The sequence below is a fragment of the Rhodococcus sp. NPDC054953 genome, assembly GCF_053609225.1.
In genome coordinates this window covers 128,482-184,646 of the sequence record NZ_JBSGXD010000005.1, presented here as the reverse complement: position 1 = coordinate 184,646, position 56,165 = coordinate 128,482, and the positions used below count along the sequence as shown (strand labels likewise).

Below are 56,165 nucleotides of genomic sequence, written 5' to 3'. Positions count from 1 at the left end.
GCCGCTGCAGGATCCGCTCGTAGGCGTCGCGGTGCGCCCGGTACGAGTCGGCAAGCCCCTCGTCGGTGAGGTCGAAGGAGTATGAGTCCTTCATCACGAACTCGCGGCCGCGCAGGATGCCCGCGCGCGGACGCTGCTCGTCGCGGTACTTCGCCTGCACCTGGTACAGGGTGACCGGGAAGTCCTTGTACGAGTTGTACTCACCCTTGACGGTGAGCGCGAACATCTCCTCGTGCGTCGGACCGAGCAGGTAGTCGTTACCCTTGCGATCCTGCAAGCGGAACAGGTCGGGGCCGTACTCCGTCCACCGATTCGACGTCTCATACGGATCACGCGGCAGCAGCGCGGGCAGCGAGATCTCCTGGGCGCCAATGGCGTCCATCTCCTCACGGACGACACGTTCGACCTCGCGCAGCACCCGCAGGCCCAGCGGCAACCACGAATAGACGCCCGGCGCGATGCGGCGGACGTAGCCGGCGCGGACGAGCAGCTTGTGGCTCGGGACCTCGGCGTCGGCCGGGTCGTCGCGAAGGGTGCGCAGGAACAGCTGAGACAGGCGGGTGATCACGGGGTACCAGGATAGTCGGGGCGCCTGCCGTTCGCCGCGGCCCGGTACCGTTACCGCTCGTGCTGGTACTGCTGCCCCCCTCCGAGACCAAGTCCGACGGCGGCAGGGGTGCCCCGCTCGACCTCGGGGAACTGTCGCTGCCGAAGCTCACCGCGACCCGCGAACTGCTGGTCGACACCCTCGTCGCCCTCGCGGCGGACGTGGACGCGTCGAGCCGGGCTCTCGGCCTGAGCGCGGGCCAGGCCGGCGAGATCGCCCGCAACGCCGCGCTGTGGACCTCGCCGACCCGGCCCGCGCTCGAGCGCTACACCGGCGTCCTGTTCGACGCCCTCGACGCGACATCGTTCACCCGCGCCCAGCGGGCGAAGGCGCTGGCCCGGCTGGCGATCGGCTCGGCGCTGTTCGGCGTGGTCCGGGCCGGCGATCCGATTCCCGCGTACCGACTCTCCGGCGGGTCGCGGCTGCCGGGCATGGGCACCCTGCAGTCCCTGTGGAAGCCGGAGCTCACGTCGGCGCTGGAGGCGGAGGACGAGGGCCTGGTGCTGGACCTGCGGTCGGGCACCTACCAGCAGCTCGGACCGGTCCCCGGCGCGGTGACGGCGACCGTGCTCACCGAGAAGCCCGACGGGAGCCGGTCGGTGGTCAGCCATTTCAACAAGCACCACAAGGGACTGCTCGCGCGCGCCCTCGTCGCCTCCCGCGCCGAGCCGACCGACGTGCAGGGGGTTGCGCGGGTGGCGGCGAAGGCGGGCCTGACGGTCGAGATCGCGTCCCCCAACGAACTGGTCATCCTGACCTGAGCGGCGTCCACGCCGACCGGTCCGCCTGAACATCCGTCCAGCACATAGGTTAGCCTCACCTGCTGTTCGCTTGTGGTGTCGCGTCGGCGACCCGAGCCAGGGAGTTGGGAATGCGGGTGTTCGGTCGAGTCGCGGTCGCGGCGGCGGTCGTCGCGCTGTCGGCGGCGATGCCGCTCGGTCAGGCGGCGGCCAACGAGTTGCCATTCGGGTCGTCGGGGGGTCCGATGTCGATCGGCCCGATCGACATCGACTTCGCCCCCGGCGCGGGCGCATTGGCGCTGTCCCGAACCACCGGACTTCACACCGGTGAGCGGGTCACCGTCTCCGGCAACGGATTCAAGCCGGACACCCCGCTGTACCTGGCGCAGACCGTCACCAAGCCCGTGGTCGGGTTCCCCACCGTGTACGGGCAGGAGGCGAAGGTCACCACCGACGCCGCAGGCACGTTCACCGCGGAGATCGAGGTCGCCCGCACCTTCAAGGGCGTCGACTGCCTCGCCGCTGACTGCTTCGTCGCAGCCTTCGCGGCCTTCCCGTCGATCTTCACCGACCGCAGCCAGGACGTGTGGAATCCGATTTCGTTCGCGTCCGACGCGGAGGTGGCGACCGAGGGGTCGGGGGCAGCGACCGGAACCGGTGGTCCGGTGACGACCGTCGCGAAGACGACCGGGATCAGCGCCGGCGGGGAGACCGTTCGGGTGTCGGGTACCGGGTTCTCCGCTGCCGGCGCGGGCCTCTACGTCGGCCTCGCCGAAACGGCCCGCTACAACCCGCTCGACGCGGACTCGTTCGCCAGCACGGTGTACGTGCGCAGCGCCGAGATCACCGGCGGCGCATGGAGTGTCGACCTTCCGGTGCAGGCGCAGGTCGGCGGGACCGACTGCCTCGACCGGCCGTGCGCGATCTACACCCTCGCCGCGCACGGCTCCCCGGACCGCAGCCAGGACACGGTCACGCCGGTGACGTTCGACCCGGCAGGCGCACCCGCCGCCGCGACGCCCGCCGCCGACCACCCGGCGCCGTCGGCGCGGGCGGGCACGCCCGCGGTGACCGCATCCCGCACCTCCGGACTCGACGCCGCAGGCGACAGCGTCACCGTGTCGGGCACCGGCTTCGCGACCGACGGTCCCGGCATCTACGTCGGTGTCGCGCAGTCGAACCGGTTCTCCACCACCGACGCGTCGGCGTTCCAGGACGCCCGCTACATTCGCGCCGCCGACATGCCGGGCGGCGCGTGGTCGACCACGCTGAACGTCACCGGGGCGTTCGGTGACAGCGACTGCACCCGCAACGCCTGCGCGATCTACACCCTCGCCGCGCACGGCTCGGCGGACCGCAGCCAGGACACCGCCACCCCGATCACGTTCGTCGGCGCCGCGCCAACCACCATCACCGCAGTGCCCGGCCCGACCGGAACCGCCGCGGTGACGGTGTCCCGCACCGACGGGCTCGCCGCCGCAGGCGAGACCGTCACCGTCACCGGGACCGGCTTCTCCGGTGCGGGGGCGGGCATCTACGTCGGGCTGATCCAGGACGACCGCTACTCGGCGACCGACGCGTCCGCGTGGATCACGACGGCCTACCTGACACCGGACCGGATCGTCGACGGCGGGTGGACGACCGAACTGGATCTGACTGCGGTCCGGGGCGATTCGGACTGCACTCGCGCCTCCTGCTCGATCTACACCGTTGCCGCGCACGGCTCGGCGGACCGCAGCCAGGACACCCGCACCCCGGTGACCTTCGGGACCGCGGCGTCGGCGTCGCCCGCCGCACCGTCGACCACCCCGGCCGCACCCGAGGTCCGCACCCTCGCGGACACCGAAGCCGAGCCGGCGGACGACGGCAGCCCGATCGCTCCGATCGCGGTCGGCATCGCGGCGGTGGTCATCGCCGCGGTCGGCGTCGGGGCCGTGCTGCTGCGCAGGCGCGGATAGCGGGACCGCTCACCGGGGGCGGAGCGCCGCCCAGGCCGTGCGACTGCCGCGGACGGTCAGGTCGGCACGGCCCGCCAACCCGTCCGGTCCGTCCCCGAGGACCCGGTCGAGGGCGGCCAGGTCGTCGGCGACGAGGGTCTCCGCGAGGACGCCGCGGGCGCGCCGCAGGAAGGTCGACGCGTAGCGGGCCGTGTTCGGTGTCGCGGCGCACTCGATCGCGAAGGTGCGCTGGTCGGCGACCTCGAACCCGGCCGCCTCGAGGTGCTCCCGCCAGTCGGGGTGAGCGTTCCACCCGGCCCGGAGCAGCGCGGCGTGGCAGCGGGCCTCAAGTCCGGTCCTGCCGAATCCGAGGTCGTCGGGGAGAAACCGCGGGAAGCCCTCCATCTCGACGACCACCAGCAGGCCGCCGGGGTTCAGCGCGGCCCGGACATCGGCGAGCACCCGATCCGGGTCGGAGACCTCGTGCATCGCCAGCGCGGCCCAGGCGACATCGACGGAATCGAGGTCGGGCCACGCCGCATCGAGATCGGCCCGGATGGTGCGCACCCGATCCCCCAGCCCGGCCGCCGCGGTGGCCACCCGGACCCGGTCGAGCATCACCGCCGATCGGTCGATCGCGGCCAGGCCCGCGTCCGGGAACCGCCGCGCCAGCGCGAGGGTGCCGGTGCCGGTGCCCGCTCCGATGTCCGCGACGAGGTGCACCTCGGCCGGTGCGCGCCGTGCGGCCCACTCGGTGAGGTCATCGAGGAACGATCCGAGCACCTCGGCGTCGAGGTCGAGCATCTCCGCGAGCCCGGACTCGTCGTGACCGTGACCTGTGTGGCCGTGACCGTGGCCGTGACGGTCGGAATGGTGTGCGTGCGAGTGTCGATCCATGGCCCCACGCTAGCCGGACAATGCCTATCCGGCATACACTCTTGCCCATGACGCAAGATCAGGTGTTAGAGGACGTGGTCCGCCGCCGCATCCGCAGCCTGCGAACGGCCCGCGGCTGGTCCCTGGACGCCCTCGCCGCGCGCTGCCACATGAGCCCGTCCACGCTCAGCCGCATCGAGACCGGCCACCGACGGATCGCCCTCGACCAGCTGGTGCCGATCGCCCGCGCCCTCGACACCACGCTCGACCAGCTCGTCGAGTCCCCCGACGACGAGGACGTCGTGATCCGGCCCGAACCGCAACGCAGGCGCGGCGTCACGACGTGGCTCCTCTCCCGGGAGAACACGCTGCCCGGCGTCACCGTCGCGAAGCTGCGGATCACCGACATGACACCGCTGCCCGCGGACGCGCTCGGCGTCCACCCCGGCCTCGAGTGGTTCACGGTGCTGTCCGGGACGGTGCGCCTGCAGCTCGGCGACCGCACGATCCGCGTCGAGTCCGGTCAGGCCGCCCAGTTCTCGACGATGACCCCGCATGCGATCACCGCCGCCGACGGTCCGACCGAGATCCTGTCGATCCTCGACCGCGACGGCCAACGCGCGCACCTGCAGCCGGCGGACGACCACTGACCGGTCGATCCCGGCGGGTCACGCCTGCTGCGCCGCCTTCTCCGCGGCCTGCGCCTGCGCGACCTGCTGGGGGGTGAACCGGATGAACAGGGCGGCGATGCCGGCGATCGCCGCGCAGGCCGCGCTGCCAACGAGCGCGAAGGTGTAGCCGTTGCCGAGGGCGACGACCTGGTCCGCGGTCATGTCCGCCACCGCACCCTTGACCCCGCCCAGGGACAGCGTCCGCGATGTCGCCATCGCCCCGACGACGGCAAGAGCGAGCGGTCCGCCGAGCGTCTGCGCGACCTGGGCGATCGCCGCGAGGGGACCGATCTCGGACGGCCCGACACCGGCGATTGCGCACAGCGGCAGCGGCACCACCGCGAGACCGACCCCGAACCCGATGCCGATGACCGGAACGAACAGGTTGGCCCAGTAGGTCGCGGACCCCTCGAGCGTCGACCCGTACAGCAGTCCGACGACCATGATCACGGCGCCGGTGAGCACCAGCCAGCGCGGCTGGATCCGCACCACGAGCTTGGAGGCGATCGCGGCGGCGGCGCCGAGCCCGAACGCGAACGGGATGAACGCCATGCCCGCCCGCAGCGGGCTGTAGCCGAGGATGTCCTGTACGAACAGCGCAACGTAGGCGGCAACGCAGAACATCACCGCGCCCGCGAAGAAGATCGCGATGAAGGTGGCGACCCGGTTGCGGTCCTGGAACAGGGTGAACGGCAGCAGTGGGTTGTCGGCCCTGCGTTCGACGAGCAGGAAGGCCGCGAGCAGCACGATGCCGCCGATCGCGGTGCCGATCACCGGTGCACTGGTCCAGCCCAGTTCGGGGCCCTCGCTCATCGCGAACACGATCCCGGTGCAGCCGAGGGTCGCAAGGATCGCCCCCGGCACGTCGAGCGGCAGGCGCTCACTCTCCGTCTCACGCAGCGCGACGACCGCGCACGCCACGATCAGCAGTCCGATCGGGACGTTGATCAGGAAGATCAGCCGCCACGACACCTCGGTCAACGCGCCACCGATGATCAGGCCCGCGATGGACCCGATGCCGGTCATCGCGGCGAAGATGGCGATCGCCTGGTTGCGCGCCGGTCCCGCGGCGAACGTCGTCGCGACCAGCGCGAGGGCGGTCGGCGAGGCGACCGCGGCGCCGGCACCCTGCAGGAACCGTGCCAGGACCAGGGTGATCTCGTTGACCGCGAGGCCGCACGCCAACGAGGCGACGGTGAACACCGCGACACCGCCGATGAACATCCGCTTGCGGCCAAAGGCGTCACCGAGCCGCCCACCGAGCAGCATCAGGCCACCGAAGGCCAGCGCGTACGAGGTGAGCACCCAGTTCCGGCCGCTGTCGGACAGCCCGAGGTCCTGCTGCAGCGGCGCCAGCGCCAGGTTGGCGACGGTACCGTCGAGCACCACCATCATCTGCAGGCCGCTGAGGACGACGATGGCGAGCCCGATCACCCGCGTCGCGGCCGCCTTCGCGGGGGAGGCGGTGGCGGTTTCGGTGGCGCGTGAGTCAGACACAAGCGTTCACGTTACCGATCGTTTACCGAGAAGCCCGCGGTCGGACCGACGACGATGATCGCCGGCGGGCGGATGCCCTCCTCCTTGATCCGGTCGGCGACGGTCGCGAGGTCGGCCCGCAGCTCCCGCTGCCCCCGGGTGGTGCCCTCCTGGATCACCGTGACCGGGGTGTCGGCGGGCCGTCCGCCGTCGACGAGTGCGGTGGCGAACGCGCCGATCCGCTCGACGCCCATCAGGATCACGATGGTGCCGCGCAGCCGCGCCAGTGCCGACCAGTCGGTCAGCGAGTCCGGGTGGTCCGGCGCGACGTGGCCGCTGACGACGACGAACTCGTGCGTCACCCCCCGATGGGTGACCGGGATCCCGGCCGCGGACGGCACCGCGATCGCGCTGGTGATGCCGGGCACCACGGTCACCGGAACCCCGGCGGCCGCGCAGGCCTCGAGTTCCTCGTAGCCGCGCCCGAACACGTAGGGGTCGCCGCCCTTGAGCCGGACCACGAACCGACCCGCCCGGTACCCGTCGATCAGGGTCTCGTTGATCGCCTGCTGCGCCATCGCCCGCCCGTAGGGCAGCTTCGACGCGTCGATGACCTCGACGTGCGGCGGCAGCTCGGCGAGCAGTTCCTGCGGCGCCAGATGGTCCGCGACCACGACGTCGGCGCGGGCGAGCAGTCGGCGTCCGCGGACGGTGATCAGGTCGGGGTCGCCGGGGCCGCCGCCGACCAGCGCGACGCCGGGGGCGCGGGTCTCCTCGTCGGTGAGGGTGCCCGCCTGCAGGGACTCGACGATTGCGGTGCGGACCGCCGCCGACCGTCGGTGTGCCCCGCCCGCGAGCACGCCGATCTCGAGGCCGTCGAACGAGGCGCTGGCCGGGGTGACGGCGGTGCCCTGGACGGCGCTGTCGGCGCGGACGCAGAAGATGCGGCCGCGTTCGGCCTCCGCGACGATCGCGGCGTTGGTCTCCGGCTCGTCGGTGCAGGCGATCGCGTACCAGGCGCCGTCCAGGTCGCCGTCCCGATAGGCGCGGAGGTCGGCGGTGATCTGTCCGGCGGTGACCATGCCCTCGACCGCGGGCGTGACGGTCCGCGCGATCACGTGCACCGCTGCACCGGACGCGACGAGCAGGCCGAGGCGGCGTTGGGCCACGGTGCCGCCACCGACCACGACCACCCGGCGGCCGGTCAGATTCAGACCGACGAGGTAGTTCGACTCGTCTGCTGCCACTTCACTTCTCCTTCATGCGCTTCGCGCCCGTGCGTGATCTTTACCCCGATCGGGGTAAAAATCACGCACGGTTGCGTCCGGTCACCAAACAGTACGGGCGAGCGCGACGATGACGCCATCGCGGGCACGCTTGCGCACCAGCAGGTCCCCGCCGCCCGACCCGAGGATCGCGGCGGCCTCCGCGACACTCGCCGTCCCGACCGCCGCGGCGACCCGCGCCGACGGGCTCGGCACGGTCACCGCGGACAGTTCGGCCGCCGTGAACCCGAGCACCGGGACACCCAGTTCGGCGGCGGCCGTCACCACGGACGGGTCGGCGGCCTTCCGGTCGAGCGTCGCCACCGCCCGCAGTGCGGTCCGGTCGTCGACGATCGAGGCGATCGCCTCCAGCACCGCGTCGTGCCGCACCCCGGACCGAAGTCCGACGCCGACCACCAGGTCAACCATGTCGGGCACCGAACTCGCTTGCCGCATGGACGAATCGACGGATCGCGTCCGGGTTCCCCGCCGGATGCGTGTGCAGGTAGGACGCGTGCACTCCCCCGCCAACGAAGCCCTCCCGGGACGCGGCTCCGCTCGCGTGCCAGCCCCACGCGGGCGCCCAGCCGTCGGCGGACTGCGCGGCGAGCGCGGTCCGGTGGAACTCGTGGCCGACCACCCGTTCCCCGGCCGCGAACAGCACGGACGGGGCGAGCGCCACCGCCTCCCGGTAACCGAGGGTGAGCGTCGAACCGAAGGTGGCGTCGACATCGATCACCCGGCACATCGGATGCCCGTCGAGGGCGCGGGTCAGGTACAGCAGTCCGGCGCATTCGGCGTGGATCGGCATGCCGCGGCGCGCCCGCTCCCGCACCGAGGTCAGCAACGCGGTGTTCGCGGCCAACGCCGCCGCGTGCTCCTCCGGAAACCCGCCGGGCAGCACCAGCGCGGCGGCACCGTCGGGGAGGTCGTCGGTGGCCGGGTCGAACAGCTGCACCCGCGCTCCTGCCGCCTCGAGCAGTTCCCGGTGCTCGGCGTACCCGAACGTGAAGGCCGCACCGCCAGCGACCGCGACGACCGGGGCACCCGCGACCGCAGGGCCGACCGCGACGACCGGGTCCCACGCCAGCGCAGTCACCGTCGACGATGCCAGTGCCCGCACCGCGTCCAGGTCGACGTGCCTGGCGATCAGGTCGGTCATCGCGCCCACCGCGGCGGTGGCGGCGCCGCCGTGCTCGACGGCGGTCACCAGACCCAGGTGCCGGGACGGCACCGCCAGCTCGGCCAGGCGCGGCACCACACCGAGGACCGGGATCCCGACCCGCTCGCAGGCCTGGCGCAGCACCTGCTCGTGCCGGGCGCTGCCGACCCGGTTCAGGATCACCCCGCCGATCCGGACGTTCCGGTCGAAGGTCGCGAAGCCGTGCAGCACCGCGGCGAGGGACTGACTGTGGCCGCGGGCGTCGACGACGAGCACCACGGGCGCGCCGAGCAGCCCCGCCACCTGCGCGGTGGAGCCCTCGGCCGCCCCGTCCGGCGCGGGGTCCGCGATCTTGCCGTCGAACAGCCCCATCACGCCCTCGACGACGGCGATGTCGCAACCCGCGCTGCCGTGCCGGTACAGCGGGCCGATCCGGTCCGCACCGACCAGCACCGGATCCAGGTTGCGCCCGACCCGGCCCGCCGCGAGGCCGTGATAGCCGGGGTCGATGTAGTCCGGGCCCACCTTAAACGGGGCGACCCGGTCCCCCGCAGCGCGCAGCGCACCGATGAGTCCCGTTGCGACGGTGGTCTTTCCGCTGCCCGATGCGGGTGCGGCGATCACCACCGCCGGGACGGCGCGATCTACCACTCGATGCCCCGTTGCCCCTTGCGGCCCGCGTCCATCGGGTGCTTGACCTTCGTCATCTCGGTGACCAGGTCGGCGGCGTCGAGCAGCGCCTGCGGGGCGTCCCGGCCGGTGATCACCACGTGCTGCTGGCCGGGACGGCGCACCAGGACGTCGACGACCTCGTCGACGTCGACCCAACCCCACTTGAGCGGGTAGGTGAACTCGTCGAGGACGTAGAACCGGTGTTCCTCGCGTTCGATCCGCCGGGCCACCTCCCGCCAGCCGTCGAGCGCGACCCGGGCGTGGTCCTCGTCGTCGCCCTTCTTCCTGGTCCACGACCAGCCGTCGCCCATCTTGTGCCAGGACACCCGGCCGCCTGCCCCGGTGGACTCGTGCAGGTCGCCGAGCGCCCGGAACGCGGCCTCCTCCCCGACCTTCCACTTGGCGGACTTGACGAACTGGAAGACCCCGATGTCGAAGCCCTGGTTCCAGGCGCGCAGCGCCATCCCGAACGCGGCGGTGGACTTGCCCTTACCGGGCCCGGTGTGCACGGCCAGGACGGGGGCGTTGCGACGCTGCCTGGTGGTCAGCCCGTCGTCGGGAACGTTGTCGGGGACACCCTTGGGCATGCGAATTCTCCTCGTCGGGTTGGGGGTTGGGCAGGGGACGGTCGGTCAGGCGGCCGCGCGGACGACGCCGGCGACCTGCTCCGCGGACAGTTCGGAGAGCCGGACGCAGGCCCCCCGCAGCGCGGTCGCGAGTTCCGCGGCCAACCCCAGCCGGACCATCCCGGTCTCGCAGTCGACGACGACGGCGGCGGCGGCCGTGTCGGCGAGCAGACCCGCCGCGACCTTCGCCCGGTGCACCGGGTCGGTGCCGCCGGTGGCGCGGCCGTCGGTGAGGGCGACGACCATCGCACGCCGGTGCGGATCCCGCAGCCGTTCCCGCAGCACCACCTCGCGGGCCGTGAGGAACCCTTGCGCGAGTGGGGTTCTCCCACCGGTGCGCAGCGACGCCAGCCTGCGGACCGCGATGTCCACGGAGGAGGTCGGCGGCAGCGCCACCTCGGCGGACGCGCCGCGGACCGTGACGACCGCGACCTTGTCCCGCCGCTGGTAGGCGTCGCGGAGCAGCGACACCACGGCACCGGTGACGGCGGACAACCGGTCCCTGGCCGCCATCGACCCGGACGCGTCGACGACGAACACGATCAGGTTGCCCTCGCGCCCCTCCTTCAACGCGCCCCGAATGTCTCCGGGCGCCAACAGCATCCGGCCGTCGGTGCGCCCACGCGTGGACTGGTGCTCGGCGGCGGCGAACAGGGTGGCGACCAGGTGCAGGCCGCGACCGGGGTCGGTGGTCGCGCGCACGGTCCGCCCGCGTACGGACCGGGACCGGGACCGCCTGCCCGGCGCGCCCTCGCCGACGCCGGGGACGGTCAGCAGCCGGGTGCGGAACTGGCCGGTCGGCGCGCCGACCGGGCGTTCCGGCGGCGCGCCGGGGCCGGTCGATTCTGGTTCCTCGGCCTGCGCCGCACCATCCGGGGCGGGGGCGTCGGGTGCGGGGCCACCGGCGTCCGGGGCGGGGGCGCCGCCACCGGGACCGTCCGGGTCGGGGTCGGGCTCGGGGTCATGCTCGGGCTCGGGCTCGGAGTGACTGCGGGCCTGCTCGTCGGCGTCCCGCATCGCCTCGTCCAGCTGCTGCTGGTCCAGGCCCGGTTCGTCGAACGGGTCGCGGCGGCGGCGGTGCGGCAGGGTCAGCTCGGCCGCGACCCGCACGTCCGGCTCGGCGACCTCGGTCGCACCGCGCCATGCCGCGTGCGCGGTCGCGGTGCGGGCCAGGACCAGGTCGGCGCGCATTCCATCCACGTCGAAGGAGGCGCACAGCGCGGCGATCCGGCGCAGCTCGGTGTCGGGCAGGCCGACCGCGGGCAGCGCGGCCCGCGCGGCGGCGATCCTGGCGGCGGTGTCGGCGTCGGCGCCCGCGTAGCCGGCCGCGAATCCGGTGGGGTCGGCCTCGAAGTCGAGGCGGCGGCGGATCACCTGCATGCGGACGTCGACGTCTCGGGACGCGGCGACGTCGACGGCGAGGCCGAACCGGTCGAGCAGCTGCGGACGCAGCTCGCCCTCCTCCGGGTTCATTGTTCCGACGAGGACGAACTTGGCGGGATGGGAGTGCGAGACACCGTCGCGTTCGACGTGGACGCGGCCCATGGCTGCGGCGTCGAGCAGCACGTCGACGAGGTGGTCGTGCAGCAGGTTCACCTCGTCGACGTAGAGCACACCGTCGTGGGCGGCGGCCAGCAGGCCGGGCTGGAAGGCACGCTCGCCGTCCCGGAGCACCTTCTCCAGGTCGAGGGAGCCGATCACCCGGTCCTCGGTGGCGCCGACCGGCAGTTCCACCAGGCGGGCCGGGTCGCCGCCCGCCGTCGGGGGCAGCAGCGCGGCGAGCGCGCGGACCACCGTCGACTTCGCGGTGCCCTTCTCGCCGCGCACCAGCACTCCGCCGATGCCGGGATGCACGGCGCACAGGGTCAGCGCCAGCCGCAGCTGGTCCTGCCCGACGATGGCACTGAACGGAAAACCGGGGTCTGCCGAATCCTGTTGCGTCACGGCGCCACTCTCCTCACTCCCCGGTCTCCGCGCCGGGGGTCGGACGAAAAGTTCCGCCGCCGCGGCAATCTGACTTCGGAACCGATCGTGGCTCGGTGTCCGTCACAGTGGCGGGACCGCGCCTGACTTCCACAGGACTTCCCCGCGACGGGAAACATGATGTTCGCCGCGAACTCTATCCGGTGCAACGACACCGGCCGCCACCTGGGCAGGTGACGGCCGGTGAACGGGTGGACGGATCAGGCGGATGCGGCGGCCGCGACCTCGACGGGGGCCTCGAGCTCGAGCGCCCGGTTGCTCCAGTCCCACACCTCACGGAACAGCGACTCGTTGTCGGACAGCTTCAGACCCAGCGACGGGACCATCTGCTTGAGCTGCGGCTCCCATGCGCTCCACCGGTCCCCGAAGCACCGCTGCAGGACGTCGAGCATCGCGGGGACCGCGGTGGACGCGCCGGGCGAGGCGCCGAGCAGACCCGCGATGGTGCCGTCCGCGGCGTTGATGACGGCGGTGCCGAACTCGAGCACGCCCCCGCCGCCCTTCTTGCGGATCACCTGCACCCGCTGACCCGCGGTGATCAGTTCCCAGTCGCCGCCGGTCGCGCGCGGCACGAACTCGCGCAGCGTCTCGATCCGGTCGTCGGCCGACTGCAGGAGCTCACCGATGAGGTACTTCGTCAGGCCGAGTTCGGTGACGCCGACACCGAGCATCGACATCAGGTTGTTCGGCTTGATGGATCCGGGCAGGTCGGTGACCTTGCCGTTCTTGAGGAACTTCGGCGACCAGCCGGCGTACGGGCCGAACAGCAGGCCCTTCTTGCCGCCGATGACGCGGGTGTCGAGGTGCGGCACCGACATCGGGGGTGCGCCGACCGCGGCCTTGCCGTAGACCTTGGCGTTGTGCTGCTCGATCAGTTCCGGGTTGGTGCAGCGCAGGAACTCGCCGGAGACCGGGAAGCCGCCGAAGCCCTTGGCCTCGGCGATGCCCGACTTCTGCAGCAGGTGCAGCGCACCGCCGCCCGCGCCGACGAAGACGAACTTCGCGTTCACGGTCTTCTTGTCGCCGGTGCGCTGGTTGACGACCTTCAGGGTCCAGCTGCCGTCGGACTGCTTGGTGATGTTGCGGACGTCGTGGCCGAAGTGGACGGTGCCGCCGGTGGCGCCGATGTTGCCCAGCAGCTGCTTGGTCAGGGCGCCGAAGTCGACGTCGGTGCCGCCGTCGGTCCAGTTCAACGCGACCGGATCGGAGAAGTCACGACCGGTGGCCATCAGCGGCAGGCGCTTGGCGAACTCGTCGGGGCGCTCGGTGTATTCCATCCCCGCGAACAGCGGGTGGCCGGCGAGGGCGTCGTAGCGGGCCCGCAGGTACTTTACGTTCTCCGCCCCGTGCACGAAGCTCACGTGCGGGATCGGGTTGACGAATTCCTTCGGCTCGGTGAGGATGCCGTTCTCGATCGCGTAGGCCCAGAACTGCCGCGACACCTGGAACTGCTCGTTGACGTTGACGGCCTTGGTGATGTCCACCGAGCCGTCCTTGGTCGCAGGCGTGTAGTTGAGCTCACACAGCGCCGAGTGTCCGGTGCCTGCGTTGTTCCAGGGGTCGCTGCTCTCGGCGGCGGCGGCGTCGAGACGCTCGAACACGCTGATCGACCAGTCCGGCTGCAGCTGCCGGAGCAGGGCACCGAGCGTGGCACTCATGATGCCCGCACCCACGAGAACTACATCGGTCTTGTGTACCGCGGTGTTGTCTGACACTGGAAAATCGACTTCCTTGTCCATTGGCAGCGGCAGTCACGCCGACTGCACGCGGAGTAGGTTACCCGCGCGTATGAGCGGGGTTGACCTCGCCTCAATTGTGCTCCCCCGAGTTCACATTAACGCCCACTACGATTGTGATCTGTGACCACCTGGGTGCGGGACCTCCTTGGCGAGGGCTACGAACAGACGACCTTGCCGCTCGGCACGGATCCCGACGGGGAGGGCGAGGTGGTCGCGACCCTCGTCCGATACCGGCCCGACGGGGCGACACCCCGCCGCCGCGCGGTGCTCTACCTGCACGGATTCACCGACTACTTCTTCCAGACCCACATCGCCGAGCACTTCCACGGGCGGGGATACGACTTCTTCGCGCTGGACCTGCGCAAGTGTGGCCGTTCGCGGCGGCCGGGCCAGACCCCGCACTTCGTGACGGATCTCGCACTGTACGACGCCGAACTGGAGTGGGCGCTTGCGACGGTCCGCGACCAGGTGCAGGGCGGTGCGGTGCTGCTCACCGCCCACTCCACGGGGGGCCTGATCCTGCCGATGTGGCTGGACCGGCTCAATGCCCGGCCGGGGGGCAGCGCGGCCGCCGGGGTCGCCGGGGCGATCCTCAACAGCCCGTGGTTCGACCTGCAGGGCCCGTCGTACGTGCGCAACGTCGGGACGGTCGCGATCCGGACCGTCGGCCGACTCCGGGACAAGCTCGAACTCAAGCAGCCGCCGATGGACGTGTACGGCCGCACCCTGCACCGCAGCCAACGCGGCGAATGGGACTACGACCTCGAATGGAAGCCGCTGCGCGGGTACGGGGTGACCTTCGGGTGGCTGCGCGCCGTCCGCCGCGCGCAGGCGCGGCTGCATCGGGGCCTCGACATCGGGGTGCCGTCGCTGATCCTGCGCTCGAAGGTGACGCACTACTCGATGCGGTACACGGAGAAGTCGGAGGCCGCGGATCTGGTGCTCGACGTCAAGCAGATCGCGCGCTGGGCGGGCTGCCTGGGCGACCGCACCACCATCGTTCCGATCGAAGGTGCCCGGCACGACGTGTTCCTGTCCCGCGAGGTGCCCCGCAAACAGGCGTTCGACGAGGTCGATCAGTGGCTGGACTGGTTGGAGCGGCAGGGCGCGACGGAAGGGCGGCCCTCGTGACCCACTTCGATCTGGCGATCATCGGATCCGGTTCCGGCAACACCATTCTCGACGACCGGTTCGCCGACATGACCGTCGCGGTCTGCGAGGGCGGCACGTTCGGAGGCACCTGCCTGAACGTGGGCTGCATCCCGACGAAGATGTTCGTCTACGCCGCCGAGGTCGCGCGCACCATCCGGGACTCGTCCCGCTACGGCGTCGACGCGCGGGTGGAAAAGGTGCGGTGGAACGACATCGTGGAACGGGTGTTCGGCCGCATCGACCCGATCTCGGAGGGCGGCGAACGGTATCGGCGGGACGGCAGCCCGAACACCACCGTGTTCCCCGGCTACGCGACCTTCACCGGCCCCCGGACCATCCGCACCGGAACCGGGGAGGTCATCACCGCCGACCAGGTGGTGATCGCCGCCGGATCCCGGCCGGTCATCCCCGACGTGGTGACCCGCAGCGGTGTCCGGTACGTCACCAACGACGACATCATGCGCCTGCCCGACCTGCCCGAGCGGCTGGTGATCCTCGGCAGCGGGTTCATCGCGTCCGAATTCGCGCACGTCTTCTCCGCCCTCGGCGCCCAGGTGTCGATCATCGGCCGCGGCGACCGCCTGCTGCGCGACCTCGACGTCGACATCTCGCAGCGGTTCACCGACCTCGCGCGCTCGAAATGGGATGTGCACCTCGGAAATCCGGTCGCCGAGCTGCGGGACGCCGCAGGCGGCGTCGAGGCGGTGCTCGCGGACGGCACCGTCGTCGCCGGGGACACGCTGCTCGTCGCGACCGGCCGCACCCCGAACGGTGACCGGCTCGGTGCCAGCGCCGCCGGCGTCGACGTGGACGATCGGGGCCGCGTCGTCGTCGACGAGTTCCAGCGCACCGCCGCCGAGGGCGTCTTCGCGCTCGGGGACGTGTCGTCGCCGCACCAGCTCAAGCACGTCGCCAATCACGAGGCGCGGGTGGTGCAGGCGAACCTGCTGCGCGACGCCTGGGGGAACGGCGCCGACCCGGCCCGCACGGAACTGGCGCGAACAAACCACAGGTTCGTGCCCGCCGCGGTGTTCACCGACCCGCAGATCGCCACGGTCGGGTTGACCGAGGCGAAGGCCCGCGCGCGGGGCCTGGATGTCGCGGTGAAGGTGCAGCGCTACGCCGACGTCGCCTACGGGTGGGCGATGGAGGACGACGAGGGACTGTGCAAGGTGATCGCCGACCGCGGCACCGGTCGCCTGGTCGGCGCGCACGTGCTCGGCGCCCAGGCGTCGACGGTGATCCAGCCGCTGATCCAGGCGATGAGCTTCGGCCTGCCCGCCCGGGAAATGGCGTTGGGGCAGTACTGGATTCATCCCGCGCTCACCGAGGTCGTCGAGAACGCGCTGCTTGGCCTCTGACCGGAACCGTGCGTGCGGAGCACCCCGGCCGGGGTGCACCGCACGCACGGTTCGCGGAGCGCGCGCCTACTTGCGGTGGTCCAGTGCCCGGACCGCGCGGTCACCGATCGTCTGCATGATCTGCACCATGACGATCAGCACCACGACCGCGACGAGCAGCACCGGCGTGTTGAACCGCTGGTAGCCGTACACGATCGCGAAGTCGCCGAGCCCGCCGCCGCCGATCACACCGGCCATCGCCGAGTACCCGACGAGCAGCACCGACGTCAGGGTCGCGCCCGCGATCAGCGCCGACAACGACTCCGGGAGCAGCACCGTGCGGACGATCTGCCCGTTGGTGGCGCCCATCGCCTGCGCGGCCTCGACCCGGCCGACGGGCACCTCCCGCAGCGCGGACTCGACGACGCGGGCATAGAACGGGATCGCGCCGATCGTCAGCGGCACGATCGCGGCGGTCGGGCCGATCGCGGTGCCGACGATCAGCCGGGTGAACCCGATCAGCGCGATCATCAGGACCAGGAATGGCAGCGACCGGAACACGTTGACGATCGCGCCGAGCACCGCGTTCAACGCCCGCTGCGGCCACAACCCGGACGGCGAGGTCAGATGCAGGACCACCCCGATGAGGACGCCGCCGACCACGGTGAGCAGGAACGCGACGCCAACCATGTACAGCGTTTCGAGGGTCGCCTCCCACACGTCGGGCAGCGAGTCCTGCCAGGACGTTTTGTTCACGAGAGCACCCCTTCCAGGTGGGCGTCGGCGCCCCACGCGAGCGTGGTGTTCGGCTGGGCGGCGACGAACGCCTCAACGTCCGCGCGGCGGACATCGGGTCCGAAGCTCAGCCGCAACCGACCGACGGTGACCCCGGCGACCTGTTCGACGCGGCCGCCGACGACGGAGATGTCGACGTCGAGTGCCCGGACGAGCTGGGAGAGCCAGGGGCCGTGCGCGTCGTCGCCGATGGTGGTGACGATCGCGGTGTCGCTCACCTCCTCGGTGGGGTCTCCCCCGACCGGGACGATCGCCGAGCCGAGGATCGAGCCGGGCGCGGCGACCAGGTCGAGGATGCGCCCGGTCTCGGCGATGCGGCCGTCGTCGAGCCGGGCCGCGGACGTGCAGATGCGGCGCAGCACCCCGAGCTCGTGGGTGATGAGGACGACGGTGACGCCGATCGCCCGGTTCACCTCGGCGAGCAGGTCGAGCACCTGGTCGGTGGTGTCCGGGTCGAGGGCGCTGGTCGCCTCGTCGCACAGCAGCACGTCCGGGTTCGACGCGAGCGCGCGGGCGATGCCGACGCGCTGCTGCTGGCCGCCGGACAGCTGCGACGGGTACGCCTTCTCCTTGCCCGCCAGCCCGACGAGCTTGATCAGTTCGTCGGCGCGGGCGCGGCGCTCGGCCCGGCCCACCCCGGCCAGTTCGAGGGGGAACTCGACGTTGGCCCGCACGGTCCGCGAGTGCAGCAGGTTGAACTGCTGGAACACGGTGCCGATGCGGCGGCGGGCGGCCCGCAGGCCAGCACCGGAGAGCCGCGACAGGTCGTCACCGCGGAGCAGGATGCGCCCGCTGGTGGGCTGCTCGAGCAGGTTCAGGCAGCGCAGCAGCGTCGACTTGCCCGCCCCGGACGGCCCGACGATGCCGAAGATCTCGCCCTCGGCGATGTCGAGGTCAATGCCGCGCAGGGCCGCGACCTCCCCCGAGCCTCCGACTGCGGGGAAGGTCTTGACCAGGCTTTCGACGGTGATCATCAGCCGGCCGCGTGCACGGGGATGACGGCGCCGGAGTAGTTCTCCTCGATCCAGGCGGCGGTCTCCGGGGACTGCAGCGCCGCGGCGAGCGCCTGGACGCCGGGATCGTTCTCCTGCGCGGCGCGGACGACGAGCAGGTTCGCGAACGGGTTGTCCTCGGCCTTCTCCGCGATGAGCGTGTCCGTCGTCGGGTTCAGGCCGGCCTCGAGCGCGTAGTTGGAGTTGATGACGGCGGCGGTGATCTGCGGGTCGCCGAGGTTGCGGGCGATCTGCGAGCGCTCGATCTCGATGAACTTCAGGTTCTTCGGGTTCGCCTTGATGTTGGCCTGCGTGACGACGGACAGGTTGGCATCGGCGAACGGGACGTCCATCTCGATCAGGCCGGCGGACTCGAGCAGATAGAGGCCGCGGGAGAAGTTGGTGGTGTCCTTGGGCAGCGCGATGGTGGCGCCGTCGGCGAGCTGGTCGACGGCGGTGATCTTCTCCGAGTACAGGCCCATCGGCTCGAGGTGCACGTCGGCGACCGAGACGAGATCGTCGACGCCCTTCTGCTTCTGCCAGTCCGACAGGTAGGGGGCGTGCTGGAAGTAGTTGGCCTCGACGTCCCCCGCGGCGAGGAGTTCGTTGGGGTCGATCTCGCCGGTGACCGGCTTGATGTCGAGCGTGACGTCGCCGAGCACTCCGGAGTCGGCGATGTGCTCGAGGATCTCGACGTGCGGGGTGCTGGATGCGGAGATCACCAGCGTCTCGGCGTCGTTCCCCGACGAGCAGGCGGCGAGGCCCGCGGCGAGCAGGGCGGCGGCGGACAGGATTGCGGTGCGGCGCAGGAGCATTCGGGAGATACCTTCCGGGTGGGTGGGTCGGTCAGCCGCGCAGGGCGGGGAGGCCCTGCAGGTCGCGGTGGTACCGCTCGGTGACGTTGGGGTGGGCGCGCAGCCGGGACTTGAGGGCGTTGAGCCCGTACCGGGCGTGCAGGGTGCCGCCGTGCTGGTCCGGGCCGACGCCCGCCGCGTCGGCGGCGAGTTCCGGCGCGAGCGGGATCACCGGCAGGGCCTCGTCGTAGCCGGGGTTGAGGAAGAACGGCAACGACACCCGGTCCGTGCCCGCGGCGGGCGGGCGCACCCGGTGCACGGTGGCCTTGAGGTAGCCACCGGTGGCGACCTCGAGCAGTTCGCCGATGTTGACGAGCAGATGTCCGGGCAGCGGGTCGACGTCCAACCATCCGCCATCTGTTTCCACCTGGAAGCCGCCGCTGGTGGGCTCCGGGTACAGCAGGGTCAGCGCGCCGACATCCTTGTGGCTACCGACGCCCTGGTCGGTGACCGAGCCGTCGTGGCCCGGGTAGCGGGCGATCTTGAGCAGCGGGTCGGGGTCGGCGAAGGCGGCATCGAAGAAGTCCGCTGGCGCGCCGAGCGAGACCGCCCAGCCGCGGATCAGCCGCAGGCCCGCGTCCTGCGCCTGCGCCGACCACTCGAGCGCCAGCTGCCGCAGCCGCGGCACCGCGGTCGGCCACAGGTTCGGTCCGTGCAGCACGTCCCACGGGCGGGCCGGGTCGATCGGGTCGACGGCAGCCCGTTCGGGGCCGATGTCGAGCTGCTCGCGCCAGTCGATGTAGCCCTGCGTGCGTTCGCCGCCGACGCGGGTGTAGCCGCGGAACTGCGGCGAGTTCCCGTTCTCGATCTCAAGCTTGTCCGCCTCGGGCAGCGCGAAGAACGCGCGCGCCGTGGCGATCAGGTCGTCGGTGAGCCGCTGGTCGATGCCGTGACCGGTGAGGTAGAAGAACCCGATCTCGTGGGTGACCCGGCGCAGGGCGTCGACGTCGAGGTTCTCCAGATCGATGATCGGGAGGGCGGGGGCGGACATGGGACGGATCCTTTCGCCACGGGCACCGGGAAGAACAGGCGCTGTGACGAGTCGGTGCCCGGGAAATCACGGGAAGTTGCGGAGCGGCCGGGGTGCCGTCGCGGGGCTCTCGTCTCAGCGCTGGCGCATGCGACAACCACGACACATGGTCGTGGGGTCGGCGGTGCGTGCCGTGCCGCGCATCGAGGTCCTTCCGAACGAGATCGTTGCTACCGCGTACGAGTCGGGTGTGACTGCACGTTAATGCGCCGACGGTAGATAGTTCAAATCCTGCGTATACGCGCGGCGCCGGACGGCGACAAATATGCGGTGAACGGTCACAGCCTCCCCGACAGCCGGTCCACACGGTCTCGGCCCGCCCCGGTCAATCCCACCATCCGGACGGACTTGCCGAGCGCCGCGTACCGTTCCCGCACCGCGTCGAGGGTGGCGACCGTGGACGCGTCCCACACGTCGGCCGCCCCGAGGTCGATGATCACCGACGACGGATCGCCCGCGTAGTCGAACCGGCGCACCAGGTCGTTGCTCGACGCCCAGAACAGCTGCCCGGTCAGCCGGTACACCCGGTCTCCGTCGCGGTCCTCGACGGTGACCGTCGTCTGGTGCGCGACCCGCCGCGCGAACGCGGCCATCGCGGCCAGGACACCGAGGACAACGCCGACCGCGAGGTTCTCGGTCGCCAGGGTCCCGACGACCGTCACGATCATCACGACGGTCTCGCTGCGCGGCATGATCCGCAGCGTGCGCGGGGCGATGCTGCGCCAGTCGAAGGTGGTCGCCGCGATCAGCACCATCACCGCGACCAGCGCGGCCATCGGGATCGCGCCGACCACATCGCCGACCGTCAGGCAGAGCACCAACAGGAACAGGCCCGCCAGGAACGTGGAGATCCGGGTTCGGGCGCGACCCTCCTTGACGTTGATCATGGTCTGGCCGATCATCGCGCAGCCGCCCATGCCGCCGAACAGGGCGCCCGCCAGGTTCCCGACGCCCTGCCCCAGGGATTCGCGGGTCTTGTCCGACTCGGTGCCGGTCAGGTCGTCGACGAGTTTCGCGGTGAGCAGCGATTCGAGCAGGCCAACCAGCGCCAGGCCGAGGGCGAACGGCGCGATGATCGTCAGAGTCTCCCAGGTGAGCGGGACGTCCGGGATCATCCACGTCGGCAGACCGGACGGCAGCGCGCCCTGGTCGGCGACGTCGGGCACGTCCAGCCGGAACAGGGCGACCATCCCGGTGAGCACGACGATCGCGATCAGCGGCGCCGGGACCGCCCGCGTCAGCCGCGGAACCAGGACCACCATCGCGATCCCCGCGACCACCAGCGGATACACCAGCCACGGAACGTCGACGAGGTGCCGAATCTGGGCACTGAAAATCAGGATCGCGAGCGCGTTGACGAACCCGATCATCACCGACCTCGGGATGAACCGCACCAGCCGCGCGAGGCCCGCTGCCGCGAACGCGATCTGCACTGCCCCGGCGAGCCACACCGCGGCGATCAGGTAGTCGATGCCGTGCGCCGCGACGAGCGGCGCGATCACCAACGCGGTGGCCCCCGCCGCCGCCGACACCATCGCGGGGCGGCCGCCGGCGATCGCGACCGTCATCGCCATGATGCAGGAGGTGTACAGCGCCACCTTCGGATCGACGCCCGCGATGACCGCGAACGAGATCACCTCGGGGATCAGCGCCAACGATGTCACCAACCCGGCGAGGATCTCGGTGCGCAGCCTGCGCGGCGAGCGAAGGGCGGAACGGACCGAGGTGATGTCGGGCGGGGCGGGGACGGTGTCGAGCACCGGCAGAGTGTAGTGCGCGTCGCGGCCGCGGGTGGCCCGCCCGCCCCTGGCCCGGCGAGCGGGTCGCGCGGTTGCTCAGTACTCGATGCGGCCCGCGCGGTCGAAGAACTGTCCGGTCGGGCCGTCGGGACCGAGCCGGGCCAGCATCACCGTCGCATCCGTTCCCTCGGTCACCGTCTGGTGCCCGGTGTGCCGGTTGAAGTCGGTGCTGGTGTAGCCCGGGTCGCTGGCGTTGATCCGAAATCCGGGCAGGCTCTTGGCGTACTGGACCGTCAGCGCGATCACGGCCGCCTTCGAGCATGCGTAGGGCACCCCCCGAACGGCGTACTCGTCACTGCCGGGAGTGCTCAACGCGCGGGCGAATCCGACGCCGGAGGCGACGTTGACGATCACCGGATTCGCCGAGTCCCGCAGCAGCGCGAGCGCGGCCTGGGTGAGACGCACGATCCCGAGAACGTTCGTGTCGAACACCTGCTGCACGGCGGCGACATCGAGGTCATCGACGCCGAAGGACCTGCCGAGGACGCCCGCGTTGTTCACGAGGACGTCAAGCTCGGGCAGCCCGGCGAGCGCCCGGTCGACGCTGCGCTGGTCGGTGACGTCGAGCTGCACCGGGTGGGCACCGTGCCTACGCACCTCCGCGGCGGAGGCGAGATCGCGCATGCCCGCATAGACGGTGTGCCCGGCGTCGACGAGCCTGCGGGCGGTCTCCAGGCCGAGGCCTCGGTTGGCTCCCGTGATGAGTGTGGTGGTCATGCCCACCACGGTTGCGCGGCTCCGGCGCACGCACCAGGCACAGACCCACGGTGGGTCCGGCAGTACCACCCACCTCGCGACGGTAGCGAGCAGGATGGGGGCATGGACGAGTTCGCGCGGGTGCTGCGCGCTTGGCGCGACCGGGTGCAGCCAGAGCAGGTCGGGTTGCCCCCGGGAACGGGTCGACGCGCGCGGGGGCTGCGACGCGAGGAGCTCGCGATGCTCGCGGGAGTCAGCGTCGACTACCTCGTGCGGCTGGAGCAGGGTCGGGCAACCAACCCCTCGGCGCAACTGCTCGGCGCCCTAGCCCGCGCGTTGCGGCTGACCGACGACGAGCGCGACCACCTGTACCGGGTCGGCGGCGTCGCCGCCGCGACGCCCTCCTCGGTGCCGCGGCACGTGGGTCCCGGCGTCCAACGCATCGTGGACCGTCTCGGCGACGTGCCGGTCAGCGTGTACAGCGCCGCACACGACATCCTGCTGTGGAATCCGCTCTGGGCGGCCCTGCTCGGCGACCCGTCGTCGCTGTCCGGGCTCCGGCGAAATCTTGTCTGGCTGGTGTTCACCGAAACAAGCACCGCCGTCACCCACACCACCGCCGGGGAAGAGGAGTTCCGAGCGGACCTGGTCGCGGACCTGCGCTCCGCGGTGGGGCGGTACCCCGACGACGCCCCGCTGCGGAACCTCGTCGACCGCCTGCTCGCGGAGTCCGCCGAGTTCGCGGCGCGGTGGGCGCAGGCACACGTGGCGCTGCACCGGTCCAGCCGAAAGACCGTGCGCACCAGGACGGTCGGCGACATTACCGTCGACTGCGATGTCCTCGGCGCACCGGGCAGCGGCGATCTGCGGATCGTCGTCTACACGGCGGTACCCGGCTCCGCCGACGCGGCGAAACTCGATCTGCTGCGGGTCGCAGGCCTGCAGGACCTCTCGCATCCCAGACCGGAACCGACGGCCGCCAGCGAGGACCACCGGGAGTCCACCCGGCCGCGCTGATCGGCGCACCACGGCACGTGGCGGCCGCCGACGATTCTCACCACATGCTGGTGCGCAGGGAGATCTCGGTGGCGAACGCGGCCGCCGCGTCGCGGGGCACCGAGCCGACCGCGAGTTCGACGACGCGGAAGTCGGAGTAGCAGCGCCGCCCGCTGGCGTCGGCCTCGGGGCGGGCGTCCGGACCACCGATCAGCAGGGTGGACGGGATCTCGACGGCCGGGCAGTCCCCGCCCGCGACCGCGGGGTGCGGGCTGTCGGCGACGACCAGACTCTTGAACCGCCCGAAGGTCCGGGCCGCGGCCTCCCAGGCCAGGGCCCCGCCCTCGCGGTCGCCCGCCAGGTTGACGTAGCTCAGGCCCAGACCGTCGAGGAGCGCGAGCAGCCCGGCCACGTCGAGGCCGGTGATCGTGTCGGGCACGACCGTGCGCAGGTCGGAGCCGTGCAAGCGCTCGCAGACCGCGTCGAACACGGTCGCGTCCTCGCCTGCACCGGGCAGCAGCACGACCACGTGGGCACTCTCGGGCCCGTCGACCCGAACCGTCCGGACCACCCCGCCGACCGACACTTCCGTCAACTCCATGGCACCGGACGGTACACGCAGCCGCGGCGCGGCCCCGGAACCGTCGGGGTTGTCGAACGCCCGCCAAGCCTCTATGGTTCATTACATGAGTACTGAACCAGTGAGCCTGACCGCGGGGCGGTTCCCGTGATCGACGACGGCAGGCCGCTGTTCCAACAGATCGCTGAACAGATCGAGGGCGCGATCATCGACGGCTCGCTGCTCGAGGAGACGCAGGTTCCCTCCACCAACGAACTCGCTGCCTTCCACCGGATCAACCCGGCGACCGCGGCCAAGGGCCTCAATCAACTGGTCGCCGAGGGGATCCTCTACAAGAAACGGGGAATCGGAATGTTCGTCACGGCAGGAGCGCGCGAGACGCTCCGGCGCCGGCGGCGCGATGCGTTCGCGCGCCAGTTCATCGAGCCGCTCGTCGCGGAGGCGGAACGCCTCGCGATCCCGCTCGACGACATCAAATCCATGCTCGACACCAGGGAGGTGGCCCGATGACACGAAGTGTGACGGCACTGCACAGCACCGCTGCGACCGCGGCCGACACGGTCGCGTCGATGCGCGGGATCGGGATGCGCTACGGCGAGTTCGACGCCCTCACGGACATCTCCTTCGATATCGAACGCGACAAGATCTATGGCCTGCTCGGGCGCAACGGCGCAGGCAAGACCACGATCATGTCGATCCTCACCGGCCAGACCGTCCAGACCTCCGGTGCGGCGACCGTGTTCGGCGCCGCACCGTTCGAGAACGCCTCGGTGCTGCGGAACATCAGCTTCATCAAGGAGAGCCAGACCTACCCAGAGGACCTCTGCGTCGGGCACGTCCTGAGCACGGCGGGCCACCTGATGGAGCGGTGGGATCATCAGTTCGCCGAGCAACTGCTCGACGACTTCCAGCTGCCGCTCCGCCGCAAGGTGAAGAAACTCTCCCGCGGCATGAAGTCCTCCCTCGGCGTGATCATCGGTCTCGCCTCGCGGGCACCCCTCACACTGTTCGACGAGCCGTACCTCGGCCTCGACGCCGTCGCACGACACCTGTTCTACGATCGCCTGCTCGCGGACTACGCCGAGCATCCCCGCACGATCGTGCTGTCGACGCATCTGATCGACGAGGTCGCGAACCTGCTCGAGCACGTCATCGTCGTCGATCGGGGCCGCATCGTGGTCGACGACGACGCCGACGCCCTCCGCAGTCGGGCCGTCATCGTCACCGGACCCAGCGCCGCCGTGGACGGGTTCGCAACGACAGGCACCGTCCTGCACCGGGAGTCGCTCGGATCCCACACCAGGGCGACGGTCGAGATCACCGCCGACGAGGCCGCCCGCGCCCGCCTGGCCGCCGCGGGCGCCACGATCGAACCGGCGTCGTTGCAGGAGTTCGTCATCCGCACCACCACCCAGGAGCCGACGTCATGACCGCACCGACCGCATCCGCACCCGCATCCGCACCCGCATCCCCGCACGACCGCGCCGCCCCGTCCCGGATCATCTCGGTGCTGCACCTGCACACCGTCGCGTGGCCGCTGCTGGTGGCGTGGCCCATCGGCATTCTCGCCGTATCCTTCGCGATCAGCTGGACGATCTATTATCTTCTCGACACCCAGGAAGGCGAGGGCTTCACCGGCGCCCTGTTCTCGCTCTCCGGATTCGTGTTCGCGTTCTACGTCCAGGCGCTGACTCAGAGCTTCCCGTTCGCGTTGGGGCTGAGCGTGACCCGGCGCGAGTTCTACCGCGCGACGGCCCTGATGGCACTCGGCCAGTCGGCGATCTTCGCGGTGGCGGTCCAACTGTTGTCCGTGATCGAGAGCGCGACGGGCGGGTGGGGCGTGAACATGCGGATGTTCGGGCTCATGCGCTATGCCACGGACAACCCGGCCGTCCAGCTGCTGGCGCTCTTCGCGATCCTGCTCGCGGCCACCGGCATCGCCATGCTCGCCGGCGCGATCTACCAGCGATGGCGCGTCACCGGCCTGCTCACGGCGGGCGTCGCGGTGGTAGGCGGGCTCGGCCTGGCCGCCATCGTGATCACCTGGGCGAAGTGGTGGCCGGAGATCGGCTCGTGGTTCGTGAACTCGCCGACGGTCGTGCCGACCGTGGCACTGCCGCTGGTTGTGGCCGCGGTGACACTGGCCGGCGGGTGGGGCGCCCTGCGCAGGGCCACCCCCTGACCGCCTCACCCGGTGGTCGGTGTCAGACCTGACGTGATCACGGGAAGCCGTTCGGGCACACCGCGTTCGATCAGCGCCAGGACCTCGTCGACGTCGACGTGCCGTTCCACCAGATCGGCCAGCAGGTCAAGCTGGGCGGCGCGTTCGGCGGCGACGGACGTGTCGGGGGCGACGGTGAAGTCCCTGCCGGTGGCCACGGCGATGTCGGTGAGCAGCCTGCGCCGGTACCCGTCGGACTCGAGCAGGCCGTGCCAGTGGGTGCCGAGGACGGCACCGCGAATGCTGCCCTCCGGGGTGCCGTCCTCGTGGCCCAGCAGCGCCGGATCCCCGGTCCGGGTCACCCGACCGTGGTGGATCTCGTAGCCGGACACCGCGATTCCGTCCGCGATTCCGGTCACCTGCCGCAGCACCTTGTCCGGGGCGAACTCGACGTCGACATCGAGCAGGCCGAGACCGTCCACGGCGCCGACACCGGATTCCACCATGTCGGTAATCCGGCGGCCGAGCATCTGGTAGCCGCCACAGATCCCGAGAATCGGCAGTCCGGCGGCCGCCCGGGACGTCACCGCGGCGGCGAGCCCCGAGGACCGCAGCCACGCCAGGTCCGCGACGGTGGACTTGCTGCCGGGGAGCACGACGAGATCGGCGTCGGCAAGCCGGGACGGCTCGCTCACCCAGTGCACCGACACCCCCGGCTCGCAGGCCAGCGCCTCGACGTCGGTGGCGTTCGAGACGCGGGGCAGCCGGATCGCGGCCACTCGCAACCAGTCCCGGCCGCGCGGCGGCGCTGGCCTGCCGACCGGGGCGTCCGCGGTGGTCGACAGCGAGTCCTCCGCATCGATCCACAGGCCCTCGGCGAACGGCACCACCCCGAGGGTGGGACGCCCGGTCAACGACTCCAGTTGCCGCAGTCCGGGTTCCAGTAACCCGACGTCACCGCGGAACTTGTTCACCACGAACCCGGCGATCAGTGCCTGGTCCTCGGGCTCGAGCACCGCGACGGTGCCGAACAGATGCGCGAGCACTCCCCCGCGGTCGATGTCGCCGACCACGACGACCGGCAACCCCGCCGCACGCGCGAGGCCCATGTTTGCGAGGTCCGTTGCGCGCAGGTTGATCTCGGCGGGCGAGCCTGCACCCTCGCAGACGACGATGTCGAATTCGGCGCGCAACGACGCAAGTTCGTCGGCGACCACCCCACGCAGCCACTGCCGATGGGTCATGTAATCGCGGGCGCCGACCGAGGTGACGGCCTTGCCGCGGACCACGAGCTGCGAGGTGCGGTCGCTGCCCGGCTTGAGCAGGACCGGATTGAACCGCACACTCGGTTCGAGTCCACACGCCCGCGCCTGCAGCGCCTGGGCGCGTCCGATCTCGCCTCCGTCGAGGGTGACGACGGAGTTGTTGGACATGTTCTGCGCCTTGAACGGCGCCACCGAGATCCCTCGACGCGCCAATAGGCGGCACAGCCCCGCGACGAGGACGCTCTTGCCCGCATCGGAGGTGGTGCCTGCGACCAGCAGGGCGCCGCCGGTCACGGCAACGTGAGGATCTCGGCGCCGGTGTCGGTGACCACCAGGGTGTGCTCGAACTGGGCCGTCCACCGGCGGTCCTTGGTGACGACGGTCCAGTTGTCGTCCCAGATCTCGTAGTCGACGGTGCCGAGGTTGATCATCGGTTCGATCGTGAACACCATGCCGGGTTCGATGATCGTGTCCACGTTCGGCTGATCGTAGTGCAGGATCACCAGTCCGTTGTGGAACGTCTCGCCGATGCCGTGGCCGGTGAAGTCCCGGACGACGCCGTAGCCGAACCGGTTTGCGTACGACTCGATGACGCGGCCGATCACGTTGAGTTCACGTCCGGGTCGAACGGCCTTGATTGCGCGCATGGTGGCCTCCCGGGTGCGGTCGACGAGCAGGCGGTGCTCCTCGGAAACGTCGCCGGCGAGGAAGGTGGCGTTGGTGTCGCCGTGTACCCCGTCGAGGTAGGCGGTGACATCGATGTTGACGATGTCGCCGTCCTGGATCACCGTCGAGTCCGGGATGCCGTGGCAGATCACCTCGTTCAGCGAGGTGCAGCACGACTTCGGAAAGTCCTTGTAGCCCAGGGTCGACGGGTAGGCGCCGTGGTCGACCATGTACTCGTGCGCGATCCGGTCGAGCTCGTCGGTGGTCACCCCCGGCGCGACGGCCCGACCCGCCTCCTGCAGGGCCTGCGCGGCGATCTGCCCCGCGAGCCGCATCTTCTCGATCGTCTCCGGCGTCTGCACCCACGGCTCGTTGCCCTCGTTGACCGTGGGCTTCCATGCGTACTCGGGGCGCTCGATCTTCCCGGGAACGGCCAGGGTCGGCGAGACGGTTCCGGGGACCAGGGGTGCGCGCACAGACATGGCGTCAAGGTTACGCGCCGCGTGACCACCGACGGGGCCGAGCCCGGCGGCGCCCACGAGGGAGGCCCGCGGGCGGGGCGATCAGCGTTGCGCAACCAGGTCCGGCACCGAGGCGTCCGCTGCGGCGGACCGCCGGGCCGGGATCGCCGCGGCGACGGTCGCCGCGACCAGCGCGACACCGCATCCGATCAGCAGCCCGGTCCGGAAGCCGGCCTCCGTCGGCAGCGTGTAGTCCCCGACCGGCACGCTCATCTGGGCGAGCACCACGCCGACGACGGCGGCGGCGACGGCGGTGCCGAGGGATCGGGTCAGGGCGTTGAAGGCGTTGGCGGCCGCGGTCTCCGAGCGCGGAACCGCCCCCATGATCAGGGCGGGCATCGCGCCGTAGGCGAAACCGGTTCCGGCGCTGCAGATGCAGGCCACGATCATGATGCCCCACGCCGAGCCCATCAGCAGCAGCGAGGACCCGTACCCGACCGCGAGGATCAGGGCGCCGACGATCAGGGTGATTCTGGGCCCGCGAGCGGACGAGAGCCGGGCGCCGACGCCGGCGACCGCCATCATCACGAACCCGCCGGGCGCCATCCACAGGCCCATCTCAAGCATCGACTGGCCGAGGCCGAACCCGGTGCTCTCGGGCAGTTGCAGCAGCTGCGGCAGGATCAGCGACTGCGCATACATCGAGAACCCGACGACCACGCCAGCGACGTTGGTCAGCAGCACCTGCATCCGCGCGGTGGTCCGCAGGTCGACGAGCGGGTCGGTGACCCGCAGCTCCCACCAGCCCCAGGCCAGCAGGACGGCGACGGCGGCAACGACCAGGCCGACGGTGAGCCCGTCCGTCCAGCCCCAGTCGCCGCCCTTCGAGACGGCGAGCAGCAGGCAGACCAGCCCGACGGCAAGACCGGCGGCACCAACCGGATCGAACCGGCCCGCCGCGGGGTCGACCGGGGTCGCGGGGACGAACCTCCAGATCAACCCCGCCACCAGAACGCTGACGGCGGTCGCACCCCAGAACAGCATCCGCCAGTCGGCGTTCTGAGCGACGGCCGCGGCGAGCGGCAGACCCAACGCGCCGCCGATACCCATCGACGAACTCATCAGTGCGATGGCCGAGTTCAGCCGCTGCGGCGGAAGGAGATCGCGCATCGCGCTGATGCCGAGCGGAATCAGCCCCATCCCGACGCCCTGCAGCGCGCGCCCGGCGATCATCGGTAGCACCGAGGTCGCCAGCGCGCACACCAGCGATCCGACGATCAGGGGCACCGTGACGATCAGCAGCATGCGCCGCTTGCCGTACATGTCGCCGAGGCGGCCGGTGATCGGGGTGCACACCGCGCCCGCGACCAGCGTCGCGGTGATGACCCAGGTCGCGTTCGATGCCGACGTGTCCAGCAGCTGCGGCAGGTCGCCGATCAGCGGGACCACCAGGGTCTGCATCAGCGCGGCGACGATGCCGGTCGCGGCGAGCACCCCCACGAGCCTGTTCTCGTTCACCGCACCGACCCCGCCAGCGGACCTTGCCACGGGCACCTCCTCACCACTCGGACTTGCATCATGCAAATTCATTGCATCATACATATTCGGTGCCCGATACAATCTTCGTGCGCGATGCAACTCTCGGAAGGACGTCGATGTACACGCCCGCGGATCGGATCCAGTTCGAAACGATGCTGCTCGCCCGGCACCTGCCCCGCGCACGACGCGGCGCCGACGGGTTGGACCACAGCGCCTTCGTGGTGCTCAGCAGGCTGGCCGTCCAGGGACCGATGTCGGTCGGTGAACTCACCGAGGCGTTCGGCCTGGACACCTCCACGCTGAGCCGTCAGACCACCGCGATGCTGGGATCCGGCCTGGTACAGCGCATTCCCGATCCGGACGGCGGCATCGCCCGCAAGTTCCGGCTCACCGAGGAGGGACTGAGCCGGCTACAGGACGAGCGGGCGCTGCGGGTCCTCGGCATCGAAGGCGCACTCGCCGACTGGTCGGAGGAGGACCGAACCCTGTTCGCGGACCTGCTCAAGCGCTTCAACATCGACGTCGAGCGGCGCACCGGGCGGGTCTGGCCACGGCCGTCCGCCGCGCGGCGGGTCGACGAGGCAGGCTGAGCGGCGGACCCGGGCGTAGCGTGGAATGCGCCCGCCGCCCGGCGGGCGGCAGGGTGGAGGCGCGCGGCATGTCGGACGACGTCGAGAAGCGGTGGAACGATCCGCCGGAACTCCGGCGGGCCACCCGCTATACCTGCATCGCGGCGGGCACCGCCCTCGCGGTCATGGCCGCGCTTGCGCTCTGGGCCTATCTCGGGCGCAGCGACTGCACGGCGACCGAGGCGGCCGTCTGCGCGACCGCCGACCGCTATCTCCTCGCGATTGCCCCCGCCGCGATCCTGGCGATCGGTGGACTCGGCGCCTTCGTCCGCACCTACACGGTGTGGAAGCGGGGCGGCACCTGGCCGGTGTGGCACGGCGCAGGCTGGGTCCTGATGACGCTCACGCTGATCTATGCCGCGCTCGGCGCCGGGTTCCTCACCGACTGATCCGACTCACCCCCGCTTGGGCACCCAATGGTCGGTCTCGAGTTCGTAGCCCTGCTTGAGCTGCCCGTACGCGGCACGCTGGGCGTCCTCGCCCTCGCCGTACCGCCTGACGGCCGTCTCGTGGGCCGCCGAGAAGGCCTCCTGCACCTCCCGGGAGGATCGACGCAACGTCTGCGGGAGTTCGGTCCGGTTCACTTCGGCACCCCTTTCGTCGACATGGAATGTGTGCCCATTGTCCGTCGCCCTCGCCCGTCGCGACACCGGTGAACCGAATTCGTTATCCGGGCGGGACGGGCACGGCGGGTCAGCGAAGCTCGGCGACGAAGGCCATCCGGTCACCGCGGTACAGCGACCGCACCCGCTCGATCGGCACCCCGGCAGCATCCCGGGACACCCGATCCAACTTGAGCATCGGCAGCGCGGTGCTCGCCTCGACGAGCCCCGCCTCGCGCGGGGTGGGCAGCACGGTCTCGATCCGCTCGGTCGCCGTCGCGAACCGGACCCCCGTGGCGCGGATCGCCGCGTAGAGAGAACCCTCGGGATCGAAGGTGTCGGCCAGGTCCGGGAAGCGCGCCAACGGCAGATAAGTGCTCTCCAGTCCGATCCGCTCGCCATCGGCGAGCAGGACCCGCTCGAGGTGAATCACCGGGGCACCCGGGGCGATCTCGAGAATCTCGGACAGTCGCTCCCGCGCGTCGATCTCCTCCCACCGCACCAGGATTCGGCCCGGTTCCCGGCCCTGACTCAGCGCGCCCTCGGTGTACGACCCGAGCGAGAGGGGCTGCACCAGCTTGGGTCGGGCGACGACGGTGCCCCTCCCCCGCCGTTCGACGCGGCCGGCGACGAGCAGCTCGTGCAGCGCCTGCCGGACCGTCTCCCGTGACACCCCGCAGGTCGCGGCGAGTTCGCGCTCCGCGGGGACCGGATCACCCTCGGCGAGGCCAGCCAGCAGGTCCTCGACGTGGGTGCGCACCACGAAATGCTTGGGCACGCTCTCGGCCGTCACGATGCCACAGCACCGGGCCGACGGTGGGCCGAATCCGGCAGTGCGCCAACCTCTTCGAACACGATTGCGTCGTCGCTCACGATCGTCACAGTACCTCAGATTTGGTCTATACCAACTGTTCACCTGGAGTTTCCCGGGCGTCCCCCGGTTGGTCTAGACCAATGCCCATGCTGCCCTCATGCGAATTGCAATTGTGGGAGGCGGAATCCTCGGCACGGCACACGCCGACGAGGCGATCCGCAGAGGGCACGAGGTGGTCCACCTCGAACGGGAACCCGAGGCACGTGGTGCCACGGTACGCAACTTCGGTCTGGTCTGGGTGTCTGGGCGGGCCGAACACGAACTGGACGCGGCGCTGCGCTCGCGCGAACTGTGGGCGGACCTGGCCGCCCGGGTCCCCGCCATCGGCTTTCGTCCGGCCGGATCACTGACCCTGCTCCGCACCCCCGAGGAGGTGGCGGTCGCGGAGGAGGTGCTCGCCCGGCCCGACGCCGACGCCCGCGGGTTCACGCTGCTCGATCCCGGCCGGGTTCGCGGCGTCAACCCCGCGCTGCGCGGCAGGTACCTCGCTGGCCTGCACTGCAGCCGCGATGGTGCCGTCGAATCCCGGGTGACGCTGCCCGCCATCCGCGCGCATCTGGAGGCCAGCGGTCGCTACACCTTCCACGCCTCCACCGAGGCCCGCGAGGTGGCCAGCGACGACACCGGCGTCCATATCCGCGACGACCGCGGCCGGACCTTCGACGCCGATCTCGCGATCGTGTGCCCCGGCGCCACCCTCGGCGGGCTGGCCCGTGACCTCGCCGGGGACCTGCCGCTGCGCCGGGTCCGGCTGCAGATGATGCAGACCGCCCCGCTCGGCGAATCACTCACCACCGCGATCGCGGACGGCGACAGCCTCCGCTATTACCCCGGGTTCGCCGGCGACGCCCTCGAGGCCCTGAAGGCGGCGCAGCCGCAGGCCCCGACCGCGGCGGCGCACCGGATGCAGTTGCTGTGCGTGCAGCGCCTGCACGGCGGCCTGACGATCGGCGACACCCACGAATACGACGAGCCGTTCACCTTCGACGTCGACGAGGCCCCGTACCAGCACCTGACCTCCGTCATGGAGGAGCTGCTGGGCCGCAAGCTCCCGCCGATCGTCCAGCGGTGGGCCGGCGTCTACAGCCAGCACCTCGACCCCGGCCAGCTGGTGCACCGCGGGCAGCCCGCCGCGGGCATCTGGGTCGTCGCCGGGCCGGGCGGGCGCGGCATGACCCTCGGGCCCGCCCTCGCCGAACAGACCGCCGAGCAGCTCGGCCTCTAGAGACAACCCCAGGAGACAGCATGTCCACCACCCCGATCCGCCTCGCCGTCCTCGACATGGCAGGCACCACCGTCGCCGACGACGGACTCGTCCTTCGGGCCTTCGCCGACGCGTCCGTCGCGGGCGGAATCCCCACCGAGGGCCCGGACGGCGACGCCGCCCGGCGATACGTCCTCGACACGATGGGCCAGTCCAAGATCATCGTGTTCCGCGCGTTGACCGGCGGCGACGAGGAACGCGCCCGGGCCGCCAACGCGGCATTTGAGGCGGCCTACGACCGCCTGATCGACGAGGGCAACGCCGAACCGATCGCCGGCGCGGCCGACGCGATCACCGCGCTCCGCAACGCGGGCGTCAAGGTCGCGCTCACCACCGGGTTCAGCCGCGGCACGCAGGACAAGCTGCTTGCCGCCCTCGGGTGGCAGGAGATCGCCGACCTGACGCTGGCGCCGTCCGACGCCGGACGGGGGCGCCCCTACCCCGACCTGATCCTGACCGCCCTGCTGCGCCTGCAGATCGACGACGTCCGCGAGGTCGCCGTGCTCGGCGACACCGCCAACGACGTCACCTCCGGGCTGCGGGCAGGCGCCACCGTCGTTGCCGGGGCGCTCACCGGGGCGCACGGCGAGGACGAGCTGCGCGCAGCAGGCGCCACCGCCGTCCTGCCCTCGGTCCGCGAATTCGCCGACCTCGTCCTGTCCACCCGCTGACACCGTTCACCCACAGTGAGGATTTCGATGCGTCCCTTCACGATCCGCCCCGCCGCTGCCGCGGCCGCACTGGTCGCGACGGCCCTGACCCTGACCGCGTGCGGGGGCACCGGCACCGCCGCAAACTCGGACGGCGGTGTCGTCACCGTCTACAGCGCCGACGGACTCGCCTCCTGGTACGAACCACAGTTCGAGGAATTCACCAAGGAGACCGGCATCGCGGTCAACCTCGTCGAGGCCGGCTCCGGTGAGGTCGTCTCCCGGGTGGAGAAGGAGCAGTCCAACCCGCAGGCCGATGTCGTCGTGACGCTGCCCCCGTTCATCCAGAAGGCGGCGGCGCAGGGCCTGCTGCAGCCGAGCGGAATCGATACCTCCGCCGTCCCCGCCGACGTGCAGGATCCGGCGGGCAGCTACGTCCCGGTGGTGAACAACTACCTGACCTTCATCGCCAACCCCGGCGCGAACCCGGCCCCGACGACCTGGGACGACCTGCTTACCGAGCAGTTCAAGGGCAAGCTGCAGTACTCGACGCCGGGCCAGGCCGGCGACGGCACCGCGGTCCTGCTGCTGCTGCAGCACCTGATGGGCAAGGAGGGCGCGCTCGACTACCTGGCGGCGCTGCAGACCAACAACGTCGGCCCGTCGTCGTCGACCGGCAAGCTGCAGCCGAAGGTCAGCAACGGGGAACTGCTCGTCGCGAACGGCGACGTGCAGATGAACCTGGCGTCGATCAGGGACGACGGCTCGCAGTTCGACCTGTTCTTCCCGGCGAACCCGGACGGCACCCGCACCACCATCGCGCTCCCCTACGTGATGGGCCTTGCGACGGGCGCCCCCCGCTCCGAGGAGGCGAAGCAGCTGATGGAGTACCTGCTCTCGGAGAAGGCGCAGCGCGCCGTCGGCACCGACGCGCTCGGCGTCTCGGTGCGCACCGACCTCACGGCGGGCGAGGGCACCGACCCGAACACCCCGGCCGGGGCCCTCGCAGGCGTCGACGTGTGGACCCCGAACTGGAACGACGTGCTGCGCGACCTCGACGCCGACCTGGCCGCGTACCAGAAGGCGACCGGGAGCTGACATGAACAGGATCAACACCCGGTGGCGCGCCACGGACACCGGCACCGACCGTGGCACCCGCGGCGCCACCCACCCTGCGATCACCTTCGACCGCGTCAACGTGGCCTACGGGCGGGGACGCGGCGCCACCCGGGCGTTGATCGACTTCAACCTGCGCGTGGCGCCGGGCGAGACCGTCGCCCTGCTCGGGCCGAGCGGGTCCGGCAAGTCGACCGCGCTCAAGGCGCTCGCCGGGTTCAACCGCCCGGTGTCGGGCACCGTCCGCCTCGGCGACGTCGACGTGACCGACCTGCCCCCGGCCCGGCGCGGGATCGGCGTCGTCGTCCAGTCCTACGCGCTGTTCCCGCACATGCGGGTCGCGGAGAACGTCGCGTTCGGCCTGCGCTCGCAGCGCGTGCCGCGGTCCGAAATCGGCGGCCGGGTCGCGGACGCCCTCGAAATGGTCGGAATGTCGGCCTACGGCAAGCGTTTTCCCCGCGAACTGTCCGGCGGGCAACAGCAGCGGGTGGCGATCGCCAGGGCGCTCGCGATCCGCCCGAAGGTGCTGCTGCTGGACGAGCCGCTCGCCGCGCTCGACGCGCAGCTGCGGCAGTCGATGCTCACCGAACTGCAGCAGCTGCGGGCGGCCTTGCCGGACACCGCGATGCTCTACGTCACCCACGACCAGTCCGAGGCGCTCGCGCTCGCCGACCGGATCGCCGTGATGCGCGACGCCCGACTGGTGGACGTGGACACCACCGAGAACCTGTGGAAGCGGCCCCCGAGCAGTTTCACCGCCGCGTTCCTCGGCGGGGCGAACCTGCTGCCAGCCGCGGTGACCCGGGTGATCGGCGGATCCGCCCTGGTGTCGCTGGCCGGTGTTCCGGTCACCGCCCAGGCGCCGGCGACACCGGCCGGTGCCGCCGACTGGGAGGCCGCCGATTCCGCCGCCCTGCTGTGCATCCGGCCGCACGCGGTGACCCTGGTGTCCCCCGGCGAGCGGGGTGCGCTGGCCGGGACCGTCACCGGGAGCGTCTGGCGCGGCGCAACCACCCGCCTCACCGTCACCCTCGACGGGCTGCCCGGGCATCCGGTCGACGTGGACGTCACCGGACACGACGGTCGACCGATCGGCAGCCCGGTCGGGGTGAGCTTCCCCGACCTGAGCGCGGTGCTGGTCCCGGCCCCGGGACCGGTGTCGTGACCGCGCTCCTGGACCGCCCGGTGTCGGACCCGATCCCGGTGCGGCCCGAACCGCGCCGATGGGCACCGACCCTGTTGGCGCTGCCGCCGCTGCTGCTGGTGCTCGGGTTCGCCGTCTACCCGATGGCCCGGGTGCTTGCCGAGTCCACCGTCACCGACGACGGCCGCGGCTGGTCCACCTGGACCGAGGTGCTGGGGTCGGAGCTGTTCCGGAACGCGTTGTGGCGCACCGTGCAGATCGCGGCGCTGTCGACGCTCGGCGCGATGGTGCTTGGCACGTTCCTTGCGCTGGTCCTCGCGTTCGTCCCGTTTCCCGGGTCGAAGGTGGTGGGCAGGCTGATCGACACGGTGCTGTCGCTGCCGTCGTTCCTGATCACCCTCGCGTTCACGTTCCTGTACGGCACCGCGGGCGCGGTCAACGCCCTGATCACCCGGATCACCGGCGCCGAGCAGGGGCCGTTGAACTTCCTCGCGACCCCGCTCGGCGTCATCGCCGCCGAGATCACCTTCTTCACCCCGTTCGTCGTGCGGCCGCTGCTCGCCGCGTTCACCCAGCTGCCGCGCGAGCAGCTCGACGTCGCCGCCAGCCTCGGCGCGTCACCGGCCCGGGTGCTGCGGACGGTGGTGATGCCGGAGGCGTGGCCGGCGCTGATGTCCGGTGGATCACTGGTCCTGCTGTTGACGCTCAACGAGTTCGGCATCGTGCTGTTCACCGGGGCGAAGGACGTGGTGACGCTGCCGGTGCTGATCTACACCCGCGGCATCGTGACCTTCGACCTGCCCGGCGCCGCGGTCATCGCGACGGTGCAGGTGGCGCTGTCGATCGCGCTGTACGTCGGCTACCGGGTCCTGTTCAACCGACCGATGGGAGGCAGCCGTGCTGCTGTGGACAACGCGCGCTAGGGCACTCACGCTGACCGTGTTCGGGCTGGTGGTCGCGGTGGTCTTCGTTGCCCCGATCGCGACGGTCATCGCGGCGGGCCTCGCCGGGTCTTGGACCGGGCCGCTGCCGTCGGACCTGGGCGGCAAGCACTTCGCCGCCGCCCTGTCGGACGACAACCTGGCGAGCCTGGCGGTGAGCCTGCAGACGGCGTTCATCGCGGGCGCCCTCGCGCTCGGGGTCGGGACGTGGGCGGCGCTCGCGGCACGGGAGGCGCCGGCCTGGCTGCGGAAGCTCACCGACGCCGTGTTCCACCTGCCGATCGCGGTGCCGTCGGTGGCGATCGGCCTCGGCCTGCTGATCGCGTTCAACTCGCGGCCGCTGTTGCTCGGCGGCACCAAGTGGATCGTGATTCTCGCGCACACGGTGCTGGTGTTGGCGTTCGCGTTCAGCTCTGTCTCCGCCGCGCTGGACCGGATGGACCCCGCCTACCGGCAGGCCGCCGAGTCGCTCGGCGCCGGACCGGTCCGGGTGCTGCTGCGGGTGACGCTGCCGCTGCTGCTGCCCGCGATCGGCGCCGCCGCCGGGCTGTCCATCGCGCTGTCGATGGGTGAGCTCGGGGCCACCGTGATGGTGTACCCGGCGACGTGGAAGACGCTGCCGGTGACCATCTTCGGGCTCACCGACCGCGGCCAGGTGTTCCAGGCCGCCGCGAACACCACGCTGCTGCTCGCGGTCACCCTGCTCGCGCTGCTGGTCGTCGGCCGCCTCCGCAGGCGCTGACGCACCCGTGAGTCCTTCTGGTCCCGCTGGGGGCCAAAAGGACTCACGGGCGCAGCCGCAGGATGTACCGCTGTACCTTGCCGCTGGGGGTCTTCGGCAGCGACGGCACGAAGTGCACGGTCCGCGGATAGGCGTGCGCCGCGAACTTCTTCTTCACCAGCTGCTGCAGCTCGGCCTCGAGGTCGTCGGTGCCATCCACCCCGTCCCGGAGCACAACGAACGCCTCAAGCACCTCACCGCGCAGCTCATCGGGCATGCCGACGACGGCGGCCTCGACGACGTGCTCGTGCATCACCAGGACGGACTCGACGTCGAACGGGCCGATCCGGTAGCCGGCCATGATGATCACGTCGTCATCGCGGGAGGAGAAGAAAAAGTGCCCGTCCTCGTCGGTGCTGCCCGCGTCCCCGGTGATGTACCAGCGGCCGTCCGCGGTGAACCGCTGCCTGGTCTTCTCCGGGGCGTCGACGTAGCCGGCGAACCACATCAGCGGCGAGCGACGGGTGTCGATCGCGACCCGGCCCGCGGTCCGCGGCGGCGCCACCTCGTCGGCGTCGTCGCGCAGCACCGCGCACGACCAGCCCGGCAGCGCCCGCCCCATCGACCCGGCCGGAACCTGCTCACGCAGGCCGTCGGCCCAGGCGTTGACGATGAACATGCCGTGCTCGGTCTGCCCGTAGTGATCGCGCACCTCGCAGCCGAGGGTGGACCGCGACCAGGCGACGACGTCGGGGGTCAGCGGCTCCCCCGCCGACGACGCGCGCCGCAGCGTCAGGCCGTCGGGGACCGGCCCGGTGTCGGCGCGCAGGCTGCGGTACACGGTGGGCGCGGCGGCAAAGTTGGTGACCCCGAAGCGCTCGATCACCTGCCAGGTCAGCGCCGCCGAGAATCCGGCGTGCAGCAGCAGGCTGCGGGTCCCGGCCGCCATCGGGCCGAGCAGCGCGTAGTACAGGCCGTACGCCCAGCCCGGGTCGGCGGCGTTCCAGAAGACATCGTCGGGACGCACGTCGAGGCCGAACTCGAGGTAGCCGTGGAACGAGGCCAGCGCGCGCACCGGGACCGGCACCCCCTTCGGCGTTCCGGTGGTGCCGGAGGTGAACAGCTGCACCAGCGGCGCCGCGCCCCCGACCGCGACGGCCGCGCCCTTCGGGTCGTCCGCGGTGTGCGCGGCGAGCAGGTCGGTGAGCCGCAGCTGCGCGTCGGACTCCGGGTCTCCCGCCGCGACGACCGTCGTCCACGGGGCGTCGGCGGGGATGTCGTCGCCCGGCGCGAGCTTGCCCAGCTGGTCCCGGTCCGCGACCACGACCCGCGCGCCCGCCGAGGTCAGCCGGAACGCGATCGCGGGCGGGGCGAACGCGGTGAACAGCGGCACGTGGACGGCGCCGCGGCGCCAGATGCCGAGGAGCGCGACGACGAGTTCGGCGGACTTGCCCATCAGGGTGGCGACGCAGTGGCCCGCCTCGACCCCCAGGTCGGCGAGCGCGGCGGCGAACCGCGTCGACTCGTCGCGCAGCTCGCCGTAGGTGAGGTCCCGCGAGGACAGGTCCGCGTCGATCACGGTGAACGCGACGGCGTCGGCCGGGTGCCGGTCGCACAGCAGCTCGGCCGCGCAGGCGTCGGCGGTGTCGTATCGGGCCAGCAGCGCACCAACGCGGGTCGCGGTGTCGTTCATCGGTGGTTCCTCCCACTTCCGTTCCGGGCGTGACGCCGACCACGTCACTGGCCTTATGATCTAGCTCACAGGAGCCGTTCACCACCCCCGGAAAGGGGTAGCCACCGATGCCGATGCCGAGCCCCCTCCTACGTCCCAGGGACGGCGACGCGCTGCGCGCCGAGCTGCGTCATGCGGCGGGCCTGACGGGTGTTCCCGTGCTGTTCGGCGGCGAGGTTCACGACGGCAACCTGCTGCTCACCGAGTTCCTCGGCACCCGGACGAACGGGCTAAGGGGCCTGACCGTGCCGTCCACATCCGGTCTCGGCGGCCGCGCCGCCCACCAACGCCGTCCCGCATCGGTCCCCGACTACCGCATCGCCCGCAGCATCACCCACCACTTCGACGGCCCGGTCCTCGGCGAGGGGCTGCGGTCGGTGCTCGCCGTGCCGGTCGTCGTCGACGGCGTGTCCCGGGCCGTGCTGTACGCGGCGATCCGGGAGTCGACACCGATCGGTGACCGGACCGCCGAGGTGCTGACACTGTCCGGGCGCCGACTCGCCGCGGAGATCACGATCCGCGACGAGGTGGACCGCAGGCTGCGTCTGCTCGGCACCCGCGACGCGGCGGCGGGTGGCGTCGACGCGGCGGTGTCCGAGGGCATCCGGGACGCCAACGCGGACCTGCGGAGCCTGGCCACGGACGTCCCCGACGACGCGCTGCGGCGGCGGCTGCGTGCGGTCGCGGACAAGCTCGCCGGGCTGCTCTCCGCAGGCGCCGACCCGGGCGCCGTCGCCCTGTCGCCGCGGGAACTCGACGTCCTCGCCCACATCGCCTTGGGTTGCACGAACAACGAAGTCGCGCATCGACTCTCGCTGGGGGCGGAGACGGTCAAGAGCTACCTGCGCAGCGCGATGGGCAAGCTGGACGCGCACTCCCGGCACGAAGCGGTGGTGAGCGCGCGGCGGCTCGGCCTGCTGCCCTAGGCCCGAAGGCGATTCCACTCAAGGAGGCGTCATGACCACACCGGCCGACACCGGACAGGAACCGACGCTCAGACGGGTGATGGGACCGTGGCTGCTGCTGCTGTTCATCGTCGGCGATATCCTCGGCACCGGCATCTACGCCCTGACCGGGCAGGTGGCCAAGGATGTCGGCGGCGTGGTGTGGTTGCCCTTCCTCGTCGCGTTCGGGGTCGCGCTGATCACCGCGTTCAGCTACCTGGAGCTGGTCACCAAGTATCCGCAGGCCGCCGGGGCCGCGCTGTACACGCACAAGGCGTTCGGCATCCAATTCCTGACGTTCATGGTCACGTTCGCGGTGATGTGTTCGGGGATCACGTCGGCGGCGACCGCGTCCCGCGCGTTCGCCGCGAACTTCGCCGAGGCCTTCGACCTCGACCTGCGCACCGGCATCGGGATCACCCTGCTCGGCATCGCCTTCATGCTGATCGTCGCGGCGGTCAACTTCCGCGGCGTCGGCGAATCGGTGAAGGTGAACGTGGTGCTCACCTGCGTGGAGCTGTCGGGCCTGCTGATCATCATCTTCATCGGCATGTGGGCGCTCGGCGTCGGCGACGGCGACTTCTCCCGCGCGATGACGTTCGACACCGGGGATCGCACCGCGCTCGGCGGGGTGATCGCGGCGACCACGCTGGCCTTCTACGCGATGGTCGGATTCGAGGACTCGGTGAACATGGCCGAGGAATGCAAGGATCCGAGCCGGATCTTTCCGAAGGTGCTGCTGATCGGTCTGCTGTTCACCGGCCTGGTCTACGTGCTGGTGTCGGTGACCGCGATCGCGCTGGTGCCTGCGGCCGAGCTCGGCGAGGGCGACACCCCGCTGCTGAAGGTGGTGCAGGCCGGGGCGCCCGGGTTCCCGATCGGGATCTTCGCGTTCATCACGATGTTCGCGGTAGCGAACACCGCGCTGATCAACATGCTGATGGCGAGCCGGCTGCTGTACGGGATGAGCAGGCAGCACGTGCTGCCACCACAGCTGGGCCGGGTGCACCGGTCCCGGCGCACCCCGTACATCGCGATCGGCTTCACCACCCTGTTGGCCCTCGGCCTGATCACGTTTGTCGGCGAGGTGCCCCAGCTCGGCGGCACCACCGCTCTGCTGCTGCTCTGCGTGTTCACCATCGTCAACGTCGCGGTCCTGGTGCTGCGGCGGAACCCGGTCGACCACAAGCACTTCCGGGCACCCACCGTGCTTCCGGTGGTCGGCGCGCTCAGCTGCGCGTTCCTGGCAACCCCGCTGACCGACCGCAACCCCGACCAGTACGCGATCGCCGGGGCGCTGCTGGCGATCGGGGTGGTGTTGTGGTTCGTGAACGTCCTGGTCAACAAGAAGCTCGGCGTCAAGGGCGAACTGCACCCGGAGTACCTCGGGGACGATCCGGCGCACCCGCACGGCCCCACCAACTGACTTCTAGAACACGTTCCAGAACTCTGGCATACTCCGCGGTGCCCACAGCCCTCACCGACCCCGAGGTGTGCCCATGCTCGCCGATCCCGCCGCCCTGCTCGCGCTCGCGCACGCCTCCCCCGCCGCGGTCGCCGACCACGACAGGGATGCGTGGCTCGGCCTGTTCGCGCGGTCGCACGTGGTCGAGGACCCGGTCGGGGGCAGGCCCGTCCTCGGCGGCCTCTACGACCGGCGCAGCCGCCGCCGCGGCGGCCAGCCCCTCGCCCGCTTCTGGGACACCTTCATCGCTCCCAACGACATTCGCTTCCACGTCGAACGCGACGACATCGTCGACGGGATGACGGTGGTCCGCGACGTCACCATCGAGACCCGGCTCGGTGGCGGCGTCGTCGCGAAGGCGCCGATGCATCTGCTGTACGAGACCACCCTCGACGACGGCGAACCCCGAATCCGTCGGATCGCCGCGCACTGGGCGGCGGCCCCGATGTTCGCGCAGGTCGCGGGCGTTGACCCCGCGAAGGTGCGGGTCGGCCTTTCGATGGCGGGGCGGATGCTGCGGCACCAGGGCGTCGGCGGGACGCTCGCGTTCGGCGCCGCGGTCCGCAGCGTCGGTGACCGCGGCAAGCAGGCCGTCCGGCACCTCGTCGAGGCCGCGGGGCGGGGCGACACCGGCGCCGCGCGCACCCTCGGCGGCCGCACCGTCACCAACCTGACGAAGGTGATTGCCGCCGGCGATGCCGTCACCGCGTCCTGCACCGCCGACGGCGCGCCCGCCCTGCTGTGCTGCTACCTCGACCGCCGGAGCCTGCGGGTAGTCCGCGCCGTCATCTACTCCTGACCCGGACCGCTCGCGCAGGGCGGGTGGGATCTTCCACCACCCGGGGTGGGTGTCCGCGCCAGCCGCCGCGCGGGACGCTAATGGGGCACTCGACCACAACACCCACAGGGAGTCCCTCATGAGCCGTTCCCGCACCGCCCGAACCATCATCACCGTGCTCGCCGCGTCGGCGGGACTGACGCTCGGCCTGACCGGCGTCGCGTCGGCGGCCGCTGTCCCCGACCTCGACCCGACGCTCACCGCTCCGATGCACCCCGGCGTCCCGGACGGTGGAGCAACGGATCCCGCGGACGCGTGCCCGATGCCGCCGCACGACCCGGGCATGGCGCGCGCGGAGGTCTGCCCGAGCGACCCGCGGGTGACGACACCGCACGGCGTCCTGGATCCGGGGCCTACCGTGGTCGACCCGGAACCGGAGGTGCGTGATCACCGCGGTCCGGGCGGGGAGCCCGGCGGCGGGGTCCTGGTCGGCCCCACGGAACCCGAACCGGTCGTGCGGGACCACCGCACCCCCCAGCCGGAACCCGTCGTGCGCGACCACCGCGGCGCCGCCGCGGCACCCGTGTCCGGGTAGCGCCCGCTCAGTACCCCGCGGGCAGCGCGGCGAACATGTCGTTGGTGACCGCGACCGCGTTGTCGGAGCTGCCACCGCGGACCACGAGCGTCGCAAACGCGAGATCGCCGCGGTAGCCGACGAACCACGCGTGGGAACCGCCATCCACCTCGGCCTCCCCGGTCTTGCCGTAGACGTCGCCCTCCCCCGCGATCCGGGTCGCGGTGCCCGAGGTGACCACCTCGCGCATCATGCCGCGCAGCCCGTCGACCATCTGCGGCGTGATCGGGGTGCGCTCGCCGTCGACGGTGGTCTCGTCGCCGACGATCAGATGTGGCACCGGTGTCGAGCCGTTCGCGACGGTCGCGGCGGCCAAGGCCATCCCGAACGGGCTGACCAGCACCTTGCCCTGACCGAACCCGTCCTCGGTGCGCTGCACCAGGTCGTCGGCGGGGGGCACCGAGCCCGCATCGGTGGGTAAACCGGGGACGTCGTAGTCGACGCCGATGCCGAACTGCGCTGCCGCCCTGGTCAGCGTGTCCGGCTCCATCTCGCTGGCCAGTTTCGCGAAGGTGGTGTTGCAGGACCGCGCGAACGCGGTGCTCATCGACACGGTGCCGAGCGCGAACTCGTTGTAGTTCGGCACCGATCGTTCCCCGATCACGATCCGGCCCGGGCAGCCGACCATGGTGCCGGGGGTCGCGAGGCCGGTGTCGATCGCCGCGCCAGCGGTGATGATCTTGAACGTCGAGCCGGGTGGGTACATGCCGGTGGACGCGACGGGGCCGTCCCGGTCGGCGGCCTTGTTCTGCGCGACGGCGAGGATCGCCCCGGTGGACGGCTGGATCACCACCATCATCGCCTGCTCGGTGCGGGCGTCGACCGCGTTCTGTGCGGCGACCTGGATCGGGCGGTCGAGGCTGACCGAGAACGACGGGGCCGGTTGGGGTTTGGTGTCCGTCAGCACGTCGGTGTCGACGCCGTTCTGGTTGACGGTCACGACGCTCCACCCGGCGGTGCCGTCCACCTCGTCGATGACCCGCTTCTTGACCTGGCCGATCAGGTCGGGCGCGAAGTCGCGGTCGGTGGACAGCAGGTCGGCCTCCTCGTCGACCGTGACCCCCGGCAGTTCGGTCAGGGACGCGGCGACCGTCTCGTAGTCCTCCTCGCGCAGGCTCGCGACCAGATAGGTGCCCTTGACGCTGGACGCCGACTCGGCGATCGACTGCGCGGTCAGGGACGGGACGAACGGCGCCAGGATCCTCGCGAGCGCGCCTGCGACGGACCCCAGGTCGCCCGCCTTCCGCGCGTCCAGCTTGATCCGTTCGATGGTGCCGGGCACCAGCACGTCGGTTCCGGACCGTTCGTTGACCCTGGCCCGGGGGGCCGGTATCGCGCGCAGCGACATCGTGTGGGTGTCACCGAGTTTCGGGTGCAGGTCGGTCGAATTCCACCGCACCGCCCAGTCCCCATCCTTCCTGCCCATCTGCAGGTCACCGCTGTAGGTCCAGACCCGGTTCTTCGGAAGGTGCCACTCGTAGGTGTAGCCGACGGTCGCGGTGTCGCCGGCGACCCGGACGTCGCCGAGCGTCGCGGTCATCGACTCGGCCTGCAGGTTGTCCCACGCCGAGTCCAGCGCCTGCTGCGCGACGTCGGGCCGGTCGGACAGCGCGGCCGCTGCGGCAGTCTCCCGCCCGGCGAGCGCGGTCACGAACTGCTGGGCCGCCGGTTCGGGCCCGTCGGGCTTCGGGGTACACGCGGCGAGCCCGACGGTGAGCGCCCCGGCGAGCGCGAGGACGAACGGGGTGCGGGCGCGGTGGGCGACACGTGACTTCATCGACGCCCATAGTAGGTGCGCCGCGCACGCATTCGGCCCAACGACCGTGCGCGATGTGTACCCCGACCGGGGTGCTCGGCACGCACGGCGGCAGAGCCGACCGAGGGCAGGCTAGTCGAGGAGGATGGTCGAGAAGGTGGCCACCTGGGTGAAGCCGATCCGCTCGTATGCGCGACGGGCCGGGGCGTTGAAGCTGTTGACGTACAGGCTGGCGGTGCGGCCGCCGTCGACGACGGCGGCGGCGACCGCGGCGGTACCCGCGGCGCCGAGGCCACGACAGCGGTGTTCGGGGTGCACCCACACTCCCTGGATCTGGCCCACCTGGCGGGACGCGGACCCGATCTCCGCCTTGAACAGCACGGCGCCGTTCTCGAAGCGGGCGAACGCGCGGCCCGCGGCGATGAGCCCGGCGACGCGGCGCCGGTATCCGCGGCCCCCGTCACCGGCGCGCGGGTCGACACCGACCTCCTCGATGAACATGTCGACGGCGGCGACGAGGTAGGCGTCGAGCTCGTCCATCCTGACCAGGCGAACCTGCGGATCGGGTTCGACGAGTGGCCGCGCGGCGAGCGCGAGCAGCGGCTGGTCGGCACGGACCTCCCGGGCCGGGCCCCAGTCGGATTCGAGCATCTCCCACAGCGGCATCGTCAGTTCGGCCCGCCCGACCAGCGAGGAGCACATGCGCGGGAACCGGCACGCCCGGTCCGCGAAGGCGCGCAGATCGCCGATGGTGCCGCGCAGCGGGACGAGGTTCGCGCCGGAGAAGCACAGCGACTCGTCGGGCCCGCCGCGACTCCACAGTTCCCCGTTGATCGAACGCGGTTCGACACCGAGGTCCTGCACCCGGGCGGCGACCATGCACGTCGCGACGGGGTCGGCGTCGAGCACCCGGAGCACGTCGGCGCGGTCCCGCGCGCCGAGTTGCCTGGCGCCGAGGAGTTTGAGCACCCCGTCACCCCCGGGTCTCGTCGAACGAATCGGACACTTGAATCACCCACGCGGTGGGCGTGCCGACAGGATACGGTCCGCGGTCAGCTGACGGTGACGACCGGCGTTCCCGATTCCGAATCGTTGCCCATCTCCTCGGCGATGCGCATTGCCTCCTCGATCAGGGTCTCCACAATCTGCGCCTCCGGGACGGTCTTGATGACCTGACCCTTGACGAAGATCTGCCCCTTGCCGTTGCCGGACGCGACGCCGAGATCCGCCTCGCGGGCCTCGCCGGGACCGTTGACGACGCAGCCCATCACCGCGACGCGCAGCGGAACCTCCATGCCCTCGAGGCCCGCGGTCACCTCGTTCGCGAGGGTGTACACGTCCACCTGGGCCCGCCCACAGGACGGGCAGGACACGATCTCCAGCTTGCGGGGACGCAGGTTCAGCGACTGCAGGATCTGCGTGCCGACCTTGATTTCCTCGGCGGGCGGCGCCGACAGCGACACCCGGATCGTGTCGCCGATGCCCTCGGACAGCAGCGCGCCGAACGCGACCGCCGACTTGATGGTGCCCTGGAAGGCGGGACCGGCCTCGGTGACACCGAGGTGCAGCGGGTAGTCGCACTGCGCGGCGAGCTGCCGGTACGCCTCGACCATCACGACCGGGTCGTTGTGCTTGACGGAGATCTTGATGTCGCCGAAGCCGTGCTCCTCGAACAGGCCCGCCTCCCACAGCGCGGACTCGACGAGGGCCTCCGGGGTGGCCTTGCCGTACTTCTGCATCAGCCGCGGGTCGAGGGAGCCGGCATTGACGCCGATCCGGATCGGGATGCCCGCGTCCCCGGCCGCCTTCGCGACCTCCTTGACGCGGCCGTCGAACTCCTTGATGTTGCCGGGATTGACGCGGACCGCTGCGCAGCCGGCGTCGATCGCGGCGAAGATGTACCGCGGCTGGAAGTGGATGTCCGCGATCACCGGGATCTGGCTCTTCTTCGCGATCGTCGCGAGCGCATCCGCGTCCTCCTGCCGGGGGCAGGCGACACGGACGATGTCGCAGCCGGATGCCGTCAGTTCGGCGATCTGCTGCAGGGTGGCGTTCACGTCGTGCGTCTTGGTGGTGCACATCGACTGCACCGACACGGGATGGTCGCTGCCGACTCCGACACCCCCGACCATCAACTGCCGGGTCGTGCGACGCGGGGCGAGGACTGCGGGGACGTCGGGCATGCCCAAACCGACGGGGCTGGTCACGGTTGCCTACTTTCGTTTTTGCGGTACCAGGGAAGTCTAGTCGGGCTAGAAAATCTTGATCGGGTTGATGATGTCCGCGGTGAGCGTGAGCAGCATGAACGCTCCGCCGATCGCGATCACCACGTACGTCAGCGGCATCAGCTTCATGTAGTCGACCGGCCCACCCGCGGGCAGGCCCCGACGCATCCGCAGGCTGTTGCGGATCTTCTCGTAGACGGCGACGGCCATGTGCCCGCCGTCCAACGGAAGCAGCGGCAGCAGGTTGAAGATGCCGAGGAAGAAGTTCAGCGACGCGAGCAGCACGATGAACATCTCCCACAGGCCGCGTTCGGCGGCCTGCCCACCGATCACCGAGGCGCCGACCACGCTGACCGGGGTGTCGATCGCCCGCTCGCCGCCGGTGACCGCCGTCCACAGGTCGGCCACCTTCGACGGCATCTGGATCAGCCCCTGCACGCTCTGCACGAACAGGTCCCCGGTGTAGACGAACGTCGCGGGGACCGCGGTCACCGCCGAGTACTCCACCCACGCAGGCGGCGCGGCGATGCCGATCGCGCCGACCTCCTTCGACACCGGGGGCAGCGGGTTCTCCGGCGTCGAATCCCGGTTATTGACCCACCGCTGCGCCTGCGTCACCGGCACGTCGACGGTCAGCGTTTCGCCGCCCCGCTCGACGGTGAATTCCGCGGTCCCGGTCACCGGCTGCGTCGCGGTCACGACGTCGGAGAACGTCGGCGTCGGCGTGCCGTTGACCGCGACGATGACGTCGCCCTGCTCGATCCCGGCCGCCTCCGCTGGACCGACGCCGGAGCAGTCGGCCAGCGCGTAGTCCTGCTCCTTCGGGGCCTGTGACGGCGACACGCATACCAGCGCGTCGACCACCGCGCGGTCGTCCCGGTTCGGCAGCCCCCAGCCCACCGCGAGCAGGAAGATCAGCAGCAGGCCGAGCGCGAAGTTCATCACGATGCCGCCGGACATCACGACGAGACGCTTCCACGTCTTCTGCTTGTACATCGCCCGGTCGACCTCGTCGGGGGCGAGCTCGTCGTGCACGGTCATGCCCGCGATGTCGCAAAAGCCGCCGGCGGGGATCGCCTTGAGCCCGTACTCGGTCTCGCCGCGGCGGAACGAGAAGATCTTCGGTCCGAAGCCGATGTAGTACCGGCGGACCTTCATGCCCAGCTTGCGGGCGGTCCACATGTGACCGGCCTCGTGCAGCGCGATCGAAACGGTGATGCCGAGCGCGAACAGGATCACGCCGATGATCAACATGCCGGTTGTCAGCCCTTCCGCTCGACGAGTTCGTGGGCGCGTGCCCTTGCCCAGGCATCCGCCGCGAGCACGTCATCCACGGTAGCCGGTGCCGCCGACCACTGGCCGCCGCCCGCCAGCACCCGCTCCACGGTCCGCACGATCGACGGGAAGGCGGCCGCACCGTCGAGGAAGTACTGGGCGGCGACCTCGTTGGCCGCGTTGTAGACCGCGGTCATGCATCCGCCCGCCTTCCCCGCCGCCCGCGCCAGGTCGACGGCCGGGAAGACGGCGCCGTCGAGCGGTTCGAACGTCCACGTCGACGCGGTCCGGAAGTCGCAGGCGGTGGCCGCGCCGGGCACCCGGTCCGGCCAGCCCAGCGCGAGGGCGATCGGCAGCTTCATGTCCGGCGGGCTGGCCTGGGCGAGCGTGGACCCGTCGGTGAAGGTGACCATCGAGTGCACGACCGACTGCGGGTGCACGGTGACGTCGATGCGGTCGTAGTCGATGCCGAACAGCAGGTGCGTCTCGATCAGTTCGAGGCCCTTGTTCACCAGCGACGCCGAGTTGAGGGTGTTCATCGGGCCCATCGACCAGGTGGGGTGGGCGCCAGCCTGCTCGGGGGTGACGTCCTCGAGCGCGTCCGCGGTCCAGCCGCGGAACGGGCCGCCGGACGCGGTGAGGATCAGGCGGTCCACCTCGTCGGCGCGACCACCCCGCAGGCACTGGGCGAGCGCCGAGTGTTCGGAGTCGACCGGCACGATCTGGCCGGGCGCGGCCGCGGCGGTGACCAGCGGTCCGCCCGCGACCAGGGACTCCTTGTTCGCCAGCGCGAGCCGCGCGCCGGATGCGAGTGCGGCAAGGGTCGGTTCGAGGCCGAGCGACCCGACGAGGGCGTTGAGCACGACGTCCGCCTCGGTGGTGCGGACCAGTTCGGTGACGGCGCCCGGGCCGGCGAGCACGCCGGGCAGGTCGAGCCGGGCGGCGGCTGCGGGGTCGGCGACCGCGACCCGGGTGACGCCGGTGGCGCGGATCTGGTCGGCGAGCAGGTCGATGTTGCCACCGCCCGCGGCCAGGCCGACGACGGTGAACTTGTCGGGGTTCGCGGCGATGACCTCGAGGGCCTGGGTGCCGATGGAGCCGGTGCTGCCGAGCAGGAGCACGCGCGTAGGTTCTGCCACCCGTCCATTGTTCCCGATGCGACCTGAGAGCAACCTGACAGCCCGGCGGTCAGCGGAAGTGGTCGGCGTGCGCGGCCGCCCACGCGGCGTGGCTCGTCGCGGGCTGCCCGGTCACGTCGGCGACCGTGGTCGTCGCGGCCTGCGGCGCACCCACCATCGAGGCGATGGCCTCATCGATGTAGAAGGCGGCGTTGTCCCCCATCACCGGCCGCAGCACGGTCACGGCCTCGGCGGGGGTCACCCGCAGGAAGGACACCGGCCGACCGATCGCGGCGCCGAGATCCTGGATCCGCTGCCCGCGCGAGATCGCCGTCGGGCCGGTGAGCCGGTAGGTCCGGCCCGCGTGCCCCTCACCAAGGAGCACGGTCGCGGCGACCCTGGCAATGTCGTCCATCGCAATGGGGGCGCTGACCACCTCGGGATACGGGTCGAGGACCACGCCGGTGCGGCGGATCTGGTCCGCCCACACCAGGTCGTTCTCGAGGAACTCCCCCGCCCACAGATGGGTCCACTCGATCCCCGATGCCTCGACGGCGAGGGTGACCGCTCCCCACCACGATTCGGGTTCACCGGACAGGTCGACAATGTGCTCGACTCCCGCGTCCCTGGCCATGGCAACCACAGTGCGCACCGTCTCGGGCGCCGGCGCGAGATACATCTTCCGCACCCCCTCAAGCGCTCGTGGCATCGTCTCGGGTCGGCGCAGGTAGCCCAGGGCCACCTCGACGCCGGGCGGCAGTGCCGCCCGCTCAGGGTTGGTGGTCAGCGCGCGGACACCGGTCGCACCCCGGTCGACGAGGTGGTCGATAACGAGACGTCCGACGCTGCCGGTGGCGCCGGTGACGAGGATCGTCATCGGCCGTCGGCTCGCCGCGCCACCACGGCCTCACCGTGCCGCTTCGGGACACCGGCATCGGTGACCATCACCCGTCCGGTAGCTGTGACGGTCATCCGAAACGCCCCTCCCACATGTCCACCCCGCTCGCTACGACGTCGGGTCGTATGCCACGATATGCGAGCAATCCGCATACCCGCACGAGCAGGAGGATCGGCCGTGGCCGCCAGCGAGCCCATCGTCACCAGCAAAGTCGACACCGCCGAGGTGCCCTCTGCGGAATGGGGCTGGAGCGGTGAGGCGCCGCGACTGTTCCGCTTCCTCGGCTGGTTCTTCGCCGCGTTCCTGCTGCTCTACACGGTCGGCAACCACGAGGGCCGGGTCGAGGACCTGTGGCTCGTCGGCCTCGCCGCCGGCATGGTGTTCCTGCTCGTTCGCGACATCATCCGTCGCCGCAAGCCGCGGTAGCCACCCGTCCACGACAACGGCCGCGCCGCTCCGGAAGGAGCCGCGCGGCCGTTGTCGTGGGTGGCGCTCAGTTCTCGGCGGCCAGCTGCCCGCAGGCGGCGGCGATCTCCTGGCCGCGGGTGTCGCGGACCGTGCAGGACACGCCCTGCGCGATGACGCGGCGCACGAACTCGCGTTCGACGTCCTTCGGAGCCGCGTCCCACTCGCTGCCCGGGGTCGGGTTCAGCGGGATCAGGTTTACGTGCACCAGCGGGCCAAGCGCCTTGTGCAGCTTCTTGCCGAGCATGTCCGCCCGCCACGCCTGGTCGTTGACGTTCTTGATCAGCGCGTATTCGATCGACACCCGGCGCCCGCTCCGGTCGGCGTAGTACCGGGCGGCGTCGAGGACCTCGGCGACGGACCACCGGTTGTTGACCGGGACCAGGGTGTCGCGGAGCTCGTCGTCGGGGGTGTGCAGCGACACCGCCAGTCGCACCGACATGTTCTCGTCGGCGAGCTTGCGGATTGCGGGCGCCAACCCGACCGTCGAGACGGTGACGGCACGCTGCGAGATGCCGAGGCCGTCCGGGGCGGGCGAGGTGATCCGGCGGACCGCGGCGACCACCCGCTTGTAGTTGGCGAGGGGCTCCCCCATCCCCATGAACACGATGTTCGACAGCCGACCGGGCCCGCCCTCGATGTCCCCGTCCCGCATCGCGGCTGCCGCCGCCCGCACCTGGTCGACGATCTCCGCGGTCGACAGGTTCCGATCAAGGCCGCCCTGCCCGGTCGCACAGAACGGGCAGGCCATGCCGCACCCCGCCTGGCTGGAGATGCACAGCGTCGCCCGGTCGGGGTAGCGCATCAGCACCGATTCGAGCAGCGTGCCGTCATGCGCCTTCCACAGCGTCTTCCTGGTGGTTCCGTCGTCGCACGCGACGTGCTTGACCGGGGTGAGCAGGGTCGGGAACAGCCGCTCCGCGACCGCCTCCCGGACCGCGGCGGGCAGATCGGTCATCCGCTCCGGGTCGGCCTCGAGCCGGGCGTAGTACTGGCGGGCGAGCTGATCGGCGCGGAAGCCCGGCAACCCGAGGTCCTTGACGGCGGACTTGCGGCCGTCGGCGTCGAGATCGGCCAGGTGGGTGGGCGGCATGCCGCGGCGGGGAGCGTCGAACACGAGGGGCAGGGAAACGGCCATAGTGTCCCCAGTGTTCCATCGGCCGGGGCGACATGCGAACTTCCCGAGCGGGATGCGCGTGCAATCACACATCCGGTGCATGATGATCGGTCCATGTCCCCCACCGACGGACCGCACCGCGACGACTCGGACCCTGCCGACCGTGCGGACCAGCCGCCCGGCCCGACACCGGCGGTCCCGGCCCCGGAGCCCGGACCGCACCCGGCGGCGTCCGGGACCGCCGACACCCCACCCGGGCACCCCCGCCTCGGTCACACCAAGGCGGCCGCCACCTGGACCGGCCTGGTCATCGGGACGCTGGTGCTGATCCTGCTGCTGGTGTTCATCCTGCAGAACCTCGACTCGGTGACGTGGAACCTGTTCTGGTGGGAGTTCTCGCTCCCGCTTGGCGTCAGCCTGTTGCTTGCCGCGATCGCCGGCGCGCTGATCATGGCGTTGGCCGGCGGGGTGCGGATCATGCAGATCCGCCGCCTCGCGAAGCGGTCGACGTCGGGCTAACGACCGGTCAGCCGCCGAGCAGGCCCCGCGGAGCCCGTCGGGTGTGGATCCGGTACCGCACGTCCAGCGCCAGTCCGGGGGTCTGGGCGAACGCCAGATCCGCGATCTTCTCGCCGAACTCGATCCCGAGGACGGCCCGCAGCGCGCGGCGGTCCTCGAACTCCCACCGGGTCGGCACCCGAACGAGGTCGAAGCCCTGCGCCGCGAAGAACGCCTCGACGACGGCCGGGTCGTAGTGCGGCAGGTCGGCGCGCATCCAGTCCCCGTAGCCGGGGGCGGTGGCGTCCAGGTCGACGACGGCGAGGACGCCACCGGGGCGCAGCACCCGCATCGCCTCGGCGATGCCGGGCCCGCAGCCAGGTCCGAAGAAGTACGCGGTGCGCGCGTGCACGACGTCGACGCTGCGGTCCGCGAGCGGCAGCGCCTCCGCGGTCCCCGCCAGCACCCGGACCCCGGCCAGCGAGTCGGTGCGCGCCCGCGCCGCCGCAACCAGCGGCGGGTGCGGCTCGACCCCGGTGACGCTGCCTGCGGCCGCCGCGAATGTCGGCAGGTGGAACCCGGTTCCGCAGCCGACATCGACGAGGTCGCGACCGGCCCAGTCCGCGACCCGGCGCAGTTCCGCGAAGATCGCGCCGTCCGCGTCCTGGGCGCGGTTCTCCACCTCGTAGATCCGCGGCCAGTGCCAGATGTTCGGGCTCGGGATCGGCCGCCCGTGCGGCGGCCTGCGCCGGGTCACAGCAGCGCCGTGAGCACCAGCCAGGTCACGAACGCCGACGGCAACAACGAGTCGAGCCGGTCCATGATGCCGCCGTGCCCGGGCAGCAGGGTGCCCATGTCCTTGATGCCGAGGTCCCGTTTGACCTGCGACTCGATCAGGTCGCCGAGGGTGCCGGTGAGCACCAGCACGACGCCGAGCAGCACGCCGATGAACGGGTTCGCGTCGAGGATGAGGGTGACGGTCGCGAGCGAGCCGATGATCGCGAACAGCAGCGACCCGCCGAGGCCCTCCCAGGACTTCTTCGGGCTGATCGCGGGCACCATCGGATGCTTGCCGAACAGGACGCCCGCGGTGTAGCCGCCGACGTCCGAACAGACGACACCAATCATGAACACGAACACCCACCTGTTGCCGCCCTCGTGGGTGACCATCAGGGTTGCGAACGCCGCGAGCAGCGGGATCCAGGCCGCGACGAACGTGGTGATCGCGGTGTCCCGCAGATAGTTTCGCGGCGCGGACCGCAGCCCCTGCGCCAGCAGCCGCCACACCATGCACACCAGGACGGTGCCGGCGAACCCGGCGAGCACCCCGGTCGTCCCGTACGGCCAGCCGAGCCAGATCGTCGCCTGGCCGCCGAGCAGCAGCGGGATCAGGGGGACGGAGACGTCGCTCTCCCGCAGCCGCTTCGCCACCTCCCAGGTGGCGATCGCCATCGCCGCGGCGACGATGCCGAACCACACCATGGGCACGAACAGCAGCGAGGCGATCACGAGGGCGCCGAGACCCGCCCCCACCGCGATCGCGGCGGGCAGGTTTCGGCCGGCCTTGGAGGCGACGGCGGTGGTCATGCCGTCCGGATGGGGACCATCCGTCCCATCGTGGCGCGCGGCGCCGGTGGGACTGTCGGTGGGCACCGCCTAGACCTCCATCAATTCGGCTTCCTTGTGCTTGACCAGCTCGTCGATGTGCCCGACGTACTTCGCCGTGGTCTTGTCGAGCTCCTTCTCGGCGCGGGCCACCTCGTCCTCGCCTGCCTCGCCGTCCTTCTGGATGCGGTTCAGCTCGTCCATCGCCTTGCGCCGCACGTTGCGGATCGCGACCTTCGCGTCCTCGCCCTTGGCCTTCGACTGCTTAACGAGCTCGCGGCGGCGTTCCTCCGTCAGCTGCGGCACCGACACCCGGATCAGGGTGCCGTCGTCGGTCGGGTTGACGCCGAGGTCCGAGTTCCGGATCGCGTTCTGGATCGGCCCCAGCTGGGCCTGCTCGTAGGGCTTGATGACCACGAGCCGGGCCTCCGGAACGGTGATCGACGCGAGCTGCGAGATCGGCGTCATCGCGCCGTAGTACTCGATCGCGATCCGGTTGAACATGCCGGGATTGGCCCGCCCGGTGCGGATTCCGCCGAGGTCGTCCTTCGCCGACGCGACGGTCTTCTCCATCTTCTCCTCGGCATCGAAGAGCGCTTCATCGATCACGGTGTTCCTCCAGGCTCGCGGGGGTGGCTGCGGATGGTGTGATGGTCACGATTTCACCAGGGTTCCGATCTTCTCACCGGACACCGCGCGCGCGATGTTGCCCTCGGTGAGCAGGTTGAACACCATGATCGGCATCTGGTTGTCCATGCAGAGGCTGAAGGCGGTCGCGTCGGCGACCTTCAGGCCCCGCTCGATGACCTCACGGTGGCTGATCTCGGTGTACATCGTCGCGGTGGGATCGAGCCGGGGGTCGGCGGTGTACACGCCGTCGACGGCCTTGGCCATCAGCACGACCTCCGCGCCGATCTCGAGGGCGCGCTGCGCGGCGGTGGTGTCGGTCGAGAAGTACGGCATGCCCATGCCCGCACCGAAGATGACGACGCGCCCCTTCTCCAGGTGACGGCGCGCCCGCAGCGGCAGATACGGTTCGGCGACCTGACCCATCGTGATGGCGGTCTGCACACGAGTGTCGATGCCTTCCTTCTCCAGGAAGTCCTGCAGCGCAAGGCAGTTCATGACGGTGCCGAGCATGCCCATGTAGTCGGAGCGGGCCCGGTCCATGCCGCGCTGCTGCAGTTCGGCGCCGCGGAAGAAGTTGCCGCCGCCGATCACGACCGCGACCTGCACCCCGGATTCCACCACGGCCTTGATCTGCCGGGCGACGGTCTGCACCACGTCCGGGTCGAGGCCGACCTCGCCGCCACCGAACATCTCGCCGCCGAGTTTCAACAGGACGCGCTTGAAGCCGTCACGTCGGGCAGTGGTGTCGGTTGAGGCGGATTCGGTCATGGCTCTCTCTCGTCTCACGGCCGCGCAGATGGTGCGACCAGCATGAATCGGCCACCGTCGGCGGTACAGCCATAGATGACCTCTCCATCCTGCCCTATCCACCCGCGCGAACCACCGTCGGGTGCGACTTCGCGCCCGTGGGGGGGTCTTCCCCCCATGGGGGGGAGAAGCACACACAAGGCCACCAGCAAGCAAAAAGCCCCGCCCCCCGGTGGTGGCAGGGGCCGTTTTGTGGT

56 protein-coding genes and 1 riboswitch (1 of these 57 running past the window's edge) are annotated in these 56,165 nt (G+C 71.1%); of the genes, 23 read left to right on the top strand and 33 right to left on the bottom strand.

The window, feature by feature from the left end; genetic code table 11:
* Positions 1–568, bottom strand: the beginning of a protein-coding gene (locus ACWF62_RS05990) for a proline--tRNA ligase (protein WP_452629617.1). The gene continues 1,193 nt to the left of window position 1, outside the view; only the first 568 of its 1,761 coding nucleotides appear in the window; it begins with the start codon at positions 566–568; the stop codon falls past the left edge of the window.
* A 59-nt stretch (positions 569–627) separates the two neighbouring features.
* Between ACWF62_RS05990 and yaaA the strand changes: the two genes are divergently transcribed.
* Together yaaA and ACWF62_RS05980 are read left to right on the top strand one after the other, a co-directional pair.
* Positions 628–1,368 (top strand): peroxide stress protein YaaA, encoded by a 741-nt coding sequence (yaaA, locus tag ACWF62_RS05985; RefSeq protein WP_452629616.1) that lies wholly within the window; start codon positions 628–630, stop codon positions 1,366–1,368.
* A gap of 110 nt (positions 1,369–1,478) precedes the next feature.
* Positions 1,479–3,305: a neocarzinostatin apoprotein domain-containing protein gene (locus ACWF62_RS05980; protein WP_452629615.1), complete on the top strand. Its 1,827-nt coding sequence runs from the start codon at positions 1,479–1,481 to the stop codon at positions 3,303–3,305.
* A 9-nt stretch (positions 3,306–3,314) separates the two neighbouring features.
* Here ACWF62_RS05980 and ACWF62_RS05975 read toward each other — a convergent pair whose 3' ends face one another.
* Positions 3,315–4,181 (bottom strand): class I SAM-dependent methyltransferase, encoded by an 867-nt coding sequence (locus ACWF62_RS05975; protein WP_452629614.1) that lies wholly within the window; start codon positions 4,179–4,181, stop codon positions 3,315–3,317.
* A 47-nt stretch (positions 4,182–4,228) separates the two neighbouring features.
* Between ACWF62_RS05975 and ACWF62_RS05970 the strand changes: the two genes are divergently transcribed.
* A complete protein-coding gene (locus tag ACWF62_RS05970; RefSeq protein ID WP_452629613.1) occupies positions 4,229–4,810 on the top strand; it encodes a helix-turn-helix domain-containing protein in 582 nt (193 codons plus the stop codon).
* A gap of 18 nt (positions 4,811–4,828) precedes the next feature.
* Here the strand turns inward: ACWF62_RS05970 and ACWF62_RS05965 are convergent, their stop codons facing one another.
* The 7 genes from ACWF62_RS05965 to mqo all read right to left on the bottom strand — a co-directional run bounded on the left by ACWF62_RS05965 (position 4,829) and on the right by mqo (position 13,754).
* Positions 4,829–6,328 carry an MFS transporter gene (locus ACWF62_RS05965; RefSeq protein ID WP_378506691.1) on the bottom strand — a complete coding sequence of 500 codons (1,500 nt, stop codon included), beginning with the start codon at positions 6,326–6,328 and terminating at the stop codon, positions 4,829–4,831.
* Positions 6,329–6,339: 11 nt separating this feature from the next.
* Positions 6,340–7,554 (bottom strand): uroporphyrinogen-III C-methyltransferase, encoded by a 1,215-nt coding sequence (gene cobA, locus ACWF62_RS05960; RefSeq protein WP_452629612.1) that lies wholly within the window; start codon positions 7,552–7,554, stop codon positions 6,340–6,342.
* An 81-nt stretch (positions 7,555–7,635) separates the two neighbouring features.
* Positions 7,636–8,001, bottom strand: a complete 366-nt coding sequence (locus tag ACWF62_RS05955) for a cobalamin biosynthesis protein (RefSeq protein ID WP_452629628.1) — start codon at positions 7,999–8,001, stop codon at positions 7,636–7,638.
* Positions 7,994–9,385 carry a cobyrinate a,c-diamide synthase gene (locus ACWF62_RS05950; protein ID WP_378506689.1) on the bottom strand — a complete coding sequence of 464 codons (1,392 nt, stop codon included), beginning with the start codon at positions 9,383–9,385 and terminating at the stop codon, positions 7,994–7,996. Before ACWF62_RS05950 ends, ACWF62_RS05955 begins: the two co-directional genes overlap by 8 nt.
* Positions 9,379–9,993, bottom strand: coding sequence for a cob(I)yrinic acid a,c-diamide adenosyltransferase (gene cobO, locus ACWF62_RS05945; protein WP_378506688.1), 615 nt, complete (start codon positions 9,991–9,993; stop codon positions 9,379–9,381). Before cobO ends, ACWF62_RS05950 begins: the two co-directional genes overlap by 7 nt.
* Positions 9,994–10,038: 45 nt before the next feature.
* Positions 10,039–11,976 (bottom strand): VWA domain-containing protein, encoded by a 1,938-nt coding sequence (locus ACWF62_RS05940; protein ID WP_452629611.1) that lies wholly within the window; start codon positions 11,974–11,976, stop codon positions 10,039–10,041.
* An 8-nt stretch (positions 11,977–11,984) separates the two neighbouring features.
* Positions 11,985–12,145: riboswitch (adenosylcobalamin (AdoCbl) riboswitch) on the bottom strand.
* 70 nt (positions 12,146–12,215) lie between these two features.
* Positions 12,216–13,754, bottom strand: coding sequence for a malate dehydrogenase (quinone) (mqo, locus tag ACWF62_RS05935; RefSeq protein WP_452629609.1), 1,539 nt, complete (start codon positions 13,752–13,754; stop codon positions 12,216–12,218).
* A 120-nt stretch (positions 13,755–13,874) separates the two neighbouring features.
* Here mqo and ACWF62_RS05930 point away from each other — a divergent pair, with 120 nt between their 5' ends.
* Together ACWF62_RS05930 and mtr are read left to right on the top strand one after the other, a co-directional pair.
* Complete coding sequence (locus ACWF62_RS05930; protein ID WP_378506685.1) at positions 13,875–14,885, top strand: alpha/beta hydrolase; 1,011 nt, start codon at positions 13,875–13,877, stop codon at positions 14,883–14,885.
* Positions 14,882–16,267 (top strand): mycothione reductase, encoded by a 1,386-nt coding sequence (gene mtr, locus ACWF62_RS05925; RefSeq protein WP_452629608.1) that lies wholly within the window; start codon positions 14,882–14,884, stop codon positions 16,265–16,267. The genes ACWF62_RS05930 and mtr overlap by 4 nt, the downstream gene beginning before the upstream one ends.
* 66 nt (positions 16,268–16,333) lie before the next feature.
* Here mtr and ACWF62_RS05920 read toward each other — a convergent pair whose 3' ends face one another.
* From ACWF62_RS05920 to ACWF62_RS05895, 6 genes are all read right to left on the bottom strand, one after another.
* Complete coding sequence (locus ACWF62_RS05920; protein ID WP_378506683.1) at positions 16,334–17,002, bottom strand: methionine ABC transporter permease; 669 nt, start codon at positions 17,000–17,002, stop codon at positions 16,334–16,336.
* Complete coding sequence (locus tag ACWF62_RS05915) at positions 16,999–18,015, bottom strand: methionine ABC transporter ATP-binding protein (RefSeq protein ID WP_378506682.1); 1,017 nt, start codon at positions 18,013–18,015, stop codon at positions 16,999–17,001. Before ACWF62_RS05915 ends, ACWF62_RS05920 begins: the two co-directional genes overlap by 4 nt.
* A complete protein-coding gene (locus ACWF62_RS05910) occupies positions 18,015–18,848 on the bottom strand; it encodes a MetQ/NlpA family ABC transporter substrate-binding protein (protein ID WP_452629607.1) in 834 nt (277 codons plus the stop codon). Before ACWF62_RS05910 ends, ACWF62_RS05915 begins: the two co-directional genes overlap by 1 nt.
* 31 nt (positions 18,849–18,879) lie before the next feature.
* Positions 18,880–19,878, bottom strand: a complete 999-nt coding sequence (locus ACWF62_RS05905; protein ID WP_378506680.1) for an isopenicillin N synthase family dioxygenase — start codon at positions 19,876–19,878, stop codon at positions 18,880–18,882.
* Positions 19,879–20,195: 317 nt separating this feature from the next.
* Positions 20,196–21,677 carry a SulP family inorganic anion transporter gene (locus ACWF62_RS05900; RefSeq protein WP_452629606.1) on the bottom strand — a complete coding sequence of 494 codons (1,482 nt, stop codon included), beginning with the start codon at positions 21,675–21,677 and terminating at the stop codon, positions 20,196–20,198.
* A 75-nt stretch (positions 21,678–21,752) separates the two neighbouring features.
* Positions 21,753–22,433 carry an SDR family NAD(P)-dependent oxidoreductase gene (locus ACWF62_RS05895; protein ID WP_378506678.1) on the bottom strand — a complete coding sequence of 227 codons (681 nt, stop codon included), beginning with the start codon at positions 22,431–22,433 and terminating at the stop codon, positions 21,753–21,755.
* A gap of 102 nt (positions 22,434–22,535) precedes the next feature.
* Between ACWF62_RS05895 and ACWF62_RS05890 the strand changes: the two genes are divergently transcribed.
* Positions 22,536–23,429, top strand: a complete 894-nt coding sequence (locus tag ACWF62_RS05890) for a helix-turn-helix domain-containing protein (protein ID WP_378569931.1) — start codon at positions 22,536–22,538, stop codon at positions 23,427–23,429.
* A 37-nt stretch (positions 23,430–23,466) separates the two neighbouring features.
* Here the strand turns inward: ACWF62_RS05890 and ACWF62_RS05885 are convergent, their stop codons facing one another.
* The gene (locus ACWF62_RS05885; protein ID WP_378506676.1) at positions 23,467–24,009 is read right to left on the bottom strand and encodes an alpha/beta hydrolase; all 543 of its coding nucleotides are present in this window, start codon (positions 24,007–24,009) and stop codon (positions 23,467–23,469) included.
* Positions 24,010–24,135: 126 nt separating this feature from the next.
* Between ACWF62_RS05885 and ACWF62_RS05880 the strand changes: the two genes are divergently transcribed.
* The 3 genes from ACWF62_RS05880 to ACWF62_RS05870 are packed head-to-tail and all read left to right on the top strand — an operon-like array spanning position 24,136 to position 26,170.
* On the top strand, positions 24,136–24,498 hold the full coding sequence (locus tag ACWF62_RS05880; RefSeq protein ID WP_378506675.1) for a GntR family transcriptional regulator: 363 nt from the start codon (positions 24,136–24,138) through the stop codon (positions 24,496–24,498).
* Entirely contained in the window at positions 24,495–25,418 is a 924-nt protein-coding gene (locus ACWF62_RS05875; RefSeq protein WP_452629604.1) for an ABC transporter ATP-binding protein, read from the top strand. The genes ACWF62_RS05880 and ACWF62_RS05875 overlap by 4 nt, the downstream gene beginning before the upstream one ends.
* On the top strand, positions 25,415–26,170 hold the full coding sequence (locus tag ACWF62_RS05870; protein ID WP_452629603.1) for an ABC transporter permease: 756 nt from the start codon (positions 25,415–25,417) through the stop codon (positions 26,168–26,170). Before ACWF62_RS05875 ends, ACWF62_RS05870 begins: the two co-directional genes overlap by 4 nt.
* A 5-nt stretch (positions 26,171–26,175) precedes the next feature.
* On the opposite strand, the gene ACWF62_RS05865 is transcribed toward ACWF62_RS05870, so the two are convergent.
* The 3 genes from ACWF62_RS05865 to ACWF62_RS05855 all read right to left on the bottom strand — a co-directional run bounded on the left by ACWF62_RS05865 (position 26,176) and on the right by ACWF62_RS05855 (position 30,131).
* Positions 26,176–27,708 (bottom strand): cobyric acid synthase, encoded by a 1,533-nt coding sequence (locus ACWF62_RS05865; RefSeq protein WP_452629601.1) that lies wholly within the window; start codon positions 27,706–27,708, stop codon positions 26,176–26,178.
* Positions 27,705–28,562: a type I methionyl aminopeptidase gene (gene map / locus ACWF62_RS05860; protein ID WP_452629600.1), complete on the bottom strand. Its 858-nt coding sequence runs from the start codon at positions 28,560–28,562 to the stop codon at positions 27,705–27,707. Before map ends, ACWF62_RS05865 begins: the two co-directional genes overlap by 4 nt.
* Before the next feature lie 81 nt (positions 28,563–28,643).
* On the bottom strand, positions 28,644–30,131 hold the full coding sequence (locus tag ACWF62_RS05855) for an MFS transporter (protein WP_452629599.1): 1,488 nt from the start codon (positions 30,129–30,131) through the stop codon (positions 28,644–28,646).
* A 65-nt stretch (positions 30,132–30,196) separates the two neighbouring features.
* On the opposite strand from ACWF62_RS05855, the gene ACWF62_RS05850 reads away from it, so the two are divergent.
* Complete coding sequence (locus ACWF62_RS05850) at positions 30,197–30,670, top strand: MarR family winged helix-turn-helix transcriptional regulator (protein WP_378569935.1); 474 nt, start codon at positions 30,197–30,199, stop codon at positions 30,668–30,670.
* 68 nt (positions 30,671–30,738) lie between these two features.
* Positions 30,739–31,098 carry a hypothetical protein gene (locus ACWF62_RS05845; RefSeq protein WP_452629598.1) on the top strand — a complete coding sequence of 120 codons (360 nt, stop codon included), beginning with the start codon at positions 30,739–30,741 and terminating at the stop codon, positions 31,096–31,098.
* A gap of 6 nt (positions 31,099–31,104) precedes the next feature.
* Here the strand turns inward: ACWF62_RS05845 and ACWF62_RS05840 are convergent, their stop codons facing one another.
* Positions 31,105–31,293 (bottom strand): ChaB family protein, encoded by a 189-nt coding sequence (locus tag ACWF62_RS05840; protein ID WP_452629597.1) that lies wholly within the window; start codon positions 31,291–31,293, stop codon positions 31,105–31,107.
* Between the two features lie 109 nt (positions 31,294–31,402).
* The gene (locus ACWF62_RS05835) at positions 31,403–32,107 is read right to left on the bottom strand and encodes a GntR family transcriptional regulator (RefSeq protein ID WP_452629627.1); all 705 of its coding nucleotides are present in this window, start codon (positions 32,105–32,107) and stop codon (positions 31,403–31,405) included.
* Between the two features lie 175 nt (positions 32,108–32,282).
* On the opposite strand from ACWF62_RS05835, the gene ACWF62_RS05830 reads away from it, so the two are divergent.
* The 6 genes from ACWF62_RS05830 to ACWF62_RS05805 are packed head-to-tail and all read left to right on the top strand — an operon-like array spanning position 32,283 to position 38,042.
* Positions 32,283–33,410, top strand: a complete 1,128-nt coding sequence (locus ACWF62_RS05830; protein ID WP_452629596.1) for a TIGR03364 family FAD-dependent oxidoreductase — start codon at positions 32,283–32,285, stop codon at positions 33,408–33,410.
* Between the two features lie 20 nt (positions 33,411–33,430).
* Positions 33,431–34,120, top strand: coding sequence for a phosphonatase-like hydrolase (locus ACWF62_RS05825; RefSeq protein WP_378506665.1), 690 nt, complete (start codon positions 33,431–33,433; stop codon positions 34,118–34,120).
* A gap of 27 nt (positions 34,121–34,147) precedes the next feature.
* Positions 34,148–35,197 carry a 2-aminoethylphosphonate ABC transporter substrate-binding protein gene (locus ACWF62_RS05820; protein WP_452629595.1) on the top strand — a complete coding sequence of 350 codons (1,050 nt, stop codon included), beginning with the start codon at positions 34,148–34,150 and terminating at the stop codon, positions 35,195–35,197.
* A gap of 1 nt (position 35,198) precedes the next feature.
* Positions 35,199–36,380, top strand: a complete 1,182-nt coding sequence (locus tag ACWF62_RS05815) for an ABC transporter ATP-binding protein (protein WP_378506663.1) — start codon at positions 35,199–35,201, stop codon at positions 36,378–36,380.
* Positions 36,377–37,282, top strand: coding sequence for a 2-aminoethylphosphonate ABC transporter permease subunit (locus tag ACWF62_RS05810; protein WP_378506662.1), 906 nt, complete (start codon positions 36,377–36,379; stop codon positions 37,280–37,282). The genes ACWF62_RS05815 and ACWF62_RS05810 overlap by 4 nt, the downstream gene beginning before the upstream one ends.
* Positions 37,257–38,042, top strand: a complete 786-nt coding sequence (locus ACWF62_RS05805; RefSeq protein ID WP_378506661.1) for an ABC transporter permease — start codon at positions 37,257–37,259, stop codon at positions 38,040–38,042. The genes ACWF62_RS05810 and ACWF62_RS05805 overlap by 26 nt, the downstream gene beginning before the upstream one ends.
* Before the next feature lie 43 nt (positions 38,043–38,085).
* Here the strand turns inward: ACWF62_RS05805 and ACWF62_RS05800 are convergent, their stop codons facing one another.
* Positions 38,086–39,714 (bottom strand): AMP-binding protein, encoded by a 1,629-nt coding sequence (locus ACWF62_RS05800; RefSeq protein ID WP_452629594.1) that lies wholly within the window; start codon positions 39,712–39,714, stop codon positions 38,086–38,088.
* A gap of 107 nt (positions 39,715–39,821) precedes the next feature.
* Between ACWF62_RS05800 and ACWF62_RS05795 the strand changes: the two genes are divergently transcribed.
* The 4 genes from ACWF62_RS05795 (at position 39,822) to ACWF62_RS05780 (ending at position 43,535) form a co-directional block, all read left to right on the top strand.
* Complete coding sequence (locus tag ACWF62_RS05795) at positions 39,822–40,679, top strand: LuxR C-terminal-related transcriptional regulator (RefSeq protein WP_378506659.1); 858 nt, start codon at positions 39,822–39,824, stop codon at positions 40,677–40,679.
* Positions 40,680–40,710: 31 nt separating this feature from the next.
* Complete coding sequence (locus ACWF62_RS05790) at positions 40,711–42,123, top strand: APC family permease (protein WP_378506658.1); 1,413 nt, start codon at positions 40,711–40,713, stop codon at positions 42,121–42,123.
* 73 nt (positions 42,124–42,196) lie between these two features.
* Positions 42,197–42,961: a nuclear transport factor 2 family protein gene (locus ACWF62_RS05785; RefSeq protein ID WP_452629593.1), complete on the top strand. Its 765-nt coding sequence runs from the start codon at positions 42,197–42,199 to the stop codon at positions 42,959–42,961.
* Between the two features lie 118 nt (positions 42,962–43,079).
* Positions 43,080–43,535 carry a hypothetical protein gene (locus tag ACWF62_RS05780; protein WP_378506656.1) on the top strand — a complete coding sequence of 152 codons (456 nt, stop codon included), beginning with the start codon at positions 43,080–43,082 and terminating at the stop codon, positions 43,533–43,535.
* A gap of 7 nt (positions 43,536–43,542) precedes the next feature.
* On the opposite strand, the gene ACWF62_RS05775 is transcribed toward ACWF62_RS05780, so the two are convergent.
* The 6 genes from ACWF62_RS05775 to ACWF62_RS05750 form a co-directional block, all read right to left on the bottom strand.
* On the bottom strand, positions 43,543–45,351 hold the full coding sequence (locus ACWF62_RS05775) for a penicillin-binding transpeptidase domain-containing protein (protein ID WP_452629592.1): 1,809 nt from the start codon (positions 45,349–45,351) through the stop codon (positions 43,543–43,545).
* Between the two features lie 111 nt (positions 45,352–45,462).
* Positions 45,463–46,299 (bottom strand): GNAT family N-acetyltransferase, encoded by an 837-nt coding sequence (locus ACWF62_RS05770; RefSeq protein ID WP_378506654.1) that lies wholly within the window; start codon positions 46,297–46,299, stop codon positions 45,463–45,465.
* 83 nt (positions 46,300–46,382) lie between these two features.
* Complete coding sequence (gene ispG, locus ACWF62_RS05765; protein ID WP_378506653.1) at positions 46,383–47,537, bottom strand: flavodoxin-dependent (E)-4-hydroxy-3-methylbut-2-enyl-diphosphate synthase; 1,155 nt, start codon at positions 47,535–47,537, stop codon at positions 46,383–46,385.
* Positions 47,538–47,582: 45 nt separating this feature from the next.
* Positions 47,583–48,809, bottom strand: coding sequence for a M50 family metallopeptidase (locus tag ACWF62_RS05760; RefSeq protein ID WP_452629591.1), 1,227 nt, complete (start codon positions 48,807–48,809; stop codon positions 47,583–47,585).
* An 8-nt stretch (positions 48,810–48,817) separates the two neighbouring features.
* On the bottom strand, positions 48,818–49,969 hold the full coding sequence (gene dxr, locus ACWF62_RS05755) for a 1-deoxy-D-xylulose-5-phosphate reductoisomerase (protein WP_452629590.1): 1,152 nt from the start codon (positions 49,967–49,969) through the stop codon (positions 48,818–48,820).
* Between the two features lie 49 nt (positions 49,970–50,018).
* Positions 50,019–50,825 (bottom strand): NAD(P)H-binding protein, encoded by an 807-nt coding sequence (locus ACWF62_RS05750; protein ID WP_452629589.1) that lies wholly within the window; start codon positions 50,823–50,825, stop codon positions 50,019–50,021.
* A 198-nt stretch (positions 50,826–51,023) separates the two neighbouring features.
* Here ACWF62_RS05750 and ACWF62_RS05745 point away from each other — a divergent pair, with 198 nt between their 5' ends.
* A complete protein-coding gene (locus tag ACWF62_RS05745; RefSeq protein ID WP_378506649.1) occupies positions 51,024–51,272 on the top strand; it encodes a DUF2631 domain-containing protein in 249 nt (82 codons plus the stop codon).
* 67 nt (positions 51,273–51,339) lie between these two features.
* Here ACWF62_RS05745 and rlmN read toward each other — a convergent pair whose 3' ends face one another.
* Entirely contained in the window at positions 51,340–52,449 is a 1,110-nt protein-coding gene (rlmN, locus tag ACWF62_RS05740; protein ID WP_452629588.1) for a 23S rRNA (adenine(2503)-C(2))-methyltransferase RlmN, read from the bottom strand.
* A 93-nt stretch (positions 52,450–52,542) separates the two neighbouring features.
* On the opposite strand from rlmN, the gene ACWF62_RS05735 reads away from it, so the two are divergent.
* On the top strand, positions 52,543–52,947 hold the full coding sequence (locus tag ACWF62_RS05735) for a lipopolysaccharide assembly protein LapA domain-containing protein (RefSeq protein ID WP_378506647.1): 405 nt from the start codon (positions 52,543–52,545) through the stop codon (positions 52,945–52,947).
* Between the two features lie 7 nt (positions 52,948–52,954).
* Here ACWF62_RS05735 and ACWF62_RS05730 read toward each other — a convergent pair whose 3' ends face one another.
* The 4 genes from ACWF62_RS05730 to pyrH all read right to left on the bottom strand — a co-directional run bounded on the left by ACWF62_RS05730 (position 52,955) and on the right by pyrH (position 55,929).
* Positions 52,955–53,683 carry a class I SAM-dependent methyltransferase gene (locus ACWF62_RS05730; RefSeq protein WP_378569943.1) on the bottom strand — a complete coding sequence of 243 codons (729 nt, stop codon included), beginning with the start codon at positions 53,681–53,683 and terminating at the stop codon, positions 52,955–52,957.
* Positions 53,680–54,513, bottom strand: a complete 834-nt coding sequence (locus ACWF62_RS05725) for a phosphatidate cytidylyltransferase (protein WP_378506645.1) — start codon at positions 54,511–54,513, stop codon at positions 53,680–53,682. The genes ACWF62_RS05730 and ACWF62_RS05725 overlap by 4 nt, the downstream gene beginning before the upstream one ends.
* A gap of 69 nt (positions 54,514–54,582) precedes the next feature.
* Complete coding sequence (gene frr, locus ACWF62_RS05720; RefSeq protein ID WP_378506644.1) at positions 54,583–55,140, bottom strand: ribosome recycling factor; 558 nt, start codon at positions 55,138–55,140, stop codon at positions 54,583–54,585.
* Between the two features lie 45 nt (positions 55,141–55,185).
* Positions 55,186–55,929, bottom strand: coding sequence for a UMP kinase (gene pyrH / locus ACWF62_RS05715; RefSeq protein WP_378506643.1), 744 nt, complete (start codon positions 55,927–55,929; stop codon positions 55,186–55,188).
* Between the last annotated feature and the right edge of the window lie 236 nt (positions 55,930–56,165).

Coding starts and splice junctions, on each gene's coding strand:
- ACWF62_RS05980 (WP_452629615.1), top strand. CDS start 1,479: ATGCGGGTGTTCGGTCGAGTCGCGGTCGCGGCGGCGGTCGTCGCGCTG.
- ACWF62_RS05975 (WP_452629614.1), bottom strand. CDS start 4,181: ATGGATCGACACTCGCACGCACACCATTCCGACCGTCACGGCCACGGT.
- ACWF62_RS05970 (WP_452629613.1), top strand. CDS start 4,229: ATGACGCAAGATCAGGTGTTAGAGGACGTGGTCCGCCGCCGCATCCGC.
- ACWF62_RS05955 (WP_452629628.1), bottom strand. CDS start 8,001: ATGGTTGACCTGGTGGTCGGCGTCGGACTTCGGTCCGGGGTGCGGCAC.
- cobO (WP_378506688.1), bottom strand. CDS start 9,993: ATGCCCAAGGGTGTCCCCGACAACGTTCCCGACGACGGGCTGACCACC.
- mqo (WP_452629609.1), bottom strand. CDS start 13,754: ATGGACAAGGAAGTCGATTTTCCAGTGTCAGACAACACCGCGGTACAC.
- ACWF62_RS05915 (WP_378506682.1), bottom strand. CDS start 18,015: ATGATCACCGTCGAAAGCCTGGTCAAGACCTTCCCCGCAGTCGGAGGC.
- ACWF62_RS05910 (WP_452629607.1), bottom strand. CDS start 18,848: ATGCTCCTGCGCCGCACCGCAATCCTGTCCGCCGCCGCCCTGCTCGCC.
- ACWF62_RS05905 (WP_378506680.1), bottom strand. CDS start 19,878: ATGTCCGCCCCCGCCCTCCCGATCATCGATCTGGAGAACCTCGACGTC.
- ACWF62_RS05895 (WP_378506678.1), bottom strand. CDS start 22,433: ATGACCACCACACTCATCACGGGAGCCAACCGAGGCCTCGGCCTGGAG.
- ACWF62_RS05890 (WP_378569931.1), top strand. CDS start 22,536: ATGGACGAGTTCGCGCGGGTGCTGCGCGCTTGGCGCGACCGGGTGCAG.
- ACWF62_RS05885 (WP_378506676.1), bottom strand. CDS start 24,009: ATGGAGTTGACGGAAGTGTCGGTCGGCGGGGTGGTCCGGACGGTTCGG.
- ACWF62_RS05875 (WP_452629604.1), top strand. CDS start 24,495: ATGACACGAAGTGTGACGGCACTGCACAGCACCGCTGCGACCGCGGCC.
- ACWF62_RS05870 (WP_452629603.1), top strand. CDS start 25,415: ATGACCGCACCGACCGCATCCGCACCCGCATCCGCACCCGCATCCCCG.
- map (WP_452629600.1), bottom strand. CDS start 28,562: ATGTCTGTGCGCGCACCCCTGGTCCCCGGAACCGTCTCGCCGACCCTG.
- ACWF62_RS05855 (WP_452629599.1), bottom strand. CDS start 30,131: ATGAATTTGCATGATGCAAGTCCGAGTGGTGAGGAGGTGCCCGTGGCA.
- ACWF62_RS05850 (WP_378569935.1), top strand. CDS start 30,197: ATGTACACGCCCGCGGATCGGATCCAGTTCGAAACGATGCTGCTCGCC.
- ACWF62_RS05845 (WP_452629598.1), top strand. CDS start 30,739: ATGTCGGACGACGTCGAGAAGCGGTGGAACGATCCGCCGGAACTCCGG.
- ACWF62_RS05830 (WP_452629596.1), top strand. CDS start 32,283: ATGCGAATTGCAATTGTGGGAGGCGGAATCCTCGGCACGGCACACGCC.
- ACWF62_RS05825 (WP_378506665.1), top strand. CDS start 33,431: ATGTCCACCACCCCGATCCGCCTCGCCGTCCTCGACATGGCAGGCACC.
- ACWF62_RS05820 (WP_452629595.1), top strand. CDS start 34,148: ATGCGTCCCTTCACGATCCGCCCCGCCGCTGCCGCGGCCGCACTGGTC.
- ACWF62_RS05815 (WP_378506663.1), top strand. CDS start 35,199: ATGAACAGGATCAACACCCGGTGGCGCGCCACGGACACCGGCACCGAC.
- ACWF62_RS05800 (WP_452629594.1), bottom strand. CDS start 39,714: ATGAACGACACCGCGACCCGCGTTGGTGCGCTGCTGGCCCGATACGAC.
- ACWF62_RS05795 (WP_378506659.1), top strand. CDS start 39,822: ATGCCGATGCCGAGCCCCCTCCTACGTCCCAGGGACGGCGACGCGCTG.
- ACWF62_RS05790 (WP_378506658.1), top strand. CDS start 40,711: ATGACCACACCGGCCGACACCGGACAGGAACCGACGCTCAGACGGGTG.
- ACWF62_RS05785 (WP_452629593.1), top strand. CDS start 42,197: ATGCTCGCCGATCCCGCCGCCCTGCTCGCGCTCGCGCACGCCTCCCCC.
- ACWF62_RS05780 (WP_378506656.1), top strand. CDS start 43,080: ATGAGCCGTTCCCGCACCGCCCGAACCATCATCACCGTGCTCGCCGCG.
- ACWF62_RS05775 (WP_452629592.1), bottom strand. CDS start 45,351: ATGAAGTCACGTGTCGCCCACCGCGCCCGCACCCCGTTCGTCCTCGCG.
- ACWF62_RS05760 (WP_452629591.1), bottom strand. CDS start 48,809: ATGTTGATCATCGGCGTGATCCTGTTCGCGCTCGGCATCACCGTTTCG.
- ACWF62_RS05750 (WP_452629589.1), bottom strand. CDS start 50,825: ATGACGATCCTCGTCACCGGCGCCACCGGCAGCGTCGGACGTCTCGTT.
- rlmN (WP_452629588.1), bottom strand. CDS start 52,449: ATGGCCGTTTCCCTGCCCCTCGTGTTCGACGCTCCCCGCCGCGGCATG.
- ACWF62_RS05735 (WP_378506647.1), top strand. CDS start 52,543: ATGTCCCCCACCGACGGACCGCACCGCGACGACTCGGACCCTGCCGAC.
- ACWF62_RS05725 (WP_378506645.1), bottom strand. CDS start 54,513: ATGACCACCGCCGTCGCCTCCAAGGCCGGCCGAAACCTGCCCGCCGCG.
- pyrH (WP_378506643.1), bottom strand. CDS start 55,929: ATGACCGAATCCGCCTCAACCGACACCACTGCCCGACGTGACGGCTTC.